Below are 48,688 nucleotides of genomic sequence, written 5' to 3'. Positions count from 1 at the left end.
GCGACCATTGAGTTCGATGAAGGACGGATTGACCACTTCCTTGACCGGGGAATCCCAGCCCATGCGCACATTGCCGACCGAGGCCTGCAAGACGTTCATTCCCCGTGTCGGCACTACCGAGAGTTTCATCGTGCCGTTATCGATATCAACGATGCTGACGCCTTCCTGCCGACCACCATGCAAGGTGCGCAGGGTAACGCTGAAGGGTTTGTCGGTCTTTATGCCAAGTTGCTGGCTGGTGATCTGCCAGTTCTGCGCGGCTTTGTCGGTGTCGAGCAGAACGTAATCCCAGGCCATGGCGTGGGAGGCAGCGGACAATGCGCTGAGGGCAACAAAGAGCTTGAGCGGGGTCATGGCAATAGCCTTTCTTGGAGTTGTGCGCTTTTTATAAACTTGATGAAACGTTTCAGCAAGCTTAAAAAACGACACAACGCTGGTCTTTGCCAAGAAGAGTTTTTTGGACAGGCCCAAAGCCGTCCTTGCTCAATAGCAAAGCCGACTTGAATGACCAGGCCATTTCAAAGTCACTGTCTCTATGGTCCAACCATCGGGGGGCAGTAGAGAGGGAGACTGCCGCCATAGATGCCAGCCATGCGGATGGCCTTGTTTTCAAGTGCTCCGATGCCCTCGCATTCGATCAACGAGACTGCCCTGCCCTTAAACCATTCAGTAAATGCAAAAAAAGGGAGACGGTTTATTCAATCCGTCTCCCTCTTTTTGAGATCTGAAACATGCGCCTTCACTCGGTGTTCAATCGCCCCCGCCCCTTACTTTTCCCACTCGGCCTTGGGAATCAGCAAGCCGTGGTTACCGTTGTAAGCAGCGCGCTCGGGCTGTTTCCAGCCCTCCAGCAGCGAATCGTCGAGACGGTAGATTTCCACCCCGAGCGGACGGCAGACCTTCAACGGATCCTCGGCGTCAGGCCCCCACATCGGCAATGACAGGTCACCGCCCGGGCAGGTGGACAGTGCGCAGAGCAGGTCGATTTCCGCGAAGAACTCCAGGTAGTCGCCCTGCTTCGCCGGGCACGCTTTCATGAAGTACATGTCGTCGTGATTCAGGCCCGTGCATTGGAAGATGTTCAACACATCGTGTACGTCGAACTCGGTCAGGCCGTGTGGCAACACCGCGCGGGTCAGGTTGGAGTGGCAATGGTGGTGGAAATCCTCGCCCGTGAGCATCTTGTTCACGTAAGGATCGCAGCGCGTGCCGAGCAGATCGTGCAAACGGCCGCCATGTTCATCGATACCGTAGCCGGCCAGGCTGTCGTCGGTGATGGTGACCATCGGTCGCAGGAACGGCAGGTTCGACCACAAGCGGTCGTAGGTAGTGACGTGCGCACCTTGCAACTGACGGGTGCGGGACGCCCACATGCGTTCGCGGGGATCGTTGGCGCTCCACACGTTGAAGTCGCCGACCTGCGGCCCCACGGGCGTGGTCACGCGAAACACATGCCCCGCCGGCACCTTCCAGGCGCGGCCGGTGCGAATCGGCACTTCGAATTGCTCGACCAATGTGCGGCCTTCCCTGTTCTCGCGCACGCGGTCATAGAACGCCTTGTCTACCTGCAATGCGGCGCCCTTGCTGACTTGGTAGGCCGCTGGATAATCCTTGTACATGATGGATCCTCTCTTCAGTGTTTTGCTCGGCTGTTCAGAATGTCCAGCAGCACGAGTTCGGAGTCGTTGAGGTAGCTGCTCATGGCTTCCTCGGCTTCCTTCTTGCGGCCATCGCTCAGCAGATCGTGAATATGCCGGTCGCGTTCAAACCAGGGTTTCTGGAAGGTTTCCTCGCTGGGGGCATTGGAAAACACCAGGCGCATCTGGGCCGCCACGTGGGTGAAGAATTCGTCGAACAGCGGGCTGCGCATCAGGCCGACGATGTGTTGGTGAAAACGCAGACTGTGCGTACCGAAGGCTTGCCAGTTCTCGCGATCCCGGGCCAGTTGCGCCGCCTCGATGGCATCGAGCATCAGATCGGACTGGTACTCGCGTAACGGCTTGCTCGCGGCGATCGCCTGCAATTCGAGCGTGCGGCGGACCTTGAAGAGGTCGCGCACATCGTCGATTCCCATTCGGCGCACCATCACGCCTTTGTGGCGCACATAGCTGGTCAGGCCTTCGCGACCCAACTGGTGCAGCGCCTCGCGGACGGTGTTGCGCGAGGCGTTGTAGGCGTTGACCAGTTCGCTTTCCACCAGTGGCATGCCCGGCAACAGGCGCCCGCCAATGATGTCTTCGCGCAGTTCGATGGCGACCTGATCCGGCAGCGACAGGCTTTTCTCATGGGTTTGACTCAACGTTGCACGCCCTCCATTCACAACGCACAGATTGTTCAACAATCACTCTTGAGCGTATTAGCGAGTTTCATGCCAGTTACCGAATTCAAGGACTGCTTGAAGGCTTCTGTCTGGAGAACGCTTTTTATGGGCAGGCGAACACGGCGTGATTCGTTACTGAAGGCAACGTTGCAGATCAATCGCCAGTCACGAGCCCCCTGACGGACTCGGCTTGCAAATTACATTAGCGCTAATGTAGTTTGTAATGCATCTGTTGGAGACGATGACCATGAATCAAAAAGTCGAGCCCGGCCTGGGCGAACTGCTGCGCTATGTATCGGAGTTGGTCGAACTGGGCGCCGAAGCGCATTACCAGCAAATGGGCATGAAGTACCGGGCGCGCTACACCCCTGTGCTGCGGGCCATTCGCTCGGGTGCGCGGACGGTGACGGAGATCACCGCGCGTTCGCATCTGACCCAGGGCGCCATCAGCCAGACGGTCAGCCACATGGAGGCCGAAGGTGTGATTTCCCGTCAGCGCGGTGAGGATGGACGGCAGACGGTGATCGAGTTGACTGCCGCCGGCAAGGAGTTGGTGACCAGGCTGAATGCACACTGGGCGGCCACGTTCGAAACCATCGAGCAGTTGGAAACGGAAGTCGGCTATCCCCTACGTCGCGTGCTCGAAGACACCGCCAGAGCCCTGGAGCAACGCGGTTTCTCGCAGCGCCTGAGCGACTTCAAACAAAGCCGGATCGCCGGAGTTTCCGCCCATGAATAACACGGATGCAGCAAGCAAGAACTGGTTCGATCAGGGTGGCTCGGCCTACGCGAAGTTCAGGCCGGAATACCCGGCGGAACTCGCGGCGTACCTGGCCTCAGTGGCACCGGATACCTTTCTCGCAGTCGACGTCGGATGCGGCAACGGCCAGTTGACCCGGCAGCTCGCCGGGCATTTCAACTCCGTCGCCGGTTTCGATCCCAGCGAGGATCAGATTGCCCACGCAGCGCCGCAAGAGAACGTCAGTTACCGCTGCGCGCCAGCGGAAGATCTGCCGCTGTTGAGCCGCAGCGTGAGCCTGGTGACGGCGGCGCAAGCCGCTCACTGGTTTGATTTGCCGAGGTTCTATGACGAGGTGCGCCGGGTGGCGGTGCCGAACACGATTGTGGCGCTGATCAGTTACGGCGTACTGCGCATGGACGGTGAGCTGGGGGCTCGCTTCGAGCGCTTCTATCGGGATGAAATCGGCCCGTTCTGGCCCGCCGAACGCAAGCTCGTGGACAGCGGTTACGCGACCCTCGACTTTCCGTTCACCGAGCTGGAAAGCCCCTCGATCGCCATTCATCTGGACTGGTCTCTGGACGAGTTTCTCGGCTACGTCTCGACCTGGTCGGCAGTGCGCAATGCCCGGGACTCGGGGCGCGAAGACCTGCTGCATCGCTTCGCCGCTGATATCGCCGAACGCTGGGGCGCCCCCGCCACTCGCCACTCGATTTCCTGGCCCATCAACATGAGGATCGGACGGCTATGAACGACGTGCAACCGACCTCCCCGTTCAGTTGTGCAAGGCCGCCAGAGACGCCTTGGCACTGGCCACATTCAGCGCCCCCGGCAAGCCAACGCCATTCTTCGCCGCGAGAATCTCGGCCATCACACTGACCGCGATTTCCGCCGGGGTCTTGCTGCCGATGTAGATCCCGATCGGCCCATGCAGGCGCTCAAGCGAGTCTTGCGTTTCGCCGAAATGCTCGATCAGGCGCTCGCGGCGTAGCTGGCTGTTGCGCCGCGAACCGATGGCGCCGATGTAGAACGCCGGCCCGTGCAAGGCCTCGAGCAAGGCCAGGTCATCCAGTTTCGGATCGTGACTGAGCGCGACGATGCAGGTGCGCAGATCAACTGCAAAATCCCGCACCACGTCATCGGGCATGCCGACGATGCGCTCGACCCCGCTCACCGCCCATGTCTGCATATGCTCGGGACGCGGATCGCAGACGGCAACCTTGAAGCCGTTGAACAACGCCATGGTCGCCAGGTATTCGGCCAGCGCGCCGGCCCCGATCATCAGCAGGCGATAACCGGGGCCAAGGGTATTGACCATCTGCTCGCCGTCGAAGCTGAACTGCTCCGGGGTGGCGGTGGGTTGGAGCGTGACTTCATCGGTCGTCAGTACCAATTGGCGGCGCACCAGTTGCCCGGAGTCGAGCTGGCTCAGCAGTACATCCAGCGCTTGCCATGCGGGGCTGAATTCGAGGATCAATTCGAGCGTGCCGCCACAGGGCAAACCAAAGCGGTGAGCCTCGTCGGCGCTGACACCGTAACGCACCACTTCGGGCGGCCCGTCCACCAGGCCATCGCCGCCGTAGGCCGTGGTGTAACGGTGGATCAGGTCGTCTTCGATGCAGCCACCGGAAACGCTGCCCACCACCCGGCCATCGTTACGCAGGGCCATCATCGACCCCACCGGCCGGGGCGACGAGCCCCAGGTGCGCGCCACCGTGGCAAGCAGCACGCGGTCGCCAGCGGCGAGCCAGTCCCGCGCGCTGCGCAGAACCAGCAAGTCGATGCTTTCCATCACCCCCTCCTTAACGCATCTGCAGAATGATCGGGCTGCTGCTGGCCGGATCGGTGTGTTCGCGCAGTTTGCTCACCGCTTTCGCGTCCACCGCCTCGCTGCGATTACCCCAGGTGCTGCGCACGTAGGTAAGGACTTCGGCAATCTGCTGATCCGAAAGTTGCTCGCGAAAGGCCGGCATGCGATAGGCGTCCGGCACACCAGCAGCGACCACGCGTTGCGAGCCGTTGAGGGTGATGTTGATCGCCGAGGCATTTTCCGACGCCAGTGCGGAAGTGGCGCCGGCCAGTGGCGGCATCCACTCTGGCTGGCCCTTGCCATCCAGGCCATGACAGGACGCGCAGCGGGTCTCATACGTGTGGACGCCCGGCGTGTTGGGCTTCGTAGCCGCCACTGACTGGTACTGCCACGGCGTGCCGTCACGCTGATGATCGCCCGGCAACGATTTGAGGTAACGAGCGATGGCCGCCAGATCCTCATCGTTCATGAACTGCGTGGAGTTGTTGAACGCCTCGGTCATCGAGCCGAACACCACCGCATGCTGGTTGCGACCGGTCTTGAGGAACTGCACGATCTCCGGCTCGGTCCAGCGCCCGAGGCCGGTGTTGTGATCGTTGCGCAGGCTCGGTGCGTACCAGCCATCGAGCAAGGCACCGGCAAGGAACGGCGTGCCGGATTCATCCAGCGCTTTTTCGTTGAACGCCAGCCCGCGCGGGCTATGGCAACTGCCGCAATGACCGGCGCCCTGAACGATGTAGGCCCCGCGATTCCACAACGGGTCCTGTCCGGCTTTTTCCACATAGGGCGCGGAGTCGGTGAAGACGCCGTTCCACAACGCGACCGGCCAGCGCATGTTCAGCGGCCAGGGAATGTCGCTGGGGATGTTGGCCTGCTTGACCGGCGCCACGCCCTTCATGAAGAACGCGTACAAGGCGCGAACATCATCGTCAGAGAGTTTGGCGTAGGACGGATACGGCATGGCCGGGTAAAGCCGCCGCCCTCCCGGCGCGACGCCATGGCGCACCGCCCGGTCGAATTGCGCCAGGCTGTAGTTGCCAATCCCGGTCTCGCGATCCGGGGTGACGTTGGTGGCGTGGATCGCACCCAATGGTGTCGCCATTTCCAGGCCGCCGGCGAAGGGCGCACCACCGGGCACGCTGTGGCAGGCGACGCAGTCGCTGAGCCGGGCGACATACTCGCCACGAGCGACCAGTGCCGGGTCGATATCGGCCACGGCGACCTGGCGGCTTTCAAAAGGCGAGACGGGCTCGCGGATGACATACCAGGCCAGCAGGCCGGCCGCGATCAGGCACGGCACGGCCAACCAGCCAGCGGTTCTTGCGAATCGGCTGTTGTTCATGAAGGCTCCGGCGCGGTCAGGTAAAGGTGTATCGGCTGAGCGGCATGCTGCGGATGCGCTGGCCGGTCAGTCTCGCCACGGCGTTGGCAACCGCCGGCGCCACGGCCGGCAGCGGCGGCTCACCGATGCCGCCCATTTTTTCCCCACTCTCGACAATCCGCACATGCACCCGGGCCATCCGTGAAGGCGGCAGAATCGGGTACAAGTCGTAGTTGCGTGCGCGGGGTTTGCCGTCGACGTAAACAGCCTCCTCCACCAGTACCTGCGACAGGCCCAGCGCGACCGCGCCACTGACCTGCGCCTGGACGATCGCCGGGTTGACGATGCTGCCCGGATCGATCGCCTGCCAGATGTCATGCACCTTGACTTGCCCATGCTCGATCGACACCTCGGCGATCACCGCCGTCTGCGTGCCGAACGGCGAGGCCATGGCAACGCCGCGCGCACGCTTGCTGCCGTCCTCGGCGGTAAACGGACCGCGCTTCCAGCCGCCGGACAACTCACCCACCGCTTGCAGCAACGTGGTCAGGCGCGGGTTGTCGCGCAGCAGGTGCAAACGCAATTCGTAGGGGTCTTTGCCGCCCTTGTCGGCGATTTCATCAAGGAACGCTTCGTAGAAGAAGTCGTTGAGCGAGTTACCCACCGAACGCCAGTAACCGAGCATGGCCGGGCCTTTGACGTAGATCTGTGCGATCCGCTTGTTGGGGATCGCGTACGACTTGCCCGCCAGGCCCTCGAGGGCGGTCGGGTCGATTTTTTCGCCCTGTTTGCCGGCGAGCGCCTCGGTCGGCCCTTCAGTAGCGCTGACCGCCTCGATAGCCAGCGGCATGCCTTCGCTGTCCAGTGCAGCGCGGAAATTGACGGCAGCGATTGGCCGCAGCGCATCGCGCACGAACTCTTCTTCGCGGCTCCAGATCAGCTTGACCGGACGCCCGACTGCCTTGGCCAGCGCAATCGCTTGCGGATAGGGATTGGCCGAGTCATAGAGAAAATGCCGCCCGAAAAACCCGCCCAGCAAGGGCGAATGCAAGGTGATGCGCGCAGGATCGAGACCGGTGCGCTTGGCGATGTCCGCACGGAACATGTCAGGCGCCTGATTCGGCAACCAGACTTCCAGCGAGCCGTCGGGATTGAAGCGAGCCAGCGCAGACGGCGGTTCCAACTGGCCGTGGTTGAGGTACTGGTTGTGGTAAGTGGCTTGGAGTGTCGTCTTGGCACTGGCCAGGGTTGCGGCCACGTCGCCTTCGTTTTCAGCGTCGCGGGCCGGGCCTTTCTCGGCCGCCAGACGTTTTACGTAAGCATCACTGGAAAAATCCGCCGGCATCGACCGGACCTTGGAGTCGGCGCTCGCCTCCAGCCAGTCGACCTGAATCGCCTCCACCGCACGCTTGGCGTGCCACCAACGCTCGGCCACCACCGCTACGGCGCCGGGCAATTGATGCACCGAATGCACGCCCTTCATGGCCTTGACCTGCTCTTCATTGCGCAGGCTGCCGACGGTCATGCCCAGGCGCGGCGCATGCTGCACCGCCGCGTGGAGCATGTTGTCGACTTTAAGATCGATGCTGTACAGCGCCTTGCCGGTCGACTTGTCATACGCATCGACACGCTTGACCGGTTTGCCGATCCAGCGGAACTGGCTCGGGTCGCGCAGCTTCACGCTGGCAGGATCCGGCACCGGCAGGTCCATCGCGCGCTCGGCCAATTCGCCGTAGGTCAGCGTGCGGCCCGAAGCGGCATGCACCACTTTGCCCGGTTCGGTCGTCAGCTCGCCCACCGGCACACCCAGTTTCTCGGCACCGGCCTGCAACATCATGGCCCGCGCCAAAGCACCGAGGCGGCGCATGGTCGGGTAGCTCAGGCGCACCGACATGCTGCCGCCGGTGATGCGCATCCCGTTGTCCAGCACCACGTAGGCTTCGCCCGGTGGCGCGGCCTCGACCAGGAAAGTCGCGGGGTCTGCGTCCAGCTCCTCGCCGACGATCTGCGCCATGGCGGTGTGGGTGCCCTGCCCGCCTTCCATGAACGGACTGAGCAGGCGCACGGTGTTGTCCGGACGGATTTCCAGAAACGCCGGCACTTGCGTGCCGCGTTCGGTCGCAGCGGCCGCCGCCAGGGCTCTGCCCGAACCGAGCGGCAGGCCGAAGCCAAGCACCAGCGCGCCCACGGCAGTGCCGGCGAGGAAGCGCCGGCGAGATACGTTGACCGGATCCGTCAGGTTCAGGCTTTCAATGGGCAAGTTCATCACGCCTCCCCCTTCGTCGCGGACAACCCGGCAAGGTCATGAACCGCTGCCTGAATCGCGTTGTAAGTGCCGCAACGGCAGAGATTGACCATCGCCGCTTCGATCTGCTCGTTGCTCGGCTGGGGGTTATTCTTCAGCAGTGCCGTGGCGGCCATGACCTGCCCGGACTGGCAATAGCCGCACTGGGCGACCTGATGCTCCACCCAGGTCGCCACCACACGCTTGCCGACATCATCCGCCTCGATGGCTTCGATGGTGGTCACCTCACGCCCGACCACACCGGCCACCGGCGTCACGCAGGAGCGCACCACGTTGCCGTCGACCAGCACGGAGCACGCGCCGCACTGCGCCAGACCGCAACCGTATTTGGTGCCGGTCATGCCCAGGTCATCGCGGATCACCCACAACAGGGGCGTATCGGCGTCGGCATCGACCTGATAGGTCTTCTGGTTGATTCGTAATTCCATGGGCTCACCCGCTGATCATCGGTTGCTGTGTTTTTTATAGGCGGTGATACGCAGCGAGGCGTATCACCGGTGAAAACGGTGCGGCGGTTAACTCGCGGCGCTGCTGACCACCGCCTCTTCCGGCGGCTGGGCACGCAGTTGGGCAATGTCATCTCGGGGGGCTCTGCCGAACAGCCGGCCGTACTCGCGACTGAACTGCGAAGGGCTTTCGTAACCGACGGCAAACGCCGCCCGCGAGACCTCAAAGCGTTCGCTGAACATCAGCCGCCGCGCCTCGTTCAGGCGCAGCCACTTCTGATACTGCAAAGGGCTCATCGCGGTCAGCTGGCGAAAGTGGTGATGAAAGGTCGGTGTGCTCATCTGCACCCGCGCCGCCAGCTCTTCGATGCGCAGTGGCTCGCAGTAGTTGAGCTTGAGCCAGTCGATGGCCTTGGCAATGCGGTAGCCCTGACCATCGACCGCCGTGAGCTGGCACAGGCGCGCGGCCTGATCGCTGTTGAGCAACCGATAGTGGACCTCGCGCAGAATCAGCGGCGCGAGCACCGGGATCGCCTCGGGTTCATCAAGCAGCGCCAGCAAACGGCCGAGGGCCTGCTCCAGCGTCAAGACCATGCTGCCAATGCCGACACCCGCGCCAATCGCACGACTGCGTGTCGCGGGCATGCCGCCCTTGGTGATGACCTCGGCCAGCAACGCCACATCCAGCTTCAACACCAGCCCGACGCAAGGCTGCTCGGGGCTGGCACTGAGTACCTCGGAATTGGCCGGAAGCTCAAGGGAGGTAATCAGAAAGCGCGAGCTGTCATAGCGATAACCCTCGGCACCGACCCACAGTCGTTTCTCGCCACGGGCGACCAGAATCAGACTCGGTTCAACGATGCAAATGGACGGTGGCACTGGATGATCGCGACGAAACAACGCAAGGCCGGGGATCGCCGTCGCGAAATCTCCCGCATGACTGACACGCGGATCAATGCTCGAGGCCAGAGACGATTCCTGGGGGGGACTGACATGGATCATGGTGGCTGGCTCCTGTTGACGGAACTCTAGCCTGCGAGCAAGGGCATTCCTATCTGCCGGACGGCATGTTCAGAGGAATAGGCAAGTATTCGATTGGATTGCGCAAGCGTGCAGGTCCGACTCAACGGCTACCAGGCGTTCCCGCAAGCCTCCAATCAAGCGCCGGGGTTTCCCGGCAACCTGTTGAGTGAACAACGAGAGGACGCAGTGGCGCCCTCTCTTCAGCCTGCTTCGCGGGCTATACCGGTTCTGCTGCTTCAGTTTGCCATTGACTGACTGAGCCGATCTTGAACCAGATGGAATACATCGCCGGCAGGAACACCAGTGTCATGATGGTTCCGACGAGCGTACCTCCGATCAGTGTGTAGGCCAGCGTCCCCCAGAATACGGAGTGCGTCAGGGGGATGAACGCCAGGATGGCTGCCAACGCTGTCAGCAACACAGGGCGGGCACGCTGCACGGTGGCTTCGATCACCGCGTGGAACGGGTCCAGTCCTTCTTGCGCGTTGTGGTGGATTTGTCCAATCAGAATCAGCGTATTGCGCATCAGAATGCCCGAAAGCGCGATCAGGCCGACCAGGGCGTTGATTCCAAACGGTTGCTGGAAGATGAGCAAGATCGGCACCACGCCAATCAACCCCAGCGGCGCGGTGAGAAACACCATCATCATCGCCGAGATCGAACGCACCTGCAGGATGATGATCAGCAGCGTGATCGCAATCATGATCGGGAGCAGCGGCAATATCGCCTTGCCGGCCTTGCCCGACTCCTCGATGGCCCCCGACTGCTCGATGCGATACCCATCAGGCAGCTTGTCGATGACCGGCTGCAACTGCGTCATGATCACGCTCGATACGTCCGGTGGCTGCAAACCTTCGGCAATGTCGCCGCGCACGGTAATGGTCGGCGTGCGGTCACGACGGCGAAGGATTGGATCCTCCATGCGGACGTCGACTTCCCCTACCTGGGACAGCGGAATCCGCTGCCCCGCCGCGCCCACGAGCGTAAACCCTTGTATTTTTTCCGGGTCGAGCCGAATGTCACCCGCCGCACGCCCGGTCACCTGCACCGAACGAATGTCCTCACGAACGGCCGTGATAGGGATTCCTGTGAGCAAAAACTGCAGCTGCTGCGCAACAGCGCTGGACGTCAGCCCCACCGCCTGCAAACGGTCCTGATCCAGGGTGAAATGCAGCGTGGGAGTCAGCGCTCCCCAGTCAGTGTTGACCGTTCTCATCATCGGGCTCGCCTGCATCACTTCCTGTACCTGGCCGGCGATCTCGCGCAATTTTGAAGGGTCAGGCCCCATCACCCGATAGGCGACAGGAAATGGCGAATACGGGCCAAACACCAGTTGCGTCACCCTGACACGCGCTTGCGGAGCAAGCCCTTGCGCCACTGCCTCACGAAGGCGGAACTTGAGGGACTCACGCGCCTCCTGACTGTCCGTCAGCACCACAATCTTTGCGAATGACGGGTCTGGAAGCTCCGGCGCCATTGCCAGGTAGAAGCGCGGCGCACCTTGCCCGATATAGGCCGTGACGATTTTTGCTTCAGCCTGCTTTTGCAGCCAGGATTCAATCGTGGCGGTGGTGCTGCTGGTCTGCTCGATGGAGGTCCCATAGGGCATTTGCACTTCGACCAACACTTCTGGACGGTCCGATGTGGGGAAAAACTGTTTCTTGACCAGGCTCATGCCGAGAATCGCCACGACAAACGTAGTGATAACCGTGCCGGCCACCAGCCATTTGCGGGCGATCACGCGCGCCAGAACCCGGCGGAAGCGGTTGTAGTTAGGAGTGTTATAGATGGCCGTGTGGCCACCTTCGACCGTGTTGATCTTCGGCAACATCTTCACACCCAGATAGGGCGTGAAAGCCACCGCAACGACCCATGAAGCAATCAGGGCAATGCCCACGATCCAGAACATGTTGCTGGTGTACTCGCCCGCTGTTGACTGTGCGAAACCATTGGGCAAAAAGCCGATAGCGGTTACCAGCGTGCCGGAAAGCATCGGTGCGGCCGTATGACTCCAGGCATACGCGGAAGCCTTGATGCGGTCGTAGCCCTCCTCCATCTTCACCACCATCATCTCGATGGCAATGATCGCATCGTCCACCAGCAGGCCAAGCGCCAGAATCAACGACCCGAGAGTAATACGATCGAAGTTCTTTCCAGTGGCTGCCATCACCACAAACACCACGGCCAGCGTCAACGGCACAGCCGCCGCCACCACGATACCGACATGCCAGCCCATGCTGAGAAAGCAGACAAGCATCACGACCAGCAGCGCGACGAAAAACTTGATCATGAACTCGTCGACGGCCGAACTGATATTCACAGACTGATCGGTGACCTTGGTGAGCGTCATGCCCAGCGGCATGCCCTCGTTGATGCTGGTGGTCTCTGCGTCCAATGCCTTGCCCAGGTCCAGGCCATTCCAGCCCTCACGCATCACAACCCCCAGCAACAGAGCCTCCTCTCCGTTATTGCGCACCAGGAACGTGGCCGGATCTTCATATCCACGCTCGACCGTCGCCACGTCCGAGAGCTTTAATGTTCGGCCTTGAACCGCAAGAGGCGTATCACGAATCTTTTGCACCTTGTCGAAGGCACCGTCGAGGCGCAGGAAGACTTGCGGCCCATCGGTTTCAATCGAGCCGGCGGGCGTGAGCACGTTCTGCTGATTCAGCGCGGCAAAGATATCCTGAGGTGATACGCCCAGCGTGGCCAGTCGATCATGGGAGAAGGAAACAAAGATGCGTTCAGCCTGTTCACCAATGATGTTGACCTTCTTTACCCCCGGCACGTGCAGCAGGCGCTGGCGCAACGATTCCGCATCACGCACCAGCAGCCTCTGCGGCTCGCCTTTGGCTTTCAGGGCGAACAGCGCAAATGTCACATCTGAAAACTCGTCGTTGACCATCGGGCCAATCACACCCGCCGGTAACTTGATGGCCTCATCGTCGAGTTTTTTACGGGCCTGATAGAACTCCTCCTGCACTTGGGAGGGAGGCGTGCGATCAAGCAGTGTCACCATCGTGAAAGCGAGACCTGGACGGGTGTAGGTTTCCGTGCGGTCATACCATTTCAATTCCTGCAGGCGTTTTTCAAGCGGCTCTGCAACCTGATCCTGCATCTCTTGCGCCGTAGCCCCCGGCCACGCGGTCACGACCGTCAGTTGCTTGACCGTAAACGGAGGATCTTCCGCACGTCCCAACTGGAAGAACGACAGGATCCCTGCAACAGCGATCAGGAAGATCAGGAATACCGTGATCGAGCGCTCGCGAACGGCGATCGCCGAAAGATTGAAGCGTCCCTGGCTCATGGATGGCTCCCGGCAACGTTGACGTCACCCTGTTGAGCCAGCCTCACCTCCTCACCATCGCGCAGCAGATGGGCTCCCAGCGCAACAATCTGCTCGCCAATCTTGAGTTCACCTGTAACTCGCGCTGCGTCATCGCTCAAGCCCAGGACCCGAACAGGTCGCCAGGCAACCTTCGCCGGCTCGCCGGCAATGACCCACACCCCTGTGCCTTGGCCCGCGTCATAAACGGCAGCGATCGGTACTTGCAGCGCTTGTCCATTTGCAGTGCCTTGGGCGATCCGGACAGTGACTGTCGAACCCAATGGCGCATTGGCCAACGCGCCTTCAAGCACATAGCGCGCCTCAAAGGTGCGCGTCATGCGATCGGCCGAATCAGAAAGCAGCCTCAGCTTCGCGGTGACAACCCCAATGCTGTTGCCGTAAAGCGTCGCCTGCGCTGTGGATCCAGCTGCCGGACGTAGCGTTTCGGGCAGATGAACTATCGCTTCTCGCTGCCCCGCGCGCGCGAGTCGAACCACAGGTTGCCCCGGACTGACGACTTGGCCCGGCTCGGCAAGCGTCTCCACCACCACCCCATCGGAATCCGCAAACAACACCGCGTACCCGGAAGCATTGCCAGCCACGTCAGCCTGCGCCTCGGCAGCACTGAGCTGTGCCTTCGCGGTATCAGCCGCTGCCTTGATCTGGTCGTACGCCGATGCAGAAATCGCCCCGGCAGCGACGAGGTTGCGATACCGGGCCTCGTCATCAGTGGTCTGCTTGGCTCTGGCCCGAGCCGCGATGACCGACTCTTGCTGTGCTCGCGCCTGCAAGCCGAGATCGATTGGGTCGAGACGCATGAGTGGCTGCCCGCGCTTGACGGCCTGCCCCGTATCAACCAGACGCTCAAGTACCTTGCCTGAAACGCGAAAGCCCAGGTCACTCTGCACACGGGCAGCCACGATTCCCGTGAAAGTGCGCGAAACGTCGGAGGCGCCCTGAACGGCAAAAGCCCTCACCAGAGGAGCATGCGTGCGTGGATCTTCAGCGGTGGATGAGCCGCCGCACGCTGCCAGGACGAGTGGCAACAGGCAAGCCGCAATGGGGAAAGGACGAAGCAGGCGCATAGGTTCCCTTACTTGAAAAATAGGACATGCACGACATTCTCAGTACAGTGACCATATCTGTCAATGGTCACATCACCAAGAATAATTGAGCTGCCCACACTTGCGCAAAAACCACCACGAACATTGGGTAAACTCCGAATAGCGACCAAATCATGGTTATTGACAGCAAGTGACTGAAATATATTATGGTCACAAAAATCGTCATTTGAAGGAATCGCAATGCCCCCTCTCCATCCCCTTGCTCTTTTGGTGAGCGCCAGCTTGATGGCAGGCTGCGCGGTCGGTCCGGACTATCAACGTCCAGACGCTTCTCTTTCGGATCGTTATTTGGGTCAGTCCGCTGTCGAGCAGCGGCGCGCAGGGACACCGGCCACTCTTGTGGCCTGGTGGGAAGGTTTTGGTGATCCAGCGCTGACCGGCTTCGTCTCCAGGGCTCTTGAGCAGAATCTGGATCTGGCACAGGCGTCGGCGCGAGTCACACAGGCGCGGGCAGGACTGGGTGCCGCGAATGCCGCCCTGTTACCCTCGGGGAACATAAGTGGCCAGGCTGCGCGCTCCTATCAATCAGTCGAGACGCCGCTCGGACAGGTGCTGAACTCGACGCCCGGCCATGATCGGTACGCAAGCACCTACGAGGTGAACCTCGGCGCTGCCTGGGAGATTGATGTATTTGGCGGCCTGCGACGCGGACGCGAAGCCGCACTCGCCGAGTATCAGGCTTCGGAGGCTGGCGCCGCCGCCACACGACTGGCCATTGCTGCGCAGACCGCCGATATCTATATCAGCATCCGAGGATTGCAGGCCCGGCTGGACATCGCGAACCGACAAGTCAAAACGCAGCAGGAACTGCTGGAAAAAGTCTCCCTGCTCTACGGCAAAGGCCTGGCTGCCAACTATCAGGTTCACCAGGCAGAGGGCGCACTGGCACAGGTCCAGGCGACCGTGCCAGTCCTGCAGACCGGCCTGGAGGCTGCCATGAATGCACTGGATGTCATGCTGGGTACACCGCCAGGCACTCATCGCATGCAATTGGCAAATGCAGGAAATATTCCTCTCGCGCCACAAATAAAGGCCACGGGAACACCGGCCGACCTGCTGCGCCGCAGGCCCGACCTCATCGTGGCCGAGCGTCGTCTTGCCGCCTCCAATGCGCGCATCGCAGAGGCGGTTGCGGAGTACTACCCGAAATTCTCCCTGAGTGCATTACTGGGAAGCGCCACGGCCGTATCCGGCGGCAACCTTTTCACCGGCGGCGCCAATCAGTCGGCGGGCGTACTGGGATTGCGCTGGAGACTTTTCGACTTTGGCCGCATCAACGCTCAGATCGATCAAGCCAAGGGACAGAAAGCCGAGGCCCTGGCCGCTTACCGTCAGTCCGTTTTGCGCGCCACCGAGGATGTCGAGAATGCCTTCTCCGCGCTGGTGAATCGAGAAGCTCAGGCGATCACCCTGACGAGAGGCGAGGACGCTCTGACACTGGCCCGTCAATCGTCATTCATTGCCTACGAGAAAGGTACGGCAAGTCTGATCGATGTCCTGCATGCCGACGAAACGATGTTGCAGGCTTCCGATGCCCGGGCGCAGGCACAAACGGACTCGGCACGGGCGGCAGTCGCGGCATTCAAGGCACTCGGGGGTGGCTGGCAACCTCCGCAAGCTCAGTCTCTGGCGACTCGGAGCCACCAGAGAACAGCAATATGAAGGCGCGCGAAGCACTGGCGGAATGAGTATTGAAAGGCCGGGGCGCAACATGCGCTCCCGGCCGAATCGTTGTCGTGGAATGATGCCTTATCTATTTAGAAGCGATAGCTGACAGAAGTGCCGAGCCCGCTCGCACTGTTCTTGTACCTGGCACTGTATGCACCTCGGGTTGTGGAGCTATCGTTGACCTGCACGCTCTCTTCCCGCAGGTAGGAATAAGCAACATCGATCGTGACATTCTCTACCGGAGTCCAGCCGGCACCGAAGCTGATAACCGTTCGGTCACCCGTCGGGATACGCGGTCCACGATTGGTGTTGTTGGCGGGCGACTGGTCGACGGAAAAGCCTGCACGAAGTACCCACTGATCGCTCAATTTATAAGACGTACCGATAGCGTGAGCCCACGTATCATGCCAGTTCTGCTCTTCGCTGATGGTGCCCAGCGAGCCGCTCAACAACGGCGGCAGCCCCGTGTTCTCGATGGTTAACTCCTTGAAGCGACTCCAGCGTGTCCAGGTACTCCCCACATACAGGGTCCAGTCATCATTGAGCTGATGTGTGACCGAGAAATCCACGGACTCCGGCGTATCGACATCCAGCGAGGCGTCATAACTCCGGCCGCTAACTCCCAACACGCTAAAGATGCCGTCAGTGACCTTGGTCTTGGCATCCAGGTGATAACTGACCTTGGAATGGTAGGTCAGTCCAAGGCGAGTCCGGTCTGTAGCCTGCATCAAAATGCCGGCGTTGAAACCAAGGGCCGTGTCGTCGCCAGTGCTTTTGAGTTTTCCGTCATTGCGACCAGGACTGAGCGGATTGGGCACCATTCCGGACAACTCGCCGCTGATACGGTTGATGGTGGGGCCAAACCCGATCGAAACCTTGTCATTAAAGGCATAGCTGATAGTGGGCTGGAATGTAAGCGCCGTGACCTCGCTTTTATTAGCGTAGTAACGCCCGGCAAAGCCGCTGCCGTAATCGGTGATCAGGCCAAAAGGTGCATAAAATCCAACGCCGACCGCCCAGTGCTCATCAATCGGTTTGACGTAGTAGCCCATAGGTATCGTGGTAGTGGGCACCATGTCGCCGTCTTCCCGCCCTCCGAATGTGCTGCGGGTCTGGCTTATATCGGACTTCGCGAAAAGAGTCGCCGCGCCTACGCTGACTTGTTCCGTTTTCAAACGAGACATGCCCGCCGGATTACCGAAAACGGTGCTCGCATCTTCAGCCGAGGAGGAACGGCCGGCATATCCAGATCCCATCCCGCTGATGCTCTGTTCATTGAGGGCGAAACCGCTCGCAAACACGTTAGAAGATGCGAGCACGACCGCGAGGCCAAGTGGACTCTTGAGCAATATTTTTTTCATTATTGGAACTCTATGGTTATCACCGGGATGAAACAGCAGAAACATCGAACGGCTATAGTTAGCCATGTGACCATATCAGTCAATGGTCACAATGCAGATAAATAAATGCCCTTCGACGACTGGAGGAAGGGCAAAAAGCAAAGCCGTTTGGGTGATGTGCTGCTCAGACCTGTAACGGTTCGACCGCTGGCCGACGATCAAAGATCAAGGCATGAGGCTACGCAGGATGAGATTGGAGGTGAGCGCGGGCGCCTCTTCAACGCAATCAAGATTGTGCTGCAGCAGTAGAGGATTGACGAATGGCCGCAGAGCAAGATGTATCGCATCGACCGTCTCGTCCAAGGGAGTCTTGCGTTCAAACTCACCTATCTCTCGCCCTTCACGCACGATTTGTAAAATGAACTGCTTGATCCTGGTGTCATAGACTTGCGAACTGGGCCACCGTTCTGACGCAGAAAACGCCGCGATGTCATAGAGCTTTCGATCATTGAAGAACAGGCTCGCACCCGTGGCGATCAGTGTTTTGACCAAGCGTCGAAAGCGCTCGGTCGGCGAAAGAGTCTCTACATTGATAGCCTGCTCAACGGCTGCAACGATTTCTGCCAGACAATTTGCACAGATGGCGTTGCCGATCGCCTGCTTGGAATCAAAAAACTTATAGATATAGGCTTTGGAGAAGCCAATGGCTTTGGCCAGGTCGGAGACCGTGGTTTTACCGTAGCCGTACTGACTGAAATGTTCGTTGGCCGCCGCGACGATTTGGTTTCGAATGTCGTGATCGGCTGGGCCACGGGCGCTGGGCGAAGATATCGATGGCTGATTCATGGGAGCAGCTTACGCACCCTACAGCGGACTGACAACGTGTGACCGACAAGATACATAGTCACAAACCCAGCGTTCCGGACGCTTCGCCAGAGTGGCTGAAAAACCGTCAAGAGGTACGCGCAGAAGACGCCCCCCACCCAAATGCCGCCTTCGCAAAATCAATGAAGCTGCGCAGCTTTGGCGTCAGGCGGCGGTCGGGGGCGTACAAAAGGCTCATCGGTGAAACCGGCACCGTGTAATCCGGCAGCAGGCTCACCAGTGTCCCGCTTCTCAGTGAGTCCCTGACCAGTTCCAGCGGCAGCATCACCACGCCCAACCCGGCGACAGCGCCGGACAACAACGGGTCGCCCTGATTGATCGTCAAACGGCTTTGAATCGGTACGTCGATGAGCCCCTCCGGACCGTCGAAGCGCAGGTGGGAGCGCCCGTCCGAATAGGCAAACGCCAGGCACTCATGCTCCTGAAGATCCCAGGGTGTGGTGATCGGTGGGCGGCGCGCCAGATACGACGGCGCGGCGCACAGCACCATGTGATACGGCATCAGTGGCAGCGCCTTCAAGCCGCTGTCGGCGAGTTCGCCGATGCGAAACACCACGTCGTACCCGCCGTCGACCAGATCCACCAGTTCGTTGGACAGCGTCAGGTCCACCGACACCTGCGGATACCTGACCATGTATTCCAACAGCCTGGGCGACAGCGTACTGACGCCGAAAGTGACCGGCGCATTGATCCGCAGCCGGCCGCTGGGCACACCTCGGGTCACGGCGGCCATTTCTTCGGCGGCGTCCATGTCGGCCAGAATCAGCTTCGCGCGCTGATAGAACGTGCGGCCGAAGTCAGTGAGGTGTTGCTTGCGGGTGGTGCGGTTGAGCAGCGACACACCCAAATGCTGTTCAAGCATTTTCACCTGCTTGCCCACCAGTTGCGGCGACAGGTTGAGCTCATCCGCCACCGCGCTGAAGGAGCCCAGCTCCACGGCTTTGACGAAGGTGGCCATCAGCGTAAGGCGATCCATTGGAAACTCGTTGTTTCTAGTCTTGCGCTATCGTAGGCATTTATCCGGCGCAAGCCAAAGCCTAAATTGGCGTCCATGGCACCGGCATCCGGTGCCCGATCTCAACCACATTCCGGCCGGCAGACGCCGGCCTCATTGTTCATTGCAGAGGCAACCATGGCACGCATTGTCAGGATTCATGAGTACGGCGACGCAAGCGTTTTGAAACTGGAAGCGGTCGATGTTCCGGCGCCCGGCGCCGACGAGGTGCAAATCGAGGTCAAGGCCTTCGGCTTGAACCGCGCGGAAGTGATGTTCCGCAACCACGCCTATCTTCAGGAAGCGCAGTTTCCCAGTCGTCTTGGCTACGAAGCGGCCGGTGTGGTGGTTGCCGTCGGCGCCAGCGTCAGCGAGTTCAAGGCTGGCGACGCGGTCAGCGTGATTCCGCCGCTGGACATCGCACGCTGGGGCACTTACGGCGAACTGGCGAACGTTCCCGCCCACCTCACGGTCAAGCACCCGCACACGCTCTCTTTCGAACAAGCGGCGGCGTCGTGGATGCAGTACGTGACCGCGTGGGGGGCGCTGGTCGAACAGGCCAGACTTCATCGGGATGATTTTGTGCTGGTCACCGCCGCCTCCAGCAGCGTCGGCCTCGCGGCCTTCCAGATTGCCCGGATGGTCGGTGCCACTCCGATTGCCGTGACCCGCACCCGCGCAAAAAAACAGGCTCTGCTGGACGCCGGCGCAGCGCACGTCATCGTCAGCGACGAAGAAGACATGGTCGCCAGGGTCATGGCCCTGACCGAAGGCAAAGGCGCGCGGGTGGTTTTCGATCCGGTGGGCGGGCCTTCGTTCGAGCCGCTGACCCAAAGCATGGCCCGGGGCGGCATCCTGCTGGAGTACGGCGCGCTGAGCCCGGAGCCAACGCCGTTCCCGCTGTTCACCGTGCTGGGCAAGAGCCTGACCCTCAAGGGTTACCTGTACTCGGAAATCGTCTCGGACCCGGCCACCCTGGCCCGGGCCAAGACGTTCATTTTCGACGGCCTGGCGTCGGGCGCCCTGCAACCGATCATTGCCAGGACATTCACCCTCGATGAAATTCAGGACGCGCACCGCTTTCTTGAGGCCAATCAGCAGGTCGGGAAAGTCGTGGTAACGGTCTGAGGTCAAAAACCGGCCCTGCCCGGACAGGCGACCAGCGGCCTGTCCGGCAGAGGCGTCCGCTGAAGATGCCCTGGCGGACCGCACCTCGCCATCGATACCGTGGCTAATCCAGCACCGGTATCCGGCTCACGGATTTGACCTCGCGCAGGGCCAGGCTCGACTGGATCGAGGCAATGCCCGGCTGCCTGCGCAATACGTCCTCGACAAAACGCCCGTAACTTTCCAGATCCGTTGCCAGAACCGTGAGCACGTAGTCCGCCTCACCGGTGACCTTGTGACAGGACAGAACCTGCGGGAGTTTGAGAATCACTTTCTCGAACTCATCGGGGGCATTTTCCGAATGGTTGCCGAACCTCACCTGCGCGAACGCCATGACATCGAAGCCGAGCTTTCGGCGATCCAGGTTGGCCTGGTAATCCTTGATGATGCCAAGGTCTTCCAGACGCTTGCGACGCCGCCAACTGGGCGTCACGGTAATCGACAGCTGTTCTCCCAATGCAGCGCTTGAGAGCGTTCCGTCCTCTTGAAGCAGGCGCAGCAGCTTTCTGTCGGTCGCATCCAACTCATCCAAAGCAATACTTTTGCTCATACACCTCAGCCCTCGCCAATCTCTTTGCTCAAATTGCCTTCGCGCGAGCAAATATCGCAAAGCATTTTCAGCGATGCAACGCGAAAATTGTTCTACACGAAATGACTCAAACAGCCCCGAGGACACTCGCGTGTTAACAGTTTTCAGCCCCAAGCATCGCTTGCACCACGGTTCAGAGCTCAAGGACGGGGCGGTAAAGCCCTCTTTCGAAAACCCTCAGCGTGCCGAAACCGTACTGGCGCGGGTGCAGTCGACGGTTCTGGGTGAGGTTATCCCCGAACGCGAATACGATCGCTCCTGCTACGTGGCCGCGCACAGCGAACGCTACGTGGCGTTTCTGGAGAATGCCTGGGCCGAATGGGCAGCCACCGGCAAACAGCATGACGCGCTGCCGCTGGTGTGGCCGGTACGCGATCTGGCGATCGATCGAGAGCCCGGTTTCATCGACGGCAAACTGGGGTTCTATGCAATGGACGCCGGTGCGCCCATCACCGCCGGAACCTGGGAGGCCGTGCGCGGCAGCGCCAACGTGGCATTGACCGCCATGGACCACATCATCGACGGCGCCCACAGCGCTTTCGCCCTGTGCCGACCGCCCGGGCACCACGCCGCGCGCGAGTACATGGGCGGGTATTGCTACCTGAACAATGCCGCGATTGCCGCCGAACGCTGCCGCAGCAGGGGCGCAAAACGGGTCGCGATCCTCGACGTGGATTTCCACCACGGCAATGGCACCCAGAACATCTTTTATGAGCGCCCGGACGTCTTCTTCGCCTCCCTCCATGGCGATCCGCATGTGTCCTACCCGTACTTCTCCGGTTACGCACACGAAGAGGGAGCAGGCGCCGGCCAGGGCTTCACGGCCAACTACCCGTTGGCCAAGGGCTGCACCTGGGACACCTATCGCCAGGCACTGTCTGAGGCGCTGGACCGGATCGTCGCGTTTGAACCGCAGTTCCTCGTCGTCTCGCTGGGCGTCGATACGTTCGAGCATGACCCCATCAGTCACTTCCTCCTGACCAGCGAAGACTTCGTCCGTATGGGGGCACAAATTGCCGCGGCTCAGCTGCCAACGCTGTTCGTCATGGAAGGCGGCTACATGGTGGATGAGATCGGCATCAACGCCGTGAACACCCTTCGCGGGTTCGAAAGCGGCCTTTAGAAAAAAACCGTGCGCAGGCTCGCCTGACCACGGGTGCCTGCAGGCGCCTGCGACTCGCCGTGTGTCGTCGGCGCTTTCCTTCCAACCGTTCGAAGCCTTGCTCAAACAAAAATAAGAGGTCGATCATGGAAAAACACTCCCACACTGCCGATGTACATCAGGACATCGGCCCCCCTCATAACGGGCATCTTCAGCGCACACTGGAGAATCGCCATATCCAGTTGATCGCCATTGGCGGTGCGATCGGCACCGGGCTGTTCATGGGCTCCGGGAAAGTCATCGCCCTGGCCGGCACTTCAATCGTGCTGGTCTACGCGATCCTCGGATTCTTCCTGTTCTTCGTCATGCGGGCCATGGGCGAGCTGCTGCTGTCCAACCTTCAGTTCAAGTCTTTCGCCGACATCGTCGCGACTTACCTGGGGCCGCGCGCCGGGTTCGTACTCAGTTGGTCGTACTGGCTGAGCTGGAGCGTCGCGGTGGTCGGCGATGTGGTCGTGGTGGCGGGGTTCTTCCAGTACTGGTTCCCGGACGTACCGGCCTGGATGCCCGCCATCTTCAGCATGTTCCTGCTGCTGGGGCTGAACATGCTCGCGGTGCGGATTTTCGGTGAGGTCGAGTTCTGGTTCGCGATCATCAAGATCGTGGCGATTGTCCTGCTGATCGTGACCGCGCTGATCATGATTGCGACGTCCTTCACCTCGCCGAACGGCACGGTGGCTTCGTTCTCGCACATGATCGAGGCGGGATCGATCTTCCCCCACGGCATCAGCGGCTTCTTCGCCGGCTTCCAGATCGCAGTTTTTTCCTTCGCCGGCACCGAACTGATCGGCACCACCGCCGCCGAGGCCAAGAACCCGCACCGTACTCTTCCGAAAGCCATCAACACCATTCCGGCGCGCATCCTGCTGTTCTACATCCTCGCGCTGGTCTGCATCATCAGCGTGGTGTCGTGGGCGGACGTGCCGGCCAACCGCAGCCCCTTCGTCGAGCTGTTCCTGCTGGCGGGTTTTCCGGCCGCTGCCGGCATGATCAACTTCGTCGTCCTCACCTCCGCCGCGTCGTCCGCCAACAGCGGCGTGTACTCCGGGTGCCGGATGCTGTTCGGCCTGGCCGAGCGAAATCTGGCGCCGGCGATCTTCGGCAAGTTGTCATCGCTGAGCGTGCCGGTCTACAGCCTGTTGTTCTCGGGTCTGTGCATGCTCGCGGGCGTGACACTGCTGTTCGTGATGCCCGAAGTCATGACGGTCTTTACGCTGATATCGACCATCTCGGCCATCCTGGTCATTTTCACCTGGTCGATGATTCTGGCGTCCTACATCGCTTACCGGAAAAAAGCCCCTGCCGCGCACCAGAAGTCCGCTTTCAAATCGCCTGGCGGCGTGCCGATGGCGGCCATCACCCTGGTCTTTCTGCTGTTCGTGCTGTGCCTGCTCGCACTCAGGGAGGACACCCGGCTGGCGCTCTACTTCATGCCGCTGTGGTTCATTTTCCTGCTGTTCGCCTATGGCCGCAGCAAGGCGTCGCCGTCCGTTGCCGCCCACATTCCTTCCGGAAACTAATGGAGATTACCCATGACCCGTTTTGTAGACGTCCCGACCATGTCCCGACTGGTGGAGGACATCGGTATCGCGCGATTCATCGGCGATCTTGCCGACGCGATCCGCGATGACTTCAAGCGTTGGCCCGATTTCGACAAATCGGCACGGGTGGCAAACCACTCCGACATCGGCGTCATCGAGCTGATGCCGGTCTCCAACGCCAAACGCTATGCCTTCAAATACGTCAACGGCCACCCGAGCAACACCCTTCGCGGGCTGTACACGGTGATGGCGTTCGGCGTTCTGGCTGACGTCGAGAGCGGCTATCCCCTGCTGCTCTCCGAGCTGACCGTCGCCACGGCATTGCGAACCTGCGCCACTTCGCTGATGGCGGCGCGTGCACTGGCCCGGCCGAACGCTCGGCGCATGGCGCTCATCGGTAATGGCGCGCAAAGCGAATTCCAGGCACTGGCGTTTCACTTCCATCTGGGCATCGAAGAAATTGTGGTCTACGACGTCGACCCGCATGCCACGGAAAAGCTCATGCGCAACCTGGCCGACTGTCCATCGCTGAAAGTGATCCGCGCATCGTCCACCGCCGAAGCCGTGCGAGGCGCCGATATCGTCACCACCGTCACGGCAGACAAGGCTTACGCGACCATCATCACGCCCGACATGCTTGAACCCGGCATGCACATCAACGGTGTCGGCGGCGACTGCCCGGGCAAAACCGAACTGCACGCCGATGTGCTGAAGGCCGGCACGGTGTTCGTTGAATACGAGCCGCAGACCCGGATCGAAGGCGATATCCAGCAGATGCCGTCAGACTTCCCGGTGGTCGATCTGTGGCGGGTACTGGCGGGCCAGGTCGAGGGCCGCGTGAGCGACGAACAGGTGACCATTTTTGATTCGGTGGGCTTTGCGCTGGAGGACTACTCGGTCTTGCGCTACATCAACGAACAGGCCGAAGCGCGCAATCTGGGCATCGGCATCGAGCTGGTGCCATGGGGTGAAAGCAGCGATGACAACGACCCCAAAGACCTCTTCCGCTACACCCGCTCCGGCAAAGCCCGCAGACCGGTACGGCGCATCGCCTGAAGGCAGGCTGACTTGACCTGGCAACAACTTTGCCCGCCTGATGGCGGGCTTTTTTTCGCCACACAACACAAAAGCCTGCTTTTCAGGGCAGGCCTTCGTGCATCCGCATCGGCTTATTTCTGTTGCGCGGTCAGTGCCGAGTAGCTGTTCATCAGGTTGCGGTAGTTCGGGATGCGCTGCGACAGCAGGTTGCCCAGGCCTTCGATGTCGTTGCGCCAGTCGCGGTGCAGCTCACAGGCCACCGAGAACCAGTTCATCATTTGTGCGCCGGCCTGGGTCATGCGGTTCCACGCGGCTTGCTGGACGGTGGTGTTGAAGGTGCCAGAGGCATCGGTCACCACGAACACGTCGAATCCTTCTGCCAGTGCCGACAGTGTCGGGAACGCGACACAGACGTCAGTCACCACACCGGCAATGATGATCTGCTTGCGACCGGTGGCCTTGATCGCCTTGACGAAGTCTTCGTTGTCCCAGGCGTTGATCTGGCCTGGACGGGCAATGTACGGCGCGTCGGGGAACATCTCTTTCAGTTCCGGGACCAGCGGGCCGTTCGGGCCTTGTTCGAAACTGGTGGTGAGTATGGTCGGCAACTCGAAGAACTTCGCCAGATCGGCTAGGGCCAGGACGTTGTTCTTGAACTCGTTCGGGGAGAAGTCCTGAACCAGGGAAATCAAACCGGTCTGGTGGTCGACCAGCAGAACTACGGCGTCGTCTTTGTTCAGGCGGTTGTAAGTTGGAGTGCTCATGTTTGAATCCCTTTTCAGTCGTTGGAGTTGTTGTTGCGTTCAAGATGGGCACAGATTACTGACACGTCCGAGCGAGATAAATCGGCTGAAAAGCGTTTCACCGTCAACTAAAAAGGGACAATCAAGAATCTGCATCCAAGGCTTTCAGAGAGCGTTGCACTGGCTCTCACCGCGCAGGTAGTATTGAGAGAGATTCTCACTAACATCTGGAAAGCCCACCAGTGCAATATCCTCCGTCCAGCAAGCTGGGATTCTTCTTCAGCGATCATCACCGATGGCTGCTGCAGCACATCAATCGGGAGCTGCGCAATCACGCGGACGCCGAGGACACTGCCGCCGATACGTTTTGCCAATTGCTGGTCGCTCGCGTCGATCCGGACAGCATCGACCAACCCCGGGCTTACCTGTCGACCATTGCCCGCCGACTGATGTTTGACCGTTTTCGCCGACGCAAGCTGGAACTGGCCTACCTCGAACGTTTGTCCGTTCTGCCCGAGGCCTTGGCCCCCTCCCCCGAAGAACAGCTGCAACTGATCGAAGCACTGGTGGCCATCGACCGAGCGCTCGACGGCTTGCCGATGATCGTCAAGGCCACCTTCCTCTACAGCCAGCTGGATGGTCTGAGCTACGTAGCCATCGCGCAGAAGCTGGAGCTTTCGGAACGCACCGTCAGTCGTTACATGAAACAGGCTTTGCGCCAGTGCCTGCTGTGCGAGGTGGCGCCATGAGCAAGCCGCGCCTTGATCCCGTCAGCGAGCAAGCCATCGACTGGATGGTAAAGCTTCGCGCCGGCACGCCTGATCCCGCGCTGCAGGAGCGCTTCAACGCATGGTTGGCGATGGATCGTGCGCACAGCCAGGCCTGGGCGACCCTGCAGGATCGTCTCGGTGGCTCGTTCAACACGGTGCGCGCGCTGGATCGACGCTTGCCCGGCCAGGCCAGCGAGGCCCGGCAGGTGTTATTGCAACCGCAGGCTTCGCGCCGCGATGCCCTGCGCGTGATTGCCGGCCTCGGTCTGTTCGGCACCAGTCTGTGGCTCGGCGCAAAAAGTCAGTTGGGTGAAGCGCTGCTGGCGGACCTGCACACCGGGCGCGGTCAGCGCCAGAGCTTCAATCTGGTCGACGGCAGCCGCCTGAGCCTGAACGCTGAAAGCGCGGTGGATCTGCTCTTCAACGACACACAACGGGTGATCATCCTGCGGCGCGGCGAACTGGTGATCGACGTGGCGCCCGATTCTCGCCGGCCACTGGTGGTGCGCACGGCTGAAGGCGAAATGCGCGCCCTGGGAACCCGTTTCCTCGTCACCCAAGTGCAGGACGCCAGCCGCCTGGTGGTATTGCAGCACTCGGTCGAGGCCCGCTTGTTCGACGGTACGACGCAAATCATCCAGGAAGGTCAGGCGGCGGTGCTGTCCTCGCGCAGAATCACCCTCGCCAGCGGCGATGAACGTCGGCGCGCCGCCTGGCTGAACGGGCAGTTGAATGTGCTGGACGAGTCCCTTGAGCAAGTGGTCGACGCGCTTCGTCCTTACAGCCGTGGATTGATGCGCGTGGCTCCCGAGGTTCGAGGCTTGCGCGTCCAGGGCGTGTTCCCGCTTGACGATCCTCAGCGCACCCTGAGCGCCCTGGCCGAAACGTTGCCGATACGCGTGGATCGCTACAGCCCGTGGCTGACGCTGATTGGCAAAAAATGATCCGGCGAGATTCCTTTTTTGATAATCAATCTCGTTTGTGTCCGGTTTTCATTTCTCGTCGCACCTATCTCCTGACACTTTCACAAAAACAGGAGAATGTTGTGTTCAACACGTGGCCCCGTACCCTTCCCGCCGCCGTTGCCCTGGCGACCCTGTCAAGCGCCGCGCTGGCGCAAGACTTGAGCTTCAACCTGCCGGCCGACCCGCTCGCCGGCACCCTTAATGCGATCGCCGGTCAGAGCGGGCAGATCATTTCGCTGGAGCCCTCGCTGGTGCAAGGCAAGCAGGCCCCCGCCGTGATTGGCCAGATGCCGGCCGAGCAAGCCATGCAAAAGGCTCTGTCAGGCAGCGGTTTACAGCTGCGCGTCACCGGGCAAGGCAACTTCAGCGTAGAGCCGGCCACCGACAGCAGCGCGGCCCTGCAACTGGGCGCCACCAACATTGTTGAACGCAGCCTCGGCGCCACCACCGAAGGTTCAGGCTCCTACGCCGCGCGAGCAGTAACCATCGGCAAAGGCACTCACACACTCAAGGAAATCCCGCAGTCGGTCACCGTAATGACGCGCAAGCAAATGGATGACCAAGACCTCACCGACCTCAAGGACGCCGCGAACAAGACCACCGGGCTGGTCGGCGTTCAGGGCGTCGGCAAAGGCATGATCCTGACCTCGCGTGGTTTTCAAATCGATGACTGGCAGTACGACGGCGTCCCCATCCCACGCAACACCTATGCGCTGGGCAACTGGGCGACGCAGGATCTGATCTTCTTCGATCGCATGGAAATCCTGCGCGGCGCATCCGGCCTGCTGCAGGGCACCGGCAGCCCTGGTGGCGCGATCAATCTGGTGCGCAAGCGCGGCCAGAACGCCCCGACCGTAACCGTGACCGGCAAGGCCGGCTCCTGGGATCATTACGGCCTGCAACTGGATGCCGGCGGACCACTGAACACGAGCGCAACCGTGCGCGGTCGCTTCGTTGCCGACGAAGACCAGAGCCACTCGTTCATCGATTACGAGTGGAGCAAAACGCACTCGCTCTACGGCGCACTCGACTTCGATCTGCGCGACGACACAACGCTTGGCTTAGCCGTCAGCCAGTCCAATGCCGAGTCCCGGCCGATGATTCGCGGCTTGCCACGCTATGCCGATGGCCGCTCCCTGGATGTCCCGCGCTCGACCTATACCGGCGCGCGCTGGAACCATGCGGACATCGACGTCACCACCGTTTATACCGATCTGGAACACCGCTTCAACGACGATTGGGCGGCCAAGGTCGGCGCCGTGCGCATGACTGAAACCAACAAGGCAAAAAACCAGCGCCTGCAAAGCATCGGCGACGCAATCGAAGCCGATGGCAGTGGTGTGCAATATGCCGACTTTGTGACGGATTTCGATTCGACCAAGCTCGGTCTGGACATGAACCTCACCGGCCACTTCGAAGCGCTGTCCATGGAGCAGGAAGTCATGCTGGGCGGCAACTACTCCAGATACACCTCTGACGACCGCTTCGCCCGCACCTTCAACGACAGCAGCGACACGATCTTCGGGATCGACCACGACCGTCCCGAAATCAGTTATGAAGGCTTGCTCAATACGCCGGGCGGCCGCGCCACACCGAGTCAATACGAGATTCGCCAAAAAGGCCTTTACGGCAGTTGGCGGGTCAAGCCGATCGAGCCGCTGACCCTGGTACTCGGCTCACGGGTCAGTTGGTATGACTACAGCTACAAATCGGCCACCCAGCAGGCCTTCAGCAATGTCGCCATCGCCGAACCTGAAAGCACCGCTGACGAAAACGGAGAAGTCACGCCATACGCCGGCATCATCTATGACTTGAGCCGTGAATGGGCGGTGTATGCCAGCTACACCGATGTGTTTGAACCGCAAACCGTGCGTGGTATCAACGGCTCCGTGCTCAAACCGGTGATCGGCAGCAACTACGAAGTCGGCCTCAAGGGCGAGTTGCTGGACGGCCGGGTCAACACCTCCCTGGCGGTGTTCCGTTATGACCAGAAGAACCGTGCCCTCAACGACCTGGCGTCAGGGTTCGCCTGCGATGGCTGGTACTGCTCGATTGCGGCCGGCAAGGTTCGCAGCCAGGGGATTGAAGCGGAGGTCAGTGGCGAAGTCCTGACAGGACTGCAATTGTTCGCCGGCTACACCTACAACACCACCAAATATCTCAAAGATCCGGAAAACGAAGGCAAAGTCTTCAGCACCTGGACGCCCAAGCACATGCTGCGGGTCTGGGGCGACTATCAGTTCAGCGGTGACTGGAACCGCGTCAGCACCGGCCTGGGCTTCACGACCCAAACTCATACCCTCGGCTACGAACATACCTTCGAAGTGCCGGGCTATACCGTATGGAGCGCCCGCCTCGGCTATCAACTGACGAAAGAGATCGGACTGGCACTCAACGCCAACAACCTGTTCGACAAGCACTATTACACGGCCGGATACAACCAGCTCAATGGCAACAACAATTACGGCGATCCGCGCAATGTGATGTTCACCGTGAAATACACCCCGACGTTCTGAGTACCGTCGGAACGACAAAAGCCTGCTTTTCAAAGCAGGCTTTTGTATTTCAGCGGATGACTTCTATCACGCGCCGACACCGAGTAGCGAATGGTGGGGAGCATGAAGTCGGCAAGTCATCTGATGACATAAGAAAACCATCAACAAAGCTCCCCCTCACCCAACGGCGGTGCGTGCGGGAAAACTCCGATTGGCTCCTGATTTAATGCGTTTTGTCCTTGCAAAAAACCATTGATGCCATTCAAATCAAGTCATAGGATGACTGACCACAATCATAAAAATAATGGATTACTCATGAATAAAACTCTCCTGGCAGCCTGCGCCATTGCATGCGGACTCAGCCTGCACGCGAATGCCGCCACGTTTGCCTACATCTCCAGCCCGGCCGACGGATTGATTTCCCAATATCAGCTTGATGAAAGCAACGGCGCGTTGAGCCTGATCAATCAGGTCAGCGCGGGTGACCAGGTCAATCCAATGGCGCTCTCGCCGGACGGCAAAGTGTTGTTCGCGGCGCTGCGGGTCAAGCCGTTTCAGGTCCAGAGCTTCAGCATCGATCCCGAGACCGGGCGTCTCACGCCACGATCCAAAGCGCCTCTGGCCGAGAGCATGGCCTACCTGTCCACGGACAGACAGGGGCGCTACCTGCTCGCCGCTTCTTATGGCGCCGACTTGCTGAGCGTGCAGGCCATCGACAAGGCTGACACGCCTTCCACCGACATCCGCACCTACAAAACCGGTCTGCACGCACACTCGTTGCGTACCGACCCGAGCAATCGATTCGCCTACGCGGGTAACCTGGGTGCTGACCGGGTTCTGCAATACAGCCTGGACGCCAGCACGGGTACGCTCACTCCGATCGGCGAGGGTTATGTCAGTGTCCCGGCCAACACCGGGCCTCGGCATCTGGCCTTCTCCCCTGATGGCAAATTTCTCTATGTGGTCGGCGAAATGAGCGGCACGGTCAGCGCGTTTTCAATCAATGCCGACAGCGGTGCCCTGACCCCGATTGCCGTCGCCAACGGCATTCCCGAGCGTTTGAAACTGGCCCATGGCGAAGTGCGCGACGCACGCAATAACGACTTGAAGGACGACCCTACCCCGCGTATCTGGGCGGCTGATCTGCGGATGTCGCCAGATGGAAAGTTGCTGTTCATGAGCGAACGCACCAGCAGCTCCGTCTCGGTGTTCGCGGTGGATACGGCCCACGGTAGCCTGAAGTTTCTCGACAACTACCCGGTTCAAGAGAAACAGCCCCGCAACATCGCCCTCTCCCCCAACGGTCACTGGTTGATTGTGACGGGCGAAAAAAGCGACAAGGTTGGCTCCTACGCAGTGGCCAGTGACGGTGCGTTGAAGCGGGTGGCCGAAGCGGCCTCGGGCAAAGGCGCGTTGTGGATCGAGGTCCTGCAAACCGGCGGGCAGTGAATGGTGGCGACAGGAAAAGTCGCCTGTGTGCCCAATTCTGCGCACGTCTTGTCATAATCCTCTGACGCACTCGTTTTATCGCAGCGCCAGAGGAGACCTTGATGCTCGGACGCACCCCATCAGAGCCGGACACAGACAACGTCACGTCACGCTCTTCCATCAACGCCGCCCGCGCCGGTTCGATATTCCGGCTGACGGTGAGCTTCATGCTGATGGTGGTTTTTGCCTTTCTGGCGGTCGAGAGCTGGCGGACCTGGCGCGACTATCGTTCGGCGTTCGCCTCTGCGCGCGACTCGGTGACCAACCTGGCCCGCGCCACCGCGCAGCACGCCGAAGACACCATTCGCCAGATGGATGTGCTGACTGCAGCGCTGAGTGAGCGGGTCGAGGGTGACGGCCTGCAGAACCTCGACGTGCCGCGTATCCACAATCTGCTGGTGCAACAATCGAAAATCATGCCGCAACTGCATGGCCTGTTCATTTACGGCGCCGACGGACAGTGGATCGTCACCGACAAGGAGGTCACGCCGGAGACCGCCAACAACTCCGACCGCGATTATTTCCAGTACCACCGCACTCACGATGACCGCCATGTGCGCATCGGTGAGGTGGTCGAGAGTCGCTCGACTCACGACCTGATCATTCCCATCTCCCGTCGCCTGAACAACCCCGACGGCTCGTTCGCGGGCGTGCTGCTGGGCACGGTCAAGGTCAGCTACTTCGTCGACTACTACGGCGACTTCAGGATCGATGACAAGGGCGCGCTGGTCCTGGCCAAGCGTGACGGCACGATTCTGGTGCGCCGACCGTTCATTGCATCGGTGATCGGCAAGAGCCTGTCCGGCAGCGAGATCTTCAAACACTACTTGCCCAACTCCAGCGAAGGCGTCGCGGAGGTCAAAGCCGTGGTCGACGACACCGAGCGCCTGTATGGCTATCGGGCGCTCTCCACCTACCCGTTGGTGGTGGAAGCCGGTATTTCCCGTGAGTCGATCATCGCGCCGTGGCGCCAGGACCTGTTGAAAAACGGCTTCGTCCTGGTGTTCCTCAGCCTGGTGATGACCGGTTTCGGCCTCGTCGTGCTGCACCAGCTGCGCCAACGAATCGCGATGGAACGCGAGATCCGCCACGCCCATCAGGCCATGCGCGACATGGCGCTGACCGACAGCCTCACCGGGCTGGGCAATCGTCGGCGTCTGGACAATGCGCTGGCCGATGAAATACGTCTGGCCCGGCGCCAGGGGTCGGCGCTGTCGTTGATCATGCTCGATGTCGACTACTTCAAACGCTACAACGACCAGTACGGCCACGCCGCCGGCGATGATTGTCTGAACGCGGTCGGCCGTGCGGTCCAGCAAGCGGTCAGACGCCCAAGTGATCTGGTCGTTCGCTACGGTGGCGAAGAGTTCACGGTGCTGCTGCCCAACACCGACAGCGCCGGGGCCATTCAGGTCGCCAGAGACATTTTGCAGGGCATCCGCTCACTGAAACTGGAACACGCCGGGCATCCACTGGGTTACGTCACCGCCAGCGCCGGGATCACCACACGGCATCCGGTCGATGCCGAGCTGACGCCGGCCCATTTGCTGAAATCGGCGGATACCTGTCTGTATCAGGCCAAGCAGTCGGGCAGAAACCGTTGGTGTTCGGCGGATGAGTCGGGGCAGTGAGTATCCCGCTCGGATGACGCGCTCTGGCAGTTACTCAGGCAAGCCCGCCAGCCGCAACCCGTCGACAAGCCGGGCAAAGTCCTCGGGCCGCTGGATCGGCAGCCACCCCTTCAACCGGGACACGCGAATGGCAGGATCCAGCGCCCGCAAACGGGCCAAGGCCACCGCTGCTTTGTCCTCTCGCCCGCACAGCGCATGACCGGCAGCCAACAAGGCCACTGCCGGCAGCAGGCTGGGCAGATTGCCCAAGGCTTTTTCCGCCCAGGATGTGGAGAGATCAAAGCGGCCGGCGAAGAAATGCGCCAGCGCCACGCCCACCTGCATACGGAACATTTCCGGGTCCACGGGACTCAGGCGCACGGCGTGATTGAGGTTATCGATGGCCGCATCGGTTTCGCCGCGCAAGGCGCGCAGGATACCGCCCAGATACCAGGCGGGCGCCAGGTTGGGGTTGAGCAGTCGGGCGCGATCGAGCAAGGCGATTCCACAGTCGACATCCCCGGTCAGATGGGCCAGAGCATGGCCGCAGCGGGTCAGCGCCACCGCGTCATCACGACCAAGCTCCACTCCCAGGCGCGCCAGCCGCGCGCCTTCGGCCACTTCGCGGGGCGGGTCGATCATCCAGCCGTTGAGTTTGCGCCAGAAATGACACCAGGCCGCCATGCCGTAGGCTGAGGCGAACTCCGGATCCAGTTCGATCGCGCGATAGAACAGCGCCAGCGACTCGCCGATGGCATCACGGGTGGCGATGTGCAGCTTGGCCGTGCCGCGCAGGTAGTAATCGTAGGCATCCAGGCTGTCGGTGGGTTTGCGTTTGGCCCGCTCGATTTCCGCCCGCTCCAACTGCGGAGCAATGGCACCGACAACGCTTTCGGTGACCTGATCCTGCAACTCGAAAATGTCATCCAGCAGGCCTTCGAAGCGCTCGGCCCACAGGTGGGTGCCGGAGCTGGCATCGAGCAACTGGCCGGTGATCCGCACCTTGTTGCCGCATTTGCGCACGCTGCCTTCCAGTACATAACGCACGCCCAGTTCCTGGCCAACGCCCCGGGCATCCACCGCCCTGCCCTTCTAGGTGAAACTGGAGTTGCGGGCGATGACGAACAGCCAGCGCAGGCGCGACAACGCGGTGATGATGTCTTCGGCCATGCCGTCGGCGAAGTAGTCCTGCTCCGGGTCGCCGCTGAGGTTCTGGAAAGGGAGGACGGTGATCGACGGCTTGTCGGGCAGAACCAGCGCGACGTTCGGCGGCGGCAGTGGCTCAGGTGGCGAAAGAGCCTGCGCCGGGCTTTCACTCAAAGTGATTTCACCGACAAAGCGGTAGCCCTTGCGCGCCACGGTTCGCACCAGCCGCTGTTGCTCACCGGTGTCGCCGATGGCCTTGCGCACGGCGTTGATGTGGCTGGTGACGGTCGACTCGGAAACGATCCGGCCACTCCATACCGCACTCAGCAATTCGTCCTTGCTGATCACCCGCTCGTGATTGCTGACCAGTTGCAACAACAGGTCAAAAACCTGCGGCCCGATGGTCACGACTTGCCCGCGCCGGGTCAGCTCCCGACGCTGCTGGTCGAGCACAAAATCTTCAAACACGAATTGCACGGTGGCCGGTTCCCGTTCTGGCGCCCCGACTCCGTGTCCGAGTGGGCGGTTTATTGTGCGCTCAATGATACGGCAGACCTTGGCCCACCGCATCGGTCCGGGAGAGTGGTCTACACAACAAACGCAAGATTGGATCGTTTGGACGCAAATCCACGATTTCGCCAAGGTAAATCCAAGACCGACGCAAGGATTTGCCGAGCCGTCCGAGGCATGCTCAAGGCACATCGACAGCAATGGTTGCTGTCGGCAAGCGGAGAGACGCCATGAAGATCGTCGTTATCGGAGGCACCGGCCTCATCGGATCGAAACTTGTAAAGAATCTGCGCGAGCGCGGCCATGACGCCCGCCCCGCATCGCCCAACACCGGGGTGAACAGCATCACCCGCGAAGGCCTGGCCGAGGCGATGGATGGCGCCGAAGTGGTGGTCGATGTCTCCAACGCGCCGTCGTGGGAAGACCAGGCGGTGCTCGATTTCTTCGAAACCTCCACCCGCAACCTGCTGGCCGCCGAAGCCGCCGCCGGGGTTCGCCATCACGTCGCGCTGTCGGTCGTCGGCAGCGAGCGACTTCCGGCCAATGGCTACTTCCGCGCCAAAGTCGCGCAAGAGAATCTGATCAAGGCGTCCAGCATCCCCTACACCGTGCTGCGGGCCACTCAGTTCTTCGAATTTGTCGGCGGCATCGCCCAGTCGGCCACCGAAGGCGATGAAGTGCGCCTGTCGCCGGCCCTGATCCAGCCCATGGCCTCCGACGACGTTGCGGCAGCACTGACGGATGTGGTCCTGGCTGCGCCGGCCAACGGCACGCTGGAAGTGGCCGGCCCTGAAGCCATGCCGCTGGACGAGTTGATCCGGCGCTATTTCCGCGCCACTCACGACACCCGCAAGGTCATCCCGGACGTCCACGCACGCTACTTCGGCGATGTGCTCGACGACCAGTCGCTCACTCCGCTGGGCAGCAACCCGCGCCTGGCCCCGACGCGCTTCGAGGACTGGCTGGCCCGTTCGACCACGCCAACCCAACGCTGAGGCGCTGAAACCCGATTCTTATCTGAAGGAGTATTGCCATGTTCAGCCGAATCCTGATCGCCGCCGCTATCGCGGCCCTGTCGATCACCAGCGTCTCGGCCGCCGAGCCGCAACCGGGCAAGGTCACCGTGGTGTTCGACCATGTCCTGCCCAATGTTCCGGGCAAGACCATGAAAGGTGTCGTCGTGGAGTATGCGCCTGGTGGCGCATCACCTGCGCACTTCCATCCGAAATCTGCCTTCATCTACGCCACCGTGCTTGAGGGCGCGATACGCAGCAAGGTCGGCGACGCGCCCGAGAAGGTCTACAAGGCCGGGGAAAACTTCGTCGAACAGCCGGGTGACTTCCATGCCGTGAGCGCCAACGCGAGCGCTACCGAACCGGCGCGCCTGATGGCCGTGTTCGTGCTCGACAGCAGCGAGACCGACCTGGTCAAGCCCGTGAAGCCGTAACCGATCCACATCCCGGTCAACCTTCGGCGGCCCTCGGCTGCCGGAGGTATTGGCCATGTGCAGGACCCTCAACATGAACGCGCCCCAGTACACCGTCACCAGCGATCAAAATGCCGATACCACGCCCCCGGCGCCACGCAAAAGCAAGCGCAAGTCAGTGGGACTGCTGCTCTGTGCCAGTGCTCTCGCGGTCCTGACGGGCGGTTACTTCATGCTGTTCGGCGGCGCCACCATCTCCACCGACAACGCCTACGTGCGTGGCGACGTCACTTCGCTGGCGGCCAAGGTGGCCGGTTATGTCACCACTGTAGAGGTGCGCGATAACCAGCAAGTCCAGCGCGGTGAGGTGTTGTTTCGCATCGACGATCAAGACTATCGCGCACGCCTCGCTCAGGCCGAGGCCAACTTCAAGTCGGCCCAGGCACGCTTGAGCGATGTCGATGCCCAGACTCAACTGCAACATGCCCAGATTCGCCAGGCCGAGGCCGAACGACGTTCAGCCTCGGCGCAGATGAACCTCGCGAGCAAGACCCACGAACGCAACCGCAAGCTGATCGTCAGCAATGCGGTGAGCCAGGCGCTGGTCGATGAAACCGCCGCCGCCCAGACCCGCGCCTCCGCAGCGGTCGAAGCCGCCTCGGCAACGGTCGAGGCGCAACAGCAGCGCATCGCCGTGCTCCTGGCCCAGCGCGGCGCGGCCTTGGCGGCCGTGGCGCAGGCCCAGGCCGCCAGCGATCTGGCGCGGATCGACCTGGACAGCACCGTGGTGCGCGCGCCCGTGGACGGTGTGGTCGGTAACCGCCAGGTGCGCGTCGGCCGTTTCGTCACGCCAGGCGTCGCCTTGCTCGACATCGTTCCGGTCCAGGATGTGTGGGTTGTCGCCAACTTCAAGGAAACCCAGCTGGAACACATCAATGCCGGCCAACGGGTACGCATCACTGTCGACGGCTACCCCAACGACGCCCTTGAAGGCGTAGTCGACAGTTTCGCCCCCGGCAGCGGCTCGGCCTTCAGCCTGCTGCCCACCGACAACGCCACGGGCAACTTCGTGCGGGTGGTGCAGCGGGTGCCGGTGAAAATCCGCCTGGCCCACAATCCGTTGCCCGGGCGCATCGTGCCGGGCCTGTCGGCGCGGGTTGAGGTGGAGCGCGGAGGTGGATCATGAAGCGGCCTGGCAGAACCCGTCCCGGCGCCCTGCTGCTGATCGGCATCCTGCTGGCCAGCCTGACTGAAGCGATTGCCGGCACCGCGCTGGTACTGGGACGTAACGACATCATCGGCGACACCTACGCCACGCCCGATGAGTTTGCCTGGCTGGACATCGGCTACACCGCCTTCAAGATGATCGGTTTTCTCACCGCGTCAGGATTGCTGGCCCGCTTCGCCCCACGCAAGGTGATCGTCGGCGCCACCCTGGTCATGGGCCTGGCTTGCACGATGGCGGTCTTCAGTACCCGTCTCGAGCTGCTGGTTTCGTTGCGCATCGTCCAGGGTTTTGCCGGCGGGACATTGCTGGTGGCAGGCCAGATGCTGATTTTTCGGGCCTATCGACGCACGCTGCAACCGCTGCTGCAGGCCCTGTTCGCCATCGGCGCGGTGGTTGCCTCCGCGACCCTGACGCCCGCGCTGCAAGGCTGGCTGGTCGACAGCCAGTCCTGGCGCTGGATATTTCTCAGCGTCGTGCCACTGGCGCTGACCGCCAGCGGCCTGATGCTACTCACCGACACCCCGACACCCGCCAAGGCCAGTCAGCGGCCCTTTGACTGGCTCGGTGCTGCGCTGAGCGCTACCGCCCTGCTCTGCCTGACCTACGTACTCAGCCAGGGCGAGCGCTGGGACTGGTTCGAGGAACCGCGTATTGTCTGCCTGACGCTGATCGGCAGCGCAGCCCTGCTCGGGTTTCTTGGCCAGCAACTGTTGACGACCGGTCGGGGGCTGCTCGATTTCAACCTGTTCAGCTCGAGCGATTTTTCCTTTGCCTTCATCGTCAGTTTTATCGCCGGCGCCGCCTTGTTCGGCAGTGCCTACCTGATTCCGGCCTTTGCCTTGTCGGTGCTCGGCTTCACCCTCACCGACGCCGGCCTGCTGTTGTTGCCCAGCGGCGCATGTTTTGTCGGCGCCCTGCTCATTTCGGCCTACCTCATGCAGGCACGCAGAGTGGCGCCGTTTGCGACAGTGCCCTTTGGCATCCTGATGATCATGATTGCGATGTGGATGCTGTCCGGCTCGACCAGCGAAAGCGGCTGTCAGGACATGATGGCCGCCATCCTTTTGCGTGGCCTGGGGCTGGGCTTCCTGTTTCTGTCGATCACGCTGATCGCCTTCACTCAACTCAACAGCCGCAACCTGGCGGCCGGCATCGGCCTGTTCAACACCGGCCGACAATTGGGCGGGCTGATCGGTGTGGCCGGGCTACAGACCCTCATCGAGCATGGGCACGCGGCCAACGCCGTGATCCTCGGCACTGGCGTCACACCCGGCACTCCTGCGCTGATCGAACGGCTGACCGGCACAACCGCATTGTTGATGGGCAGAGGCATGGACACTGCGACGGCTGGCCGGGCCGCAATCGATCTGCTGGGGCGCACGGTGTCCGGGCAATCGACCGTGATTGCCTTCGACAGCGCGTTCATGGCGGTAACATTGCTGTTCGCGCTGGCGGCACCGATGCTGGTGGCGATCAAGATTGCCTTTGCCAGGCATGCGAAAGGCTCGGCTGCATCGATGCACCGCTAGCTCGCCGGATACAGCAGATTATCCCTTGCCAACTGGAATAACGGCACATTCAGCCTGGGGTGTTTTGTTAGCTTAACGAGAGGAAATTGCGCCGGGTTTGCACGAGGCGCCACGGCGATGCTTCGGCTCGCAATCTCCGTTAACAGCGCCTTATTTCTGCTCCAGGGAGCGAGTTGGATGACCACACAATCTTCAAACAGCGACTGCGTCGATCCGCAAACAGCCCGACAGTTTTACATCGACGGACGTTGGTCTTTGCCGGCAATGCCTGCCAGCGTAACCGTGATCAATCCGGCCACCGAGGCCGTGGTCGCAGAGGTTGCCTGCGGGTCCGGGCAAGATGTTGATCGCGCCGTGGCGGCGGCTCGTGCCGCATTTGCAGGCTGGTCTGTTTCCTCCCCGGCTTCGCGTGCGCACATTCTCGGAAAGATCCATGAGCTGATCCTTGAGCGAAAGGAAATCCTGGCTCAGGCCATTTCTCTGGAAATGGGCGCCGCCATCAGTTTCGCGCGGGCCATGCAAGTCCCCTTGGCGGCTGAACACGTTCGGGTCGCACGGGACATTCTGTCAACCTACCGCTTCCAGACGCTTGAGGGCAGCACCGCCATTGAACGTGAAGCGATAGGCGTCTGCGGCCTGATTACCCCGTGGAACTGGCCGCTTTATCAAATCACCGCGAAAGTCGCCCCGGCGATTGCCGCCGGTTGCACGGTGGTCTTGAAGCCCAGCGAATTATCCCCTTTGAGTGCCCTGCTTTTTGCGCAAATTGTCCATGACGCAGGCTTGCCGCCCGGAGTATTCAATCTAGTCAATGGCAGCGGCCCCGAGGTCGGTGGCGCGATGGCTGCGCATCCCGATATCGACATGATTTCAATCACCGGTTCCAACCGCGCAGGTGCGTTGGTCGCACAGGCGGCTGCCCCGACGGTCAAGCGGGTCACCCAGGAGCTGGGCGGCAAATCGCCAAACCTGCTGCTACCCGACGCCGACTTCGCCAAAGCCGTGCCTGCGGGCGTGATGTCGGCCTTTCGCAACGTCGGCCAGTCGTGCAGCGCGCCGACGCGCATGATCGTTCCCCGCGACCGCTTGGCGCAGGTCGAAGCGCTGGCGGCTGCCACCGCCAACGCGATCATCGTCGGTGATCCGCAATCGGAAGAAACGGTGCTCGGCCCGATTGCCAACGAAGCGCAATTCAAGCGCGTGCAAGTGATGATCGACGCAGGTTTGAGCGAAGGTGCAAAACTGGTATGCGGCGGACCGGGGCGCGTAGCGGGCCATGAAGTTGGCTTCTTCACTCGTCCGACGGTTTTCTCCGAGGTCGACCCAGGCATGCGGATCGCCCAGGAAGAGATCTTCGGCCCGGTGCTGTGCATCATCGCCTACGACTCCATTGATGAAGCAGTCACCATCGCCAACGATACGGTCTACGGACTGGGCGCTCATGTGCAGTCGCAAGATCTGCAACTTGCACGAGCCGTTGCTTCTCGCATTCGCTCGGGACAAGTGCTGTTGAACTACCCCGCCTGGAATCCCATGGCGCCCTTCGGTGGCTATAAACGCTCGGGCAATGGCCGTGAATATGGGGTTCATGGTTTCGAGGAATACCTGGAAACCAAGGCTATTGTCGGGTTTGGTGTGTAGCAGAAACAGCGCCGAGTTGATAACTCGGCGCCAGAGGGGTCAGTGCCGCAGTAACTTGCGCAGCGGCACGCCATCCTTGAGCACGGGGGATTTGATGACGATGTAGCTGAAGTACTTGGAGATGCCGATGTTCTTGTCCAGCAGGCTTTCAATCACTTCCTGGTAATGCTGGATACTGCGGGTCATGAAGCGCACCAGGTAGTCGTAACCACCGCTGATCAAATGGCATTCGAGGACTTCATCGACAAGGCGGATGTTGGACTCGAATTTGGCGAAATCTTCGCGTTTATGGTCGCTAAGGGTGATTTCGGTGAAGACCGTCACCGACTCGGTAATCTTGGCCAGGTTCAAATGCGCCTTGTAGCTGGAAATGTAGCCGGCCGACTCCAGCCGTTTGACCCGTTGCAGACAGGGGCTGGCCGATAACCCTACGGCATCGGCCAGGCTGACATTGGTCATGCGCCCGTCCTTTTGCAGCTCAACCAGGATGCTGATGTCGATGCGGTCCAGTTTGACTAAACCTTCCATTGCGTACCTCGTGACTGCCGTTTTGTAAGACAATCTTCTAGCAAAATCAGCGCCGCAATGACAGCTGATGCTGAGCGACCAGATCGGCCATGCTGTTGATGCAGTAGTGCGCAGCGCATGGCGTCGGTTGTTTGACCCGTTCGCGACCGATCAGGCACACATCGGTAATCGCCTGCCGACGAGCTGATGGCCGGGTCACCAGAAGGATCTCGGCGGGTTCCAGCGCGTTTGCCTTCAACCAGTCGACATCCTGCAGCGGGTCGCAGGCCAACGAGATGAAATCGTCCGCGACAATCCCCAGGCGCTCACACAGCCCCCCTCGATCCTCGACATCCCGATCGCCCGTCACCAGCAGGCGATAGAACTTGCGCAAGTACAACATCGCTCCGGGAGCGTCCTCGAACAACGACCAGCCAGCCGCCGAGCGGGCGAAACTCATGCCCTCCTCCCAATTGACTTTCAACGCCCAGCGCTCAGCCAATTGGCGGTGGGCAAAACACAGTAATCCACTGAAGCCTAGCTCAGCGAAGCGCGGATACAGCGCCCACACCACCTCACGATATTCGGCCAGCACCTGTTCCTTGTCCGGGCGCCCGCCCCGGCTGTCGAGCAGCGGTTGCAACGCCGCCCAGACCCCCGAGTCGCGATCGACCAGGACTTCATCGCAATCGATGAGCAGCGCTCGATAATCAGTCAGCCCCATGATGTACACAGCCTCCGATGATGCATTCCATCAATCCATGCGCCATAAAGGTTCACGGACGATGCCTTGCAGCAGCGCCCGTGAACGCTCAGGACGTCAGTTCAATACCCGTGCCAGAGCCGCTTGCAGAATCTGCAGTGCCTCATCAACCTGTGCCTCGGTAGCCACCAGCGGTGCGAGGAAGCGCAGCACGTTGCGGTACACGCCGCACTTGATCACCAGCAGGCCACCCTTGCGCGCCTCATCGATCAGGCGTTGGTTCAGGTCGGCGTCCGGGGTGCGCGCCTCGTCGTTCTTGATCAACTCGATCGCCAGCATGAACCCGGTGCCACGCACGTCGCCAATCTGCGGGTGGCGACTCTGCAAGCGCAACAGCCCCTGGCGCAGTCGCTCGCCCAATGCATCACCGCGCGCCAGCAACTGTTCCTCTTCGTACGCATCGATGACTGCCAGTGCCGCCGCGCACGACAACGCGTTGCCGCCGTAAGTCCCACCCAGCCCACCGGGCAATGGCGCATCCATGATCTCGGCCCGGCCGACCACACCGGACAACGGCAGGCCACCGGCCAGGCTCTTGGCCACGGTCACCAGGTCAGGCTGGATGCCCGCATGCTGGAAACCGAACCACTTGCCGGTGCGACCGAAACCGGTCTGGATTTCATCGAGGATCAGTACGATGCCATGCTTGTGCGTCAGCGCGCGAAGCGCCTGAAGGAACTCAGCCGGGGCCGCGAGGAAACCACCGTCGCCCTGCACCGGCTCGATGATGATCGCCGCGACCCGCTCCGGCGCGACCTGAGTGGCGAGCAGTTCGTCCAGTGCCTTGAGCGCGATCTCGCTGGTGACGCCGCGATAGGCATTCGGATACGGCGTGTGAAACACCTCCGGCGCAAACGGCCCGAAGTTCTGTTTGTAAGGCTGGCTCATGCCGGTCAGCGTGGTGCCGAGCAAGGTCCGTCCGTGGAAACCGCCACGGAAGGAGATCACCGCCGAACGATTGGTGTGCGCCCGGGCGATTTTCACCGCGTTCTCCACGGCCTCGGCACCGGAGGTGAAGAACGCAGCTTTGTACGACTCTTTGCCGCCAATCATTTCGCACAGGCGCTGGGCCAGATCCAGATAAGGCTTGTAGGCCACCACCTGGAAGCAGGCATGGGAAACCTTTTGCAACTGCGCCTGAACCGCCGCCACCACTTTCGGGTGGTTATGGCCGATGTTCAACACACCGATACCGCCGACGAAATCCAGGTAACGCTGGCCGTCCACGTCCCACAATTCGGCACCTTGGGCGCGATCGATCACCAACGGATGAGCGGTCACCAGGCCCCGCGGCACGAATTGATCGCGCTGACGGAGCAAATGAGGGGTTTGGTCGACTTTGCTGTTCATGGCATTTCCCATCGTGAGTGCGGCAGCCCGGAATGACTGCATGAGGTATGTGCAGATGGTGTCCAGATTAAGGCCTGCACGAAACGAACTACGCCGAACTTGCCCCCTGAGAAATTCGGATCAACTGTTTTCACCCTGCCAAACGGCAGATTCCTTCACCCCGTCGAATCTGCCGCCATCCTGCTTATCCGACGTGGTGCGACCCGTTTAATCCGACGCTTTCAACAGATCCTGCTCCAGCGTTGCGCGATGATGAGAGCACTTTCAACCCTCCAGGAATTGACCATGGCCCTGCTTTACAAAGCTGACCCCGTGCGCGGCGAACAGTGGAAAACCCTGTTCGCCGAACACGCCCCGGATATCGAATGGCGCGCCTGGCCGGATATTGGCAACCCCGAGGACATCGAGTACCTCGCCGCATGGCAGGCGCCGGATGATCTTGAAGCATTGCTGCCGAATCTGAAGGTGCTGTTCGCCTTGTCCGCCGGGGTCGATCAACTGGACCTCGGCCGCATCCCGCAACGTCTTCCAGTGGTACGCCTGCTCGATCCGGGCATCACCCGTGGCATGTGCGAATACGCCAGTTTTGCCGTACTGAGCCTGCACCGGGACATGCTGCGTTATCGCCAGCAGCAGATAGCCCGCTGCTGGCAGGCGCACCTGCTCCAGCCGTCGCATAAACGCCGGGTCGGTGTGATGGGCCTCGGCACTCAGGCGCAACAAATTCTCGCCACCCTGCAACCCATGGGCTTTGCACTGAAGGGCTGGGCGCGCAGCGCGCATCATATTGAAGGAGTGGAATGCTTTGCCGGGCGCGAGCAACTGCCGGCGTTTCTCAGCCAGTGCGACATCCTGCTGTGCGTGCTGCCCCTGACTGAACAGACTCAGGGCATTCTTGATCGCGAACTGTTCCGCCAACTGCCCCGCGGCGCGGCACTGATCAACATGGGCCGTGGTGGGCATCTGGTGGAAAGTGACCTGCTGCAGGCATTGGACAACGGACAGCTCAGCGGCGCCGTACTGGACGTTTTGCAAGAAGAACCGGCCCCGGCGGACCATCCATTCTGGAGTCACCCGCAGATTCTGCTGACCCCGCATATCGCGGCGATGACCCAGCCTGAAAGCGCGTTTGAAGTGTTGCTGGAGAATATCCGACGATTCGAACGCCGCGAGCCCATGGTCGGCCGGATCGACCGCGCCAAAGGTTACTGATCCAGATCCCAATAACTTGCTTCCACAGAGCAAAAGAGCAAAAGCCCCTCACCCTAGCCCTCTCCCGGAGGGAGAGGGGACTGATCGGGGAGGCGGTGAAGAATATGTACACCCGCCAGAACCCGGTCGGCCCGAAGGCCGCCTTCACGGGCAAGCCCACTCCCACAAAAGCAAAAGCAAAAGCAAAAGCCGTCCACCTCCGCCCCTCACCACTCAACACAATGAGCGTTAGCTCGAGTACCGCTTTTGATCTTGCCGTGCCGGCCCCTTCGGCAGGCTGAGTGGAGGGATTTATCCGGGGGTGGGAGCGCAGCGACCGTTTGGCGCAGCCAAACACATCGAGAGGAGGTGCAGCGAAGCAAACCGTAGGCGATGCCCCCGGATGAATCCCGCAACGAAGGAACCCCGAGCCCCAGCGAGGGGCCGTACGCCGGGGCCCAGCGTTTTGGTTCCTTTTGGGCGTTTGCAAAAGGGACTCGCTGTAAAAGCGAAACCGCCAGCCGCAACACCCGAAGCAACGGATATTCACCCAAAACCCCAAGAGCCTGGTCGGCCCAAAGGCCGCCAAGGCCCCAGCCCCAACACAAACCGCTAACTCAGAGAATCGGCAATCGCCCTGCCAACATCCTGAGTAGACCCCCTCCCCCCCAAATCCGGCGTAATCGGCCCCTCGGCAATCACCCGCTCGATCGCCCGCAAAATCCCGTCATGCGCCGCGCGATAGCGCTCATCGCCATCCCCGAGAAAATCGAGCATCAACGCCCCCGACCAGATCATCGCAATCGGGTTGGCAATGTTCTTCCCATAGATATCTGGCGCCGACCCATGCACCGGCTCGAACAACGACGGAAACCGCCGCTGCGGATCAAGGTTGGCCGACGGCGCGATGCCAATGGTCCCGGCACAGGCCGGGCCGAGGTCGGAAAGGATGTCGCCGAACAGATTCGACGCCACCACCACATCAAACCGATCCGGTTGCAGCACGAAGCGCGCGCACAAAATGTCGATGTGCTGTTTGTCCCAGGTGATCTCCGGGTACTGGGCTGCCATCAACGCGGTGCGCTCGTCCCAATAGGGCATGCTGATGGAAATCCCGTTGGACTTGGTCGCGGCCGTCAGGCGCTTGCGTGGACGAGTCTGGGCCAGATCGAAGGCGAACTTGAGAATGCGGTCGACACCACGCCGGGTGAACACCGATTCCTGCAACACGAACTCATGCTCGGTGCCCTCGAACATCTTGCCACCGACCGAGGAATACTCGCCTTCGGTGTTCTCACGGATCACCACAAAATCGATGTCGCCCGGCTCACGTCCGGCCAACGGGCACGGCACGCCGGGGAACAGCCGTACCGGACGGATGTTCACGTACTGGTCGAAGTCGCGGCGGAACTTGAGCAGTGAGCCCCACAGGGAAATATGATCCGGCACCTTGTCCGGCCAACCCACGGCGCCGAAGTAGATGGCGTCGAAACCCTTGAGCTGTTCGAACCAGTCGTCGGGCATCATCTGCCCGTGTTCCAAGTAGTAATCGCAGTGCGCCCAGTCGAGCACTTCGATGCTCAGATCCAGCTGCCATTTCTTCGCGGCCTGCTCCAGCACCCGCAGCCCTTCCGGCAAGACTTCCTTGCCAATGCCATCGCCGGCAATCGCGGCGATCTTGAATACCTTGCTCATCAGTTGTGGCTCCCCGTGTCTGTGAATTACAACCCGCCGATGTGGAAGGCTTTGACTTCAAGGTACTCATCCAGGCCGTACTTGCTGCCCTCACGGCCCAGGCCCGATTGCTTGATGCCGCCGAACGGCGCGACCTCCATGGAAATGATCCCGGTGTTGAGGCCGACCATGCCGAACTCCAGCGCCTCGCCGAAGCGCCACGAACGGCGCAGATCCTGAGTGAAATAGTAGGCACCCAGACCGAAAGGCGTGGCGTTGGCCAATGCGAGGGCTTCGGTTTCATCAGTGAAGCGCATCAGTGGCGCCACGGGGCCAAAGGTTTCCTCGTTGGCCAGAAGCATGCCGGCGTGGGCCTCACCGAGCACCGTGGGTTGTACAAACTGGCTGTCGCCATCGGGTATGCCGCCGCACAGCAGTCGCGCGCCCTGACTCAGGGCATCGTCGATGTGCCGGGCGACTTTGCTCACCGCCGCTTTGTTGATCAACGGGCCGATGGTCACGTCTGTTTCCAGGCCATCGCCGACCTTGAGCTTGCCGACTTCCTCGACCAGACGTTGAGCGAAGCGCTCGTAAATGCCGTCCTGCACCAGGATCCGGTTGGCACACACGCAGGTCTGCCCGGCGTTGCGAAACTTGCTGAGCATGATGCCGGTCACGGCCTGCTCAAGGTCCGCATCGTCGAAGACAATGAACGGCGCGTTGCCGCCCAGCTCCAGGCTCAAACGCTTGATGTGTTCGGCGCTCTGGCGCATCAACAAACGGCCCACGGCGGTGGAGCCCGTAAAGGAAATCTTGCGCACCGTAGCGTTGCCGGTCAGTTCTTCACCTATGCCTGCCGGCATCCCGGTCAGTACATTGAACACCCCGCCCGGAATCCCGACACGCTCGGCCAGCACCGCCAGCGCAAGCGCCGACAGCGGTGTCAGGTCTGAAGGTTTGACGATGATCGGGCAACCTGCCGCCAGGGCCGGTGCGCACTTGCGAGTGATCATCGCGTTCGGGAAATTCCATGGCGTGATCGCCGCACAGACGCCCACCGGTTGCTTGAGGGTCAACAATCGGCGGTCGTTGCTGGGGGCCGGCATGGTTTCGCCGTAGACCCGCCGCGCTTCTTCGGCGAACCATTTGACGAAACCTGCACCGTAGCGGATTTCACCCTTGGCCTCGTTGAGCGGCTTGCCCTGTTCGCAGGTCATGATCAGCGCCAGATCGTCGAGGTTGTCGATCATCGCCTGATACCAGCGCTCCAGTAGCGTCGCACGTTCGGCGGCCGGTCGCGCCCGCCAGGCCGGCCAGGCCTTTTGCGCCGCCTCGATGGCGCGCCGGGTTTCGCCGCCCTGCATCGCCGGTACGCGGGCGAGCGACTGACCGCTGGCCGGGTCGATGACGTCCAGCGTCGCGCCGTCATCAGCGGCGATCCACTGTCCGTTCACATAGGCGAGTTCTGCCAGAAGGCTGGGGTCTTTCAAACGATTCTTGAGCATGGTCGAGTCCTGATCCGAGACAGGGTTTCAGTCTAGGGAGACGCTACGGATGAGGATGCTGAAAGCGCTTTGCGGACAGTGTCGGATGCTGAAATTGGCGGTGGAACGGCAGATTCATATCTATGCGCCAAACGCCAATTTCAGTGGGCAGGGCCTGCGCTGCGAGGAGCGGGTTCCTCAGTGTTTGAGAGACCCAAGCAAGCCCTCAAGAAACCGCTCGCCCGCCTCCATCTGACTGATCTCGATAAACTCGTCCGGCTTGTGCGCCTGCTCGATCGAGCCCGGGCCGCAGACCACCACCGGCACATCCAGACGATGATTGAACAACCCGCCTTCGGTGCCGAACGAAACCTTGGCCGTGCCGGTATCCGGTGTCGCAAAGTTTTTCAGGAAACGCACCGCTTCGACGCTCGGATGAGTATCGAGACCGGGGTAGACGTTGACGGTTTCGATCTCGATGGCTGCCACACTGGAGAGCTTTTTCGCTTCACGCACGATCACTTCGGCGCGCTCCTGCATCTGCGCCAGGATCTGCTCCAGATTATCCGCCGGCAGATTGCGCACTTCGAAATCCACGGTACACAGGTTCGGCACGATGTTCAGCGCACGACCGCCGCCGATCTGGCCAACATGTACGGTGGTGTAAGGCACGTCGTAATCGGCATCCCGGGCACCCTGCTCTTGCAGTTGTCGCTGGCTCTCACGCAACGCCGCGATGAAATCACAGGCCACATGGATCGCATTCACCGAATGTGGCGCCAGCGAAGAATGCGCCTCCAGCCCCCGGCAATAGGTCCGGTACGAGCCCTTGCCCTTGTGCCCGAGCACGAACTGCATGTTGGTCGGCTCACCGATCATGCACAGGAACGGCCGGACTGGCGCCAGGTGCAACACGTCCAGCAAACGCCGCACGCCAACGCAGCCAATTTCCTCGTCATGGGACAACGCCAGTTGCAGCGGACGACTCAGGGAATGCCCGGCGGCATCGAGCATCGCGTCGATGGCCAGGGCGATGAAGCCCTTCATGTCGCAACTGCCTCGTCCGTAAATCCGGCCGTCCTGCACGGTGGCCTGGAACGCCGGAAAGGTCCACGCCTGCCCCGCCGCCGGCACCACGTCGGTATGCCCCGAGAGCAAGACTCCCGGCAACGCTTTCGGCCCGGTGCTGGCGAACAGGTTGGCCTTCTTGCCGGTTTCGTCCTTGACGATCAGCGACTCGATGCCTTGGGTCAGCAACAGGTCACGCACGTATTCGATCAGGGCCATGTTCGACTCCGAAGAGACGGTGTCGAAAGCCATCAGCCGTTTGAGAATCTCCAATACACGGGGTTTCATGAAGCTTTGCTC

At 61.1% G+C, this 48,688-nt stretch carries 40 protein-coding genes and 1 pseudogene (1 of these 41 running past the window's edge); 18 read left to right on the top strand and 23 right to left on the bottom strand.

Features of this window, described 5'->3' with window-relative positions:
- The 3 genes from N8H74_RS25900 to N8H74_RS25890 all read right to left on the bottom strand — a co-directional run.
- Positions 1–354, bottom strand: a 354-nt coding sequence (locus N8H74_RS25900; RefSeq protein ID WP_262151347.1) for an aldose 1-epimerase family protein, incomplete at its 3' end; no start/stop codon positions are given.
- A 413-nt stretch (positions 355–767) separates the two neighbouring features.
- Positions 768–1,619, bottom strand: coding sequence for a DUF1989 domain-containing protein (locus N8H74_RS25895; RefSeq protein ID WP_217833381.1), 852 nt, complete (start codon positions 1,617–1,619; stop codon positions 768–770).
- Positions 1,620–1,633: 14 nt separating this feature from the next.
- On the bottom strand, positions 1,634–2,299 hold the full coding sequence (locus N8H74_RS25890) for a GntR family transcriptional regulator (protein ID WP_262151345.1): 666 nt from the start codon (positions 2,297–2,299) through the stop codon (positions 1,634–1,636).
- A 268-nt stretch (positions 2,300–2,567) separates the two neighbouring features.
- Between N8H74_RS25890 and N8H74_RS25885 the strand changes: the two genes are divergently transcribed.
- Positions 2,568–3,059 carry a MarR family winged helix-turn-helix transcriptional regulator gene (locus N8H74_RS25885; RefSeq protein WP_262151343.1) on the top strand — a complete coding sequence of 164 codons (492 nt, stop codon included), beginning with the start codon at positions 2,568–2,570 and terminating at the stop codon, positions 3,057–3,059.
- On the top strand, positions 3,052–3,810 hold the full coding sequence (locus N8H74_RS25880; RefSeq protein WP_262151340.1) for a class I SAM-dependent methyltransferase: 759 nt from the start codon (positions 3,052–3,054) through the stop codon (positions 3,808–3,810). The genes N8H74_RS25885 and N8H74_RS25880 overlap by 8 nt, the downstream gene beginning before the upstream one ends.
- Positions 3,811–3,834: 24 nt before the next feature.
- Here the strand turns inward: N8H74_RS25880 and N8H74_RS25875 are convergent, their stop codons facing one another.
- From N8H74_RS25875 to N8H74_RS25845, 7 genes are all read right to left on the bottom strand, one after another.
- The gene (locus N8H74_RS25875) at positions 3,835–4,851 is read right to left on the bottom strand and encodes an XdhC family protein (protein ID WP_262151339.1); all 1,017 of its coding nucleotides are present in this window, start codon (positions 4,849–4,851) and stop codon (positions 3,835–3,837) included.
- 10 nt (positions 4,852–4,861) lie between these two features.
- Complete coding sequence (locus N8H74_RS25870) at positions 4,862–6,211, bottom strand: cytochrome c (RefSeq protein ID WP_262151337.1); 1,350 nt, start codon at positions 6,209–6,211, stop codon at positions 4,862–4,864.
- Positions 6,212–6,227: 16 nt separating this feature from the next.
- Positions 6,228–8,456 carry a molybdopterin cofactor-binding domain-containing protein gene (locus N8H74_RS25865; RefSeq protein WP_262151335.1) on the bottom strand — a complete coding sequence of 743 codons (2,229 nt, stop codon included), beginning with the start codon at positions 8,454–8,456 and terminating at the stop codon, positions 6,228–6,230.
- Positions 8,456–8,923 (bottom strand): (2Fe-2S)-binding protein, encoded by a 468-nt coding sequence (locus N8H74_RS25860; protein ID WP_262151333.1) that lies wholly within the window; start codon positions 8,921–8,923, stop codon positions 8,456–8,458. Before N8H74_RS25860 ends, N8H74_RS25865 begins: the two co-directional genes overlap by 1 nt.
- A gap of 87 nt (positions 8,924–9,010) precedes the next feature.
- The gene (locus tag N8H74_RS25855; protein WP_262151331.1) at positions 9,011–9,943 is read right to left on the bottom strand and encodes an AraC family transcriptional regulator; all 933 of its coding nucleotides are present in this window, start codon (positions 9,941–9,943) and stop codon (positions 9,011–9,013) included.
- 238 nt (positions 9,944–10,181) lie between these two features.
- Positions 10,182–13,271, bottom strand: a complete 3,090-nt coding sequence (locus N8H74_RS25850) for an efflux RND transporter permease subunit (protein ID WP_262151329.1) — start codon at positions 13,269–13,271, stop codon at positions 10,182–10,184.
- Positions 13,268–14,377, bottom strand: coding sequence for an efflux RND transporter periplasmic adaptor subunit (locus N8H74_RS25845; RefSeq protein ID WP_262151327.1), 1,110 nt, complete (start codon positions 14,375–14,377; stop codon positions 13,268–13,270). The genes N8H74_RS25850 and N8H74_RS25845 overlap by 4 nt, the downstream gene beginning before the upstream one ends.
- Before the next feature lie 219 nt (positions 14,378–14,596).
- Between N8H74_RS25845 and N8H74_RS25840 the strand changes: the two genes are divergently transcribed.
- Positions 14,597–16,078, top strand: coding sequence for an efflux transporter outer membrane subunit (locus N8H74_RS25840; protein ID WP_262151325.1), 1,482 nt, complete (start codon positions 14,597–14,599; stop codon positions 16,076–16,078).
- A gap of 95 nt (positions 16,079–16,173) precedes the next feature.
- On the opposite strand, the gene N8H74_RS25835 is transcribed toward N8H74_RS25840, so the two are convergent.
- The 3 genes from N8H74_RS25835 to N8H74_RS25825 form a co-directional block, all read right to left on the bottom strand.
- Positions 16,174–17,445, bottom strand: coding sequence for an outer membrane protein transport protein (locus N8H74_RS25835; RefSeq protein ID WP_262151323.1), 1,272 nt, complete (start codon positions 17,443–17,445; stop codon positions 16,174–16,176).
- Positions 17,446–17,649: 204 nt separating this feature from the next.
- On the bottom strand, positions 17,650–18,270 hold the full coding sequence (locus tag N8H74_RS25830; RefSeq protein ID WP_217833419.1) for a TetR/AcrR family transcriptional regulator: 621 nt from the start codon (positions 18,268–18,270) through the stop codon (positions 17,650–17,652).
- A 106-nt stretch (positions 18,271–18,376) separates the two neighbouring features.
- Positions 18,377–19,285: a LysR family transcriptional regulator gene (locus N8H74_RS25825; RefSeq protein WP_217833422.1), complete on the bottom strand. Its 909-nt coding sequence runs from the start codon at positions 19,283–19,285 to the stop codon at positions 18,377–18,379.
- A gap of 156 nt (positions 19,286–19,441) precedes the next feature.
- Here N8H74_RS25825 and N8H74_RS25820 point away from each other — a divergent pair, with 156 nt between their 5' ends.
- Complete coding sequence (locus N8H74_RS25820) at positions 19,442–20,431, top strand: zinc-dependent alcohol dehydrogenase family protein (RefSeq protein ID WP_217833425.1); 990 nt, start codon at positions 19,442–19,444, stop codon at positions 20,429–20,431.
- 103 nt (positions 20,432–20,534) lie between these two features.
- Here the strand turns inward: N8H74_RS25820 and N8H74_RS25815 are convergent, their stop codons facing one another.
- Entirely contained in the window at positions 20,535–21,020 is a 486-nt protein-coding gene (locus N8H74_RS25815) for an Lrp/AsnC family transcriptional regulator (RefSeq protein ID WP_217833428.1), read from the bottom strand.
- Positions 21,021–21,150: 130 nt separating this feature from the next.
- Between N8H74_RS25815 and N8H74_RS25810 the strand changes: the two genes are divergently transcribed.
- The 3 genes from N8H74_RS25810 to N8H74_RS25800 all read left to right on the top strand — a co-directional run bounded on the left by N8H74_RS25810 (position 21,151) and on the right by N8H74_RS25800 (position 24,818).
- Positions 21,151–22,182 carry a histone deacetylase family protein gene (locus N8H74_RS25810; protein WP_262151321.1) on the top strand — a complete coding sequence of 344 codons (1,032 nt, stop codon included), beginning with the start codon at positions 21,151–21,153 and terminating at the stop codon, positions 22,180–22,182.
- A 125-nt stretch (positions 22,183–22,307) separates the two neighbouring features.
- Positions 22,308–23,741 (top strand): amino acid permease, encoded by a 1,434-nt coding sequence (locus N8H74_RS25805; RefSeq protein ID WP_262151320.1) that lies wholly within the window; start codon positions 22,308–22,310, stop codon positions 23,739–23,741.
- Between the two features lie 12 nt (positions 23,742–23,753).
- Complete coding sequence (locus N8H74_RS25800; protein WP_262151318.1) at positions 23,754–24,818, top strand: ornithine cyclodeaminase; 1,065 nt, start codon at positions 23,754–23,756, stop codon at positions 24,816–24,818.
- 113 nt (positions 24,819–24,931) lie between these two features.
- Here N8H74_RS25800 and ycaC read toward each other — a convergent pair whose 3' ends face one another.
- The gene (ycaC, locus tag N8H74_RS25795) at positions 24,932–25,564 is read right to left on the bottom strand and encodes an isochorismate family cysteine hydrolase YcaC (RefSeq protein WP_217833438.1); all 633 of its coding nucleotides are present in this window, start codon (positions 25,562–25,564) and stop codon (positions 24,932–24,934) included.
- A gap of 221 nt (positions 25,565–25,785) precedes the next feature.
- On the opposite strand from ycaC, the gene N8H74_RS25790 reads away from it, so the two are divergent.
- The 5 genes from N8H74_RS25790 to N8H74_RS25770 all read left to right on the top strand — a co-directional run bounded on the left by N8H74_RS25790 (position 25,786) and on the right by N8H74_RS25770 (position 32,892).
- Complete coding sequence (locus N8H74_RS25790; protein WP_217833440.1) at positions 25,786–26,292, top strand: sigma-70 family RNA polymerase sigma factor; 507 nt, start codon at positions 25,786–25,788, stop codon at positions 26,290–26,292.
- The gene (locus N8H74_RS25785) at positions 26,289–27,257 is read left to right on the top strand and encodes a FecR family protein (RefSeq protein ID WP_262151316.1); all 969 of its coding nucleotides are present in this window, start codon (positions 26,289–26,291) and stop codon (positions 27,255–27,257) included. Before N8H74_RS25790 ends, N8H74_RS25785 begins: the two co-directional genes overlap by 4 nt.
- Positions 27,258–27,358: 101 nt before the next feature.
- Positions 27,359–29,794, top strand: a complete 2,436-nt coding sequence (locus tag N8H74_RS25780) for a TonB-dependent receptor (RefSeq protein WP_262151314.1) — start codon at positions 27,359–27,361, stop codon at positions 29,792–29,794.
- Positions 29,795–30,088: 294 nt separating this feature from the next.
- Positions 30,089–31,222, top strand: a complete 1,134-nt coding sequence (locus N8H74_RS25775; protein WP_262151313.1) for a lactonase family protein — start codon at positions 30,089–30,091, stop codon at positions 31,220–31,222.
- A 101-nt stretch (positions 31,223–31,323) separates the two neighbouring features.
- Positions 31,324–32,892 (top strand): sensor domain-containing diguanylate cyclase, encoded by a 1,569-nt coding sequence (locus tag N8H74_RS25770; protein ID WP_262151312.1) that lies wholly within the window; start codon positions 31,324–31,326, stop codon positions 32,890–32,892.
- A 30-nt stretch (positions 32,893–32,922) separates the two neighbouring features.
- On the opposite strand, the pseudogene N8H74_RS25765 reads toward N8H74_RS25770, so the two are convergent.
- Positions 32,923–34,494: pseudogene (locus N8H74_RS25765) on the bottom strand (winged helix-turn-helix domain-containing protein).
- A gap of 263 nt (positions 34,495–34,757) precedes the next feature.
- On the opposite strand from N8H74_RS25765, the gene N8H74_RS25760 reads away from it, so the two are divergent.
- The 5 genes from N8H74_RS25760 (at position 34,758) to N8H74_RS25740 (ending at position 40,351) form a co-directional block, all read left to right on the top strand.
- Positions 34,758–35,522, top strand: coding sequence for an SDR family oxidoreductase (locus tag N8H74_RS25760; RefSeq protein WP_217833447.1), 765 nt, complete (start codon positions 34,758–34,760; stop codon positions 35,520–35,522).
- A 38-nt stretch (positions 35,523–35,560) separates the two neighbouring features.
- The gene (locus N8H74_RS25755; RefSeq protein WP_217833448.1) at positions 35,561–35,974 is read left to right on the top strand and encodes a cupin domain-containing protein; all 414 of its coding nucleotides are present in this window, start codon (positions 35,561–35,563) and stop codon (positions 35,972–35,974) included.
- A gap of 73 nt (positions 35,975–36,047) precedes the next feature.
- The gene (locus N8H74_RS25750; RefSeq protein WP_262151311.1) at positions 36,048–37,139 is read left to right on the top strand and encodes an HlyD family secretion protein; all 1,092 of its coding nucleotides are present in this window, start codon (positions 36,048–36,050) and stop codon (positions 37,137–37,139) included.
- Positions 37,136–38,710, top strand: a complete 1,575-nt coding sequence (locus N8H74_RS25745; protein WP_262151309.1) for an MFS transporter — start codon at positions 37,136–37,138, stop codon at positions 38,708–38,710. Before N8H74_RS25750 ends, N8H74_RS25745 begins: the two co-directional genes overlap by 4 nt.
- A gap of 177 nt (positions 38,711–38,887) precedes the next feature.
- A complete protein-coding gene (locus N8H74_RS25740) occupies positions 38,888–40,351 on the top strand; it encodes an aldehyde dehydrogenase family protein (RefSeq protein ID WP_262151307.1) in 1,464 nt (487 codons plus the stop codon).
- Positions 40,352–40,390: 39 nt separating this feature from the next.
- Here the strand turns inward: N8H74_RS25740 and N8H74_RS25735 are convergent, their stop codons facing one another.
- The 3 genes from N8H74_RS25735 to gabT form a co-directional block, all read right to left on the bottom strand.
- Positions 40,391–40,879 (bottom strand): Lrp/AsnC family transcriptional regulator, encoded by a 489-nt coding sequence (locus tag N8H74_RS25735; RefSeq protein ID WP_027616181.1) that lies wholly within the window; start codon positions 40,877–40,879, stop codon positions 40,391–40,393.
- 46 nt (positions 40,880–40,925) lie between these two features.
- Positions 40,926–41,582 (bottom strand): 2-haloalkanoic acid dehalogenase, encoded by a 657-nt coding sequence (locus N8H74_RS25730; protein ID WP_262151298.1) that lies wholly within the window; start codon positions 41,580–41,582, stop codon positions 40,926–40,928.
- 96 nt (positions 41,583–41,678) lie between these two features.
- The gene (gene gabT, locus N8H74_RS25725; protein WP_217833455.1) at positions 41,679–42,971 is read right to left on the bottom strand and encodes a 4-aminobutyrate--2-oxoglutarate transaminase; all 1,293 of its coding nucleotides are present in this window, start codon (positions 42,969–42,971) and stop codon (positions 41,679–41,681) included.
- 285 nt (positions 42,972–43,256) lie between these two features.
- Here gabT and N8H74_RS25720 point away from each other — a divergent pair, with 285 nt between their 5' ends.
- Entirely contained in the window at positions 43,257–44,183 is a 927-nt protein-coding gene (locus tag N8H74_RS25720; protein ID WP_262151295.1) for a glyoxylate/hydroxypyruvate reductase A, read from the top strand.
- 591 nt (positions 44,184–44,774) lie between these two features.
- Here N8H74_RS25720 and N8H74_RS25715 read toward each other — a convergent pair.
- The 4 genes from N8H74_RS25715 to N8H74_RS25700 form a co-directional block, all read right to left on the bottom strand.
- Positions 44,775–45,857, bottom strand: a complete 1,083-nt coding sequence (locus tag N8H74_RS25715; RefSeq protein ID WP_217834182.1) for a tartrate dehydrogenase — start codon at positions 45,855–45,857, stop codon at positions 44,775–44,777.
- Between the two features lie 26 nt (positions 45,858–45,883).
- On the bottom strand, positions 45,884–47,341 hold the full coding sequence (locus N8H74_RS25710; protein WP_262151293.1) for an NAD-dependent succinate-semialdehyde dehydrogenase: 1,458 nt from the start codon (positions 47,339–47,341) through the stop codon (positions 45,884–45,886).
- 177 nt (positions 47,342–47,518) lie between these two features.
- Positions 47,519–48,676 (bottom strand): acetylornithine deacetylase, encoded by a 1,158-nt coding sequence (argE, locus tag N8H74_RS25705; RefSeq protein WP_262151291.1) that lies wholly within the window; start codon positions 48,674–48,676, stop codon positions 47,519–47,521.
- On the bottom strand, positions 48,673–48,688 hold the end of the coding sequence (locus N8H74_RS25700) for an FAD-binding oxidoreductase (RefSeq protein WP_262151289.1). It continues 1,139 nt past the right edge of the window; only the last 16 of its 1,155 coding nucleotides appear in the window; its start codon lies off the right edge, out of view — the gene reads right to left on this strand; the stop codon is at positions 48,673–48,675. The genes argE and N8H74_RS25700 overlap by 4 nt, the downstream gene beginning before the upstream one ends.

The sequence above is a fragment of the Pseudomonas sp. B2M1-30 genome (assembly GCF_025447575.1).
In the GTDB taxonomy this organism is placed as follows: domain Bacteria; phylum Pseudomonadota; class Gammaproteobacteria; order Pseudomonadales; family Pseudomonadaceae; genus Aquipseudomonas; species Aquipseudomonas botevensis.
This window is presented reverse-complemented; position numbering and strand designations above follow the sequence as displayed.

Coding starts and splice junctions, on each gene's coding strand:
- N8H74_RS25760 (WP_217833447.1), top strand. CDS start 34,758: ATGAAGATCGTCGTTATCGGAGGCACCGGCCTCATCGGATCGAAACTT.
- N8H74_RS25840 (WP_262151325.1), top strand. CDS start 14,597: ATGCCCCCTCTCCATCCCCTTGCTCTTTTGGTGAGCGCCAGCTTGATG.
- N8H74_RS25830 (WP_217833419.1), bottom strand. CDS start 18,270: ATGAATCAGCCATCGATATCTTCGCCCAGCGCCCGTGGCCCAGCCGAT.
- argE (WP_262151291.1), bottom strand. CDS start 48,676: ATGAAACCCCGTGTATTGGAGATTCTCAAACGGCTGATGGCTTTCGAC.
- N8H74_RS25770 (WP_262151312.1), top strand. CDS start 31,324: ATGCTCGGACGCACCCCATCAGAGCCGGACACAGACAACGTCACGTCA.
- N8H74_RS25805 (WP_262151320.1), top strand. CDS start 22,308: ATGGAAAAACACTCCCACACTGCCGATGTACATCAGGACATCGGCCCC.
- N8H74_RS25720 (WP_262151295.1), top strand. CDS start 43,257: ATGGCCCTGCTTTACAAAGCTGACCCCGTGCGCGGCGAACAGTGGAAA.
- N8H74_RS25815 (WP_217833428.1), bottom strand. CDS start 21,020: ATGAGCAAAAGTATTGCTTTGGATGAGTTGGATGCGACCGACAGAAAG.
- ycaC (WP_217833438.1), bottom strand. CDS start 25,564: ATGAGCACTCCAACTTACAACCGCCTGAACAAAGACGACGCCGTAGTT.
- N8H74_RS25800 (WP_262151318.1), top strand. CDS start 23,754: ATGACCCGTTTTGTAGACGTCCCGACCATGTCCCGACTGGTGGAGGAC.
- N8H74_RS25895 (WP_217833381.1), bottom strand. CDS start 1,619: ATGTACAAGGATTATCCAGCGGCCTACCAAGTCAGCAAGGGCGCCGCA.
- N8H74_RS25875 (WP_262151339.1), bottom strand. CDS start 4,851: ATGGAAAGCATCGACTTGCTGGTTCTGCGCAGCGCGCGGGACTGGCTC.
- N8H74_RS25860 (WP_262151333.1), bottom strand. CDS start 8,923: ATGGAATTACGAATCAACCAGAAGACCTATCAGGTCGATGCCGACGCC.
- N8H74_RS25855 (WP_262151331.1), bottom strand. CDS start 9,943: ATGATCCATGTCAGTCCCCCCCAGGAATCGTCTCTGGCCTCGAGCATT.
- N8H74_RS25865 (WP_262151335.1), bottom strand. CDS start 8,456: ATGAACTTGCCCATTGAAAGCCTGAACCTGACGGATCCGGTCAACGTA.
- N8H74_RS25820 (WP_217833425.1), top strand. CDS start 19,442: ATGGCACGCATTGTCAGGATTCATGAGTACGGCGACGCAAGCGTTTTG.
- N8H74_RS25825 (WP_217833422.1), bottom strand. CDS start 19,285: ATGGATCGCCTTACGCTGATGGCCACCTTCGTCAAAGCCGTGGAGCTG.
- N8H74_RS25715 (WP_217834182.1), bottom strand. CDS start 45,857: ATGAGCAAGGTATTCAAGATCGCCGCGATTGCCGGCGATGGCATTGGC.
- N8H74_RS25835 (WP_262151323.1), bottom strand. CDS start 17,445: ATGAAAAAAATATTGCTCAAGAGTCCACTTGGCCTCGCGGTCGTGCTC.
- N8H74_RS25850 (WP_262151329.1), bottom strand. CDS start 13,271: ATGAGCCAGGGACGCTTCAATCTTTCGGCGATCGCCGTTCGCGAGCGC.
- N8H74_RS25870 (WP_262151337.1), bottom strand. CDS start 6,211: ATGAACAACAGCCGATTCGCAAGAACCGCTGGCTGGTTGGCCGTGCCG.
- N8H74_RS25730 (WP_262151298.1), bottom strand. CDS start 41,582: ATGGGGCTGACTGATTATCGAGCGCTGCTCATCGATTGCGATGAAGTC.
- N8H74_RS25745 (WP_262151309.1), top strand. CDS start 37,136: ATGAAGCGGCCTGGCAGAACCCGTCCCGGCGCCCTGCTGCTGATCGGC.
- N8H74_RS25740 (WP_262151307.1), top strand. CDS start 38,888: ATGACCACACAATCTTCAAACAGCGACTGCGTCGATCCGCAAACAGCC.
- N8H74_RS25885 (WP_262151343.1), top strand. CDS start 2,568: ATGAATCAAAAAGTCGAGCCCGGCCTGGGCGAACTGCTGCGCTATGTA.
- N8H74_RS25755 (WP_217833448.1), top strand. CDS start 35,561: ATGTTCAGCCGAATCCTGATCGCCGCCGCTATCGCGGCCCTGTCGATC.
- N8H74_RS25845 (WP_262151327.1), bottom strand. CDS start 14,377: ATGCGCCTGCTTCGTCCTTTCCCCATTGCGGCTTGCCTGTTGCCACTC.
- N8H74_RS25735 (WP_027616181.1), bottom strand. CDS start 40,879: ATGGAAGGTTTAGTCAAACTGGACCGCATCGACATCAGCATCCTGGTT.
- N8H74_RS25750 (WP_262151311.1), top strand. CDS start 36,048: ATGAACGCGCCCCAGTACACCGTCACCAGCGATCAAAATGCCGATACC.
- gabT (WP_217833455.1), bottom strand. CDS start 42,971: ATGAACAGCAAAGTCGACCAAACCCCTCATTTGCTCCGTCAGCGCGAT.
- N8H74_RS25785 (WP_262151316.1), top strand. CDS start 26,289: ATGAGCAAGCCGCGCCTTGATCCCGTCAGCGAGCAAGCCATCGACTGG.
- N8H74_RS25710 (WP_262151293.1), bottom strand. CDS start 47,341: ATGCTCAAGAATCGTTTGAAAGACCCCAGCCTTCTGGCAGAACTCGCC.
- N8H74_RS25880 (WP_262151340.1), top strand. CDS start 3,052: ATGAATAACACGGATGCAGCAAGCAAGAACTGGTTCGATCAGGGTGGC.
- N8H74_RS25775 (WP_262151313.1), top strand. CDS start 30,089: ATGAATAAAACTCTCCTGGCAGCCTGCGCCATTGCATGCGGACTCAGC.